This window comes from Allobosea sp. MMO-172, assembly GCF_037147855.1.
Classification (GTDB): Bacteria; Pseudomonadota; Alphaproteobacteria; order Rhizobiales; family Beijerinckiaceae; genus Allobosea.
In genome coordinates this window covers 55,888-111,055 of record NZ_JBBCUM010000006.1, presented here as the reverse complement: position 1 = coordinate 111,055, position 55,168 = coordinate 55,888, and the positions used below count along the sequence as shown (strand labels likewise).

The window sequence follows — 55,168 nt, the reverse complement described above, 5'->3', positions numbered from 1 at the left end:
TAGACGGTTACCAGCCTGGTCCTGGCCAACTCCTTTGTCATTCCGGGGCTTCGCGCAGCGAAGAACCCGGAACCCACGACCGGGCGAGCGGCTTGCAACTGAACACCCGAGGTCTCACCCCGTCGTGGGTTCCGGGTTCGCGCCTGCGGCGCGCCCCGGAATGACAACGGGTGCTGCCCATGGCAATTGCGAGCGAGCGTCCGACCGGAGTCCGGCCCCTATTTCATCGCGACGACGATCAGCATGAAGGCCAGCATCAGCAGGAGCAGGCGGAAGCTCCAGTTGATCCGACGCAACTCATCGGCGGTGCTTTCCTCCCAGTCTTCCTCCGCCTGATGGACGGGAGGCGGCGCGGAAGCGGGCGCCGGAGCGGTCTCGATGGCCACCGGAAGCGGGCGTGGCCGCCATTCGATGGTCTCGATGAAGCCGCGCGCGGGCTGGGTCGAGTGCCCGTCGGCATCCAGGCCGAGATACCAGTCGAGCGGCCCATCCTGCGCACGCCCGCGATCCTCCTCGCGGATCCAGAGGCTGGTCGTGGCACTGAGCGAGACCTCCTGCGCCAGCCCGGAGAGCAGATCGGCTTTCAGCGCCTCGAACACGGCCGGAGCCAGGAACGCCTCGGCGAAAGGCAAGGTCTCGCCATCCTCGTCGCGATAGCCGAGCATCAGGAGAAGGCGCGGCTGCTCGCCGGCCTGCGACAGCGGGCGCAGGGTCAGGCCGATCGTTCCGGCCTCGCCCTCGAAGCCGGCGCGGCGCAGGCCGCCATCGACGACCGCCGCCTCGGCGAGGAAGCGCCGGCATTCCTCGAGCCGGCCATCGCGGCTCTCGAAGCCGCCGACGAAGCGCAGGCCGGAGGCGGACAGCCGGAAACGCCGGCTCGCGTCCTGCACGTAACGGGTCGACAGTCCCTCGATCGACAGCCGCCCGTCGCTGACGGAAACGCTGCGCGCCACGCGTGATTCGTCCATATCCTCGTCCTGTTTCGCCGCGACGATAGCAGCTTGGACCGCGCGCGTCAGGCAAGCAGGCTCCTGACAGTCTGACGCCGATGCCGCACGATAAGGGCATCCTCGGCCGATCAAGGAGGCAAAAGACGATGGCAGACGAACTCGTGCTCTACACCAACCCGATGTCGCGCGGGCGCATCGCGCGCTGGATGATGGAGGAGATCGGCCAGCCCTACCGGGCCGAGATCGTCGGCTTCGGCGAGCCGATGAAAGGCGCCGCCTACAAGGCGATCAACCCGATGGGCAAGGTGCCGGCGCTGCTCCATGGCGATACCGTCATCACCGAATGCGCCGCGATCTGCGCCTATATGGCCGATGCCTTTCCGCAGGCCGGGCTCGCGCCCGAGCCCGGCAGCCGGCTGCGCGGCCCGTATTATCGCTGGATGTTCTTCGCCGCCGGCCCGGTCGAGGCCGCCGTCAGCCACAAGGCCTTCGGCATGGAGGTGCCGGCCGACCGGGCGCGCTCCATCGGCTACGGCACCTATGCCGATGCGATGGATACGCTCGAATATGCCGTGACCCGCGACAAATACCTCGCTGGCGACCGGTTCAGTGCCGCCGATATCTATGTCGGCTCGCAGCTCCTGTGGGGGATGCAGTTCGGCACGATCGAGAAGCGGCCGGCCTTCGAGGCCTATGGCGCCCGCATCTCCGCGCGACCGGCGGCCAGGCGCGCCGTCGAGATCGACGATGCGCTGATGGCCGCGATGCAGAAGCAGGGCTAGATTCGCCTGCAAAGCGCCGGGAAACGCGCCCCGCGCATGGCCCATGGCCAGCTGGACCGGTTGCCGCGCGCGACCGGCAGGGCTAATCCTGCAGGCAGAATCTTGCCCGCCGCTGTCGCATGACCGCAGCCGCCGGGTCTCGCCAGCCAGTTCGCGATCGCCATGAACGACATGTCCGCCATTGCTCGGCCGCGCCACGGCATGGGCTTCTACCCCTTCGTGGGCCTGAGCGCCGCGCTGATGGCGACGAATGCGCTCGCCATCGATTCGATGCTGCCGGCCCTGCCGCAGATGGCCGAGGCGCTCGGTATTGCCGAGGCCAACCAACGGCAATGGATCATCACCGCCTATCTGCTCGGCTTCGGCGTCTCGCAGATCTTCTACGGCACGATCTCGGACCGTTACGGCCGTCGCCCTGTGCTGCTCGCGGGCCTTGCGATCTATGTCGTCGCCAGCATCGCCGCCGCCTTCGCCGGCTCGTTCGAGGCGATGATGGCGGCCCGCGTGCTGCAGGGCGTCGGCGCGGCCGCGACCCGCGTGCTCGTCGTCTCGATCGTGCGCGACTGCTATTCCGGCCGCGAGATGGCGCGCGTCATGTCGCTGGCCATGATCGTCTTCCTGGCTGTGCCGATCCTGGCGCCCTCGATCGGCCAGGCGATCCTCTGGGTCGCGCCCTGGCGCTGGATCTTCGGCGTGCTGACCAGCTTCGGCGCCATCGTGATGATCTGGGTGCTGGTGAAGCTGCCGGAAACCCAGCATCCGGAGGACCGCAAGCCGATCGAGCCGGCGAGCGTGCTCGCCTCCTTCCGGACGACGCTGACCAGCCGCATCGGCGTCGGCTACATGCTGGCCATGGCCTTCGTGCTCGGCGGGCTGTTCGGCTTCATCAACTCGGCGCAGCAGGTCTTCGTCGACGTCTTCCATGCGCCGGAGCTGTTCACCACGATCTTCGCGCTGATCGCGATGTTCATGGCGGCGTCCTCGCTGCTGAACTCGCGCATCGTCGGCAAGCTCGGCATGCGCCGCGTCTCGCATGGCGCCTTGCTAGGCTATATCGCGCTCACGAGCCTCCATGCGCTGGTGGCGCTGGCCGGCCATGAATCGCTCTGGACCTTCGCCATCCTGCAGGGCGCGGCCATGTTCTGCTTCGGGCTAATCGGCCCCAATTTCGGGGCGATGGCGATGGAGCCGCTCGGCCATGTCGCCGGCACGGCCTCTTCGGTGCAGGGTTTCGTGACGACGGTGATCGGCGCGCTGCTCGGCTTCTATATCGGCCAGCATTTCAACGGCACAGTCGTGCCGCTGACGCTCGGCTTCGCGCTCTGCGGCATCGCGGCGCTGGTCGTCGTGCTGATCGTGGAGAGAGGCCGGCTGTTCCATCCGGCGCCGGGCCGGTCCTGAGAGGGATCGCCCTCCCTCGCCGCCGCCTGCGGCGACGGGCATGCCTCGAACCCGCGCCGGTCCGACCTGGACCGGGCGCGATCCGCCCTAGGCTCGGGACAGGCGCCGCCATCGCCTTCCCGTAGAACGCATAAGAACGCTCAGGTCGTCTGCAGGTTTACCGCCGAGTTCTTGCCGGTCTTGCGATCCGGCTCGAGATCGTAGCTGACCTTCTGCCCCTCGTTCAGGCCGCGCAGGCCAGCCCGCGTCACGGCGCTGACATGGACGAAGACGTCATTGCCGCCGCCATCAGGGGTGATGAAGCCGTAACCCTTGGTCTCATTGAACCATTTCACGGTTCCCGTACTCACATGCCGTTCCTTCCATAGGCTCGCCGGTTCCCCCGGCGGGGTACTGTAAGGAGCAAATCGTCTCACTTGCAACGACGCGCCGCACAACCCGTGCCGCGCCTGCGAAAAGCGTGCCGCAATGCCTCCCGCGCAGGCCCGCCGCCGCCGCAAGCCGCTTGCGGTCCCGGCGCCGCTCGCCCATGAACGGCGCAAGGCTAGATCGAGGGAGCAGCAGAATGAGCAATTATGTGATCGACCCGCCGGCCGTGACGGCCGTTCCGGTCGCAGGCGGCGGCTCCTTCCCGGTCAGGCGCATCTTCTGTGTCGGCCGCAACTATGCCGAACATGCCCGCGAGATGGGCCATGATCCCGATCGCGAGGACCCGTTCTTCTTCACCAAGCCCGCCGATGCGCTGGTGATCAACGGCGCCGACATGCCTTATCCCACCAAGACCAGCGACCTCCATCACGAGATGGAACTCGTCGTCGCGATCGGCACCGGCGGCAAGGACATCCCGGAATCCGAAGCGCTGACCCATGTCTATGGCTATGCCGCCGGGCTCGACATGACCCGCCGCGACCTGCAGGCCGCCGCCAAGAAGGCGGGCCGGCCCTGGGACATGGCCAAGGGCTTCGACCTCTCCGGCCCGATCGGCGAGATCGTGCCGGCGAGCCATGCCGGCCATCCCTCCGCCGGCAAGATCGAGCTCACCGTCAACGGCGTCGTGCGCCAGACATCCGACCTCGCCAAGCAGATCTGGAATGTCGAGGAGACGATCGCCTATCTCTCCGGCCTCGTCGAGCTGAAGCCGGGCGACCTGATCTTCACGGGCACGCCGGAAGGCGTCGCCGCCGTGAACAAGGGCGACGTGCTCGAAGGCGTGATCGCCGGCGTCGGCACCGTCCGCACCCGCATCGCCTGATCCGACTGCCGAGAACAAGGACCGCATCATGCGCCTCACCCCCGACGCTTCCGGCGTCTTCCCGATCGCTCCGACCCCGTTCAACCCGGATGGCAGCATCGACTGGGCCTCGGCCGACCGGCTGTTCCAGTTCTACCACGACATCGGCTCGGACGGCGTCACCGTGCTCGGCATCATGGGCGAGGCGCCCAAGCTCGAGCCCGAGGAATCGGTCGAGCTGGTCAAGCGCTGCGTCGCCCGGATGGGCGGCAAGCCGATCATCGTCGGCGTCTCGGCGCCCGGCTTCGCCGCGATGCGCTCGCTCGCCCGGCAGGTAATGGATCTCGGCGCCGGCGGCGTCATGATCGCCCCGCCGCCGAGCCTGCGCACCGACGACCAGATCACCGGCTACTACGCGCAGGCCGTCGAGGCGATCGGCGCCGACATCCCCTTCGTCATCCAGGATTATCCGCTGACGCTCTCGGTCGTGATGACGCCGGCGGTGATCCGCAAGATCGTCATGGACAACCCGTCCTGCGTGATGCTGAAGCACGAGGACTGGCCGGGCCTCGAGAAGATCTCGACGCTGCGCAAGTTCCAGAAGGAAGGTTCGCTGCGCCCGATCTCGATCGTGACCGGCAATGGCGGCCTCTTCCTCGATTTCGAGATGGAGCGCGGCGCCGACGGCGCCAATACCGGCTATGCCTTCCCCGAGCTGCTGATCGACGTGGTCCGCCTGCAGAAGGCCGGCAAGCGCGACGAAGCCCATGACATCTTCGACGCGCATCTGCCATTGATGCGCTACGAGCAGCAGCAGGGTGTGGGCCTCGCCGTGCGCAAGTACACGATGATGAAGCGCGGCATCCTCAGCCATGACGCCCAGCGCAAGCCGGGTTCGACCCTCAGCGCCGCGGCCAAGGCCGAGGTCGATTACCTGCTGGCGCGCATCGCCAAGCACGATCCGCGCGCGAAGATCTGAGGAGCCACGACCGTCATGCTCGCCCTTGTGGCGAGCATCCATGTCTTGAACTCCGCCTTCGGCGAGTGGAGACGTGGATGGTCGGGACAAGCCCGACCATGACGGCAGAGGGCCACTTGAGGCTCAATGCCCCTTGTGCTCGCCTGCGGCGCCCTTGGCGGCGATCGAGTCGACCTTGAACTCGACATCGACGGTGCCGGCCTTTTCGAAGGTCAGCGTGCCCTTCATCGAGTCGCCCTGCTTCAGCGGCTGCTTCAGCTCCATGAACATGATGTGGTAGCCGCCGGGCTTGAACTCGACCTTGGCGCCGGCCGGTACCTCCACGCCCTTGTCGAGCGGGCGCATGGTCATGATGCCATCCTTCACCGCCATCTCGTGGATTTCGGAGCGAGCCGCGAAGGGTACGGAGACCGAAACCAGCCGGTCGGCGGCCGGGCCGGTGTTCTCAATCGAGAGATAGCCGCCGCCGACCTTGGCGCCGGCCGGCGTGGCGCGCGACCACGGATGGCCGATCTTGAGCGGGCCGGCCTTGAAGTCATGGGCCGAGGCGATGCCAGCCGAGAGCAGGAGCGTCGCGGCGGCGAGCGCGTATGAAAGCTTCATGATGGATATCCCGAACGGATCAGGCCGCTGACGCAGGCCTCGTGAAAGATTGCCGTCGCTCCCTCAGAGCGGACAGGCTGGAATATGAGCAGATGGGCAGGCGGTGCTTCAGGCCAGCGGCGGCGCGCGCGACTGCGCCAGCCCGGCCGCGAAACGATGCGGCAAACCCTCGGCCAAGGGCGCGGGCGCAGGCAGGCGCGTGGCGAGCCGCCGCGGCACCGGCGCGACATCGATCGGCGGCCCTGCGAGAACCGGATTGAGCGGGCAGCCCTTGCAATGGGTGAGATCGCCGAGCGGAACCGGCTGGCCCTCGTCCGGAGCCGGCGCACCCGAGCAGAGCACGACGCCGTCAGAACCGCCGAACGCCGCCATCGCGGGAGCCGGCGCGAGCGCCAGGGCCAGCACGCAGAGCGCATAGGCCGTCGCCAGCCAGACACCGAGCCCGGAGCGGCGAAGACGGTTGAGAAGGGCGGCGCGAGCCTGCATGGCCGCAAATGGCGCCGCTTCCGCGGCTTCGTCAAGCCGCGCATTGCCGCATCCCTGGCGGAACGCCGGGAGCATCCGGAGAATATTCTTCTCCACTGGATCGTTTCTTCAAAAGAACGATCCGATTGACAAAGAGGACGATCTCCATCAGATTGCAGGTGTTTCCAGAGCAATCGGGGAGCCGCGGAGATTTGAGCAGCAGCTTGCGCCGCGTCACCAAACGCTAAAGCGCCACGACTGGGTCGTGGGCTCCAGATCGAGGAGACTGACATGACCATTGCGAAAACGAGCCGAAGCCAAACCCGCTTCCGCCGCATGCCCTGCCGCTGTCGACGCTGAGATCGCAAGGCCGAAAGGCCCTTCCAATCCGTTCGTTCCGACACATGCCGCATCGGCGGCAGAAGGCAGACCCATGTCCCAGCTTCATTCCCTGCCCGCCCGGGCCCGCCCGGCGCAGCAAGCCTATGTCATCGAGCTCGGCGAGGCCCAGATCGGGCTCGTGAGCCGCCGCGCCGACGAGCGCGACTTCACCTTCGTCTCGGCTTCCGCCGCCTTCCGGGCGCTCGACGGCCAGCGTTTCGCGACGCCCGGCGCCGCCGAGACCGCCGCGCGCCGCCTGTCCCGCTCGCAGCGGGGCGCGCCGCTGCTGCTGGCTTCGTGAGGCGGCGATGCAGCTTCTCTCCACCTTCTGGAACGGCCTCGCTTCCTGGTTCGCTCAGGCCGTCCCCGCCACCTTCGACCCGCTCGACGCCGCGACCGCGGACGACCAGCGCCGCTCGGTCCATGACGTGACCATCGAGCAGCTCGGCATCGCCCACTGGTCCTGCCACACGCATTTCTGAGGACATGATGAACGCCCCCGTCAGACCCGGCACGCTCGGTGCCGGCGCGACCTCTGTTTCCTTGCCTTTGGCATTGCCCGAGCCGGCCATCCGCTTCGAGCGGGTCGGCAAGACCTATCCGGGCCGCCGTGGACAGCAGCCGGTCGCCGCGCTCGCCGGCATCGATCTCGACGTGCCCGCCGGCACCATCCTCGGCGTGATCGGCCGCTCAGGCGCCGGCAAGTCGACGCTGATCCGCCTCGTCAACGGGCTGGAGCGCGCCACCGAAGGGCGCATCCTGATCGAAGACACCGACGTCACGGGGCTCACCGAATCCGGCTGGCGCCAGCAGCGCCGGCGGATCGGCATGATCTTCCAGCATTTCAACCTGCTCTCGTCGCGCACGGTCTTCGACAATGTCGCGCTGCCGCTGGAGATCGCGGGTGCAAGCAAGGCCGAGATCGCCGCGAAGGTGGAGCGCCTGCTCGCGCTGGTCGGCCTCTCCGACAAGAGCGCGCGCTATCCGGCCGAGCTCTCGGGCGGGCAGAAGCAGCGCGTCGGCATTGCCCGGGCGCTCGCCACCGATCCGAAGGTGCTGCTCTGCGACGAGGCGACCTCGGCGCTCGACCCCGAGACGACGCGCTCGATCCTGGCTCTCCTCAAGCAGGTCAATCGCGAGCTCGGCATCACCATCCTGCTGATCACTCACGAGATTCCCGTCATCAAGGAGATCTGCGACCGGGTCGCGGTGATCGAGGGCGGGCGCATCGTCGAGCAGGGCGAGACCTTCGCGGTCTTCACCAACCCGCAGCACCCGACCACGGCAAGCTTCGTCGAGACGGTGACCGGCGTCGAACTGCCCGAACATCTCGCCCACCGCATCCGCAAGGATGCGCGTCCCGGCGACAATATCGTGCTGCGCATCACCTTCCTCGGCGAGAACGCGACGGCGCCGGTGATCAGCCGGCTCAGCGCCATCGTCGGCGTCGACGTCAACATCCTGGCCGGGCGGATCGACGCCATCGCCGGCCAACCCTTCGGCAGCCTGCTCGTCTCGGTGCCTTCGCGCGCGCCGGAGAGCGACGCCGTGCTCGGCGCCCTGAAGAGCCTCGGGCTCAAGGCGGAGGTGATCGGCCATGTCTCCTGAAATCATCCGCCTGATCGCGCAGTCGACGCTGGATACGCTGGCCATGGTCGCGGTCGCGGCCGGGCTCGGCACGCTGTTCGGCCTGCCGCTCGGCGTCTTCCTCGCCACCAGCAAGCGCGGCGAACTCTTCGCGGCGCCGGCCGCCAACCTGTTCCTGGGTACGCTGGTCAATGCCACGCGCTCGACGCCCTTCATCATCCTCGTCGTCGCGATCATCCCGTTCACGCGCCTGATCGCCGGCACCTCGATCGGCACCGGTGCCGCGATCGTGCCGCTCACCGTCGCGGCGACGCCGTTCATCGCCCGCCTGATCGAGGGCGCGGTGCGCGAGGTCGATCAGGGGCTCGTCGAGGCCGCGCGCGCCATGGGCGCCACGCCCGTCCAGATCGTGCGCAAGGTGCTGGTGCCCGAGGCCCTGCCGGCGATCGTGCTCGGCCTGACGCTGGCGCTGGTCAGCCTGATCGGCTTCTCGGCCATGGTCGGCGCAGTCGGCGGCGGCGGGCTCGGCGATCTCGGCATCCGCTACGGCTACCAGCGCTTCATGCCGGACGTGATGGCGGCGGTCGTCGCCGTGCTCATCGTCCTCGTCCAGCTCGTCCAGAGCATCGGCGACCGGCTCGCCCGCCATCTCAACAAGCGTCTGCGCCACGCCTGACGCTGCCCCGTTCATCCGCATCCGACTGAAGGAAACGACATCATGACGACCCTCATCAACCGCCGCGCCGCGCTGCTCGCCGGCTTCGCTCTCACCCTCGCCGCCGTCCCGGCGCTTGCCCAGCAGAAACAGGTGGTCCGCATCGGCGTCTCGCCCGGCCCGCATGCCGAGATCCTGGAGAAGGTGAAGCCCTTGCTCGCCAAGAAGGGCATCGACCTCAAGATAATTGAGTTCTCCGACTATGTCGTGCCGAACCAGGCGCTCGATGCCGGCGAGCTGGAGGCCAATTCCTTCCAGAACCAGCCCTATCTCGACAACCAGGTGAAGGATCGCGGCTTCAAGATCGAGAGCGTCGGCCTGACCGTGAACTTCCCGCTCGGCATCTATTCGGCCAAGTACAAGGACTGGTCGCAGGTGCCGGATGGCTCCACCGTCGCGATCCAGAACGACCCGACCAATGGCGGCCGCTCGCTCTTGCTGCTGCAGGACAAGGGCGTGATCAAGCTGAAGGACGGCGTCGGCTTCAAGCCCAGCCCGGCCGATATCGTCGGCAATCCGAAGAAGCTGAAGATCATCGAGATCGAGGCCGCGCAGACCCCGCGCTCGCTGGCCGATGTCGCGGCCGCCGCAATCAACACCAACTATGCCGTCGATGCCAAGATCGACCCGGCCTCGGCGATCCTGCGCGAGGACGCCAAGGGTCCCTATGTCAACCTGATCGCCGTGCGCAGCGTCGACAAGGACAAGCCCTGGGTCAAGACGCTGGTCGAAAGCTACCACACGCCCGAGATCAAGGCCTTCGTCGCCGAGCGCTTCAAGGGCGCCGTCCTCGCCGGCTGGTAACCGCTCCTCCCACCTGGCTCTCCAGTCAACATAGCCAGGCGCCTTGCCCCGGATGCGGATCGCATCCGGGGCTTTTCTTTTGCCCGATCAGCGCGGCAGCGGGCCAAAGGCGAAGAACTGGGTCTCGCCGGAGGAATCGTCGACGCCGTCATTATCGGTGACGACGAAGAGATTGCCGGCCTTGTCGACCGTCATGCCCTCGACCTTGTCGAGGCCGTAGCCGCCGGCCTTCATCAGGTCGGGCGTCAGATCGCGCAGCAGGGTCTTGGTCACGGTCGGGATCTCCGCCGCCCCGATCGCCGCCGGCTTCAGGCCCTTCACCGAGAAGGTCTGCAGCGTCTTCACCGCCTTGGCGCCGAAGCCGTTGTCGCGCTCGATCACGGCGAAGCGGTCGTCGCCCAACGCGACAAGCTCCGACAGGCCCATCCAGAAGCCAGCAGCCGGCTGCGACAGCGGATAGTGCAGCACGCCCCATTCCTTGGTCGCCGGCTTGTAGGAGAGGATCTTGGCCTTGCCCTTGGGGTCGTCCTTCCACTCGCGCTGGACGGCGAGCCAGACGGTCTCGTCCGCGCCGGTGCCGGTCACCGCCACGCCCTCGAAGCCGAAGCGAACCGCGTGCTTCGCCAGCGCTTCCGGCAGGCGAATCTCCTCCTCGACCTCGCCCTTGGCGGAGACGCGCAGCAGGATGTCGTCGAGTACCGCGTCCTTCTTCTCGGGATTGCCCTCGGAGGCCAGCCAGAAGCCGCCGCCCTCGCGGGTCGCGATGCCCTCGAGATCGTAGGAGGCCGGCTTGCCGTCCTTGGTCACGGTGAGCGCGCCCGTGATCTTGGCGGGCTTCTGCGTCGCATCGATCTCAAGGAGGCGCGAGGGCGTATAGGCGCTGTCGGTGATCGCGAAGAGCTTGCCGGGTGCCGTGCGATCAGCCGCGAGGCCCGAGAGCGCCCCCCAGCCGATCGGCAGGCCGTTCTCGTCGGCGGACTGGATCGTCGGATAGGCGGCGGCCTGCTCGGCGCGGCGATAGATCATCACGGCCGAACGCGCGCCGCCCTTTTCGCCGACATCGGTCTCGGAGGCCGAGACGAAGAGATCGCGCTGCGGGATGGCGAGCAGACCTTCCGGGCCGATGCCGGTCGGCAGGGCCTGCAGGAAGCGCGGCGCCTGGCCTGCGCCCTCGTCCCTGTAGACCAGCACCAGCGAGGCGCGCTCCAGCCCGACGAAGATCAGGCGGTCTTGGCCATAGGTCGCGACCTCGATGCCCTCGGGCTCGCTGCCCTTCGCGGCCGAGCGCCGCTCGGGATAATGGCCGAGGCGCATGGCGATATGGTCGACAGCGGAGCCGGAGTCGAACTCGACCGTTCCGTCCTTGCGGAAGATCGTGAAGCCGCGCGAGCCGCCCTTCCAGTCGCCCTCGTTGGCGGTGACGAAGCGGTCATTGTCGAGCCAGCGCACTGCGTCGGGCTCGCGGGCGACGCCCTTCAGCTCCTCGGTCGGGCTGATCTTGCCGTCGCGGGTCTTGTCGATGTTCTTGAGGTCAACCGAGCCGGCGGAGAAATGCGTCAGGAGCTTGCCGGTCTTCGAATCGACGATGGCGAGGTGGTTGTTCTCCTGCAGCGTCACCACGACGAGCCCGTCCTGGTTGACGTCGACGAATTCCGGCTCCGGATCGGTCGGCTCGACGGCGGCGATGCCGGTGAGATCGACGACCTGGCGGGTGGCGCAGTCGATGGCGCCGTCCTTGATGCCGATCAGGGTGAGATTGCCGGCGGGGAGCTGCGGCAGGGCGCCCTTGTTGAGTTTCTCGTCGCGCTCGTTCTCGATGGCGATGACGATCTTGCCCTTGTCCTTGGTCAGCGTGACCGAGTCCGGCTGGCCGCCGAGATCGCACTTTGCGACGACCTGCTTGGTCTTGAGGTCGACGGTGGCGAGATGGCCGGCCGGTTCCTTGAAATTGTCGCCGGAAGTGACGACGGCGACGAAGGCCTTGTCGCCGAGGATGGTGACCGAGGTGGATTCGCCTTCAAGCGCCACGAAGCCGGCGGGCCTGGGATTGGCGGGGTCGGCGATGTCGATGATCCCCAGCGCCTTCTGCTCGGCATCGGTATAGGCGAGCAGCGTGCCGTCGCCATTGGCCGCGATGATCTCGGAGACCGTCTTCTTGGCGGGATCGCGATCGGCCGGCAGGTTCTGCGGCACGGAGAAGGTGGCGATCCGGTTGAAGAGCGGCTCGGCCATGGCCGTGCCGCTGAGCAGGACAGCGGCGAGAGCCGCGAGGACGAGAGGCTGGCGCATGGGATCTCACCGCTGACGGGGGACAGAAGTCCGTCGGCTAGTCAGCCCATGCGACAGTCAGATGACGGTTTTCACCGAAGGGCGGCAGCGTCGCCGGAAGGCAGGGCCGTGCCCGAGCGCTTGAAGCCGATCACTTCCAGTTCGGTCACGATCGCAACCGCAGCCGCCTGGGCCAGAACGAAGGCGATGCCGAGCCCGGTCGGCGCGAACCAGCCCATCAGCAGGATCGCGATGCTGTCGGCGATCCAGAGCAGGTTGATGCCGATCACGGCATAGACCGCGAGGCGCGGCAGGGTCCTGCGGCCCGCGAACCAGCCGAGCAACGCCGCGCAAGGCAGCAGCACGAGCCCGGCGCCGCGGAGGAACTCCGCGGGCAGGCCGAGCGGGGCGGCGAGCGGTCCGGCGGCAGCGGCAAGCATCAGGCCCATGCCGGCACAGGCCGCGGCATCGAGGGCCAGCGCATTCCGCAGCAGGGGCGAGGACTGGATGAGCGACATGGCATTCTCCTTGGCGGTTCTGGGCCTCAAGCCCGTTTCGATGAGGAGAATGCTGACGAAACCGCGTCGGCCCGTCGATTAAGCGGGAGGTAATTGGAACCGCCCGCCGGGATCGCTAGCTTCTCCGCCATGAACACACATCAGCCTCCCCCGATCGGCGCGCTGCTGCGCGACTGGCGCCAGCTCCGCCGCTTCAGCCAGCTCGATCTCGCGCTCGAAGCCGAGATCTCCCAGAAGCATCTGAGCTTCATCGAAAGCGGCCGCTCGCGCCCCAGCCGCGAGATGGTCCTGCTGCTCGCCGAGCATCTCGGCGTGCCGCTGCGCGAGCGCAACGCGCTGCTGCTGGCGGCCGGCTATGCGCCGATCTATCCGGAACGCTCGCTGGAGGACCCGTCGCTCGACGCCGCCCGCAGCGCGATCGACCTCATCCTCAAGGGGCACGAGCCCTATCCGGCCGTCGCCGTCGACCGGCACTGGACGCTGCTGGCCTATAACAACGCGGTGACGCGGTTGCTCGGCCTCGTCGCGGATGCGGAGCTGCTGAAGCCCCCCGTCAATGTGCTGCGCCTGTCATTGCATCCGCAGGGGCTCGCGCCCTTCATCCTCAATCTCGCGGAATGGCGCGCCCATCTCCTGGCCAGATTGCGCCAGCAGGTCCGGGCGACGGCGGACGCGCGCCTCGGCGAATTGCTGGGCGAGCTGATGAGCTATGCCCATCCGGGCGCGGGCACGCGCCACGAAGCCGAGGCGGAAGCGGCCATCGTCGTGCCCATGCAGTTGAAGCTCGGCGAGACCGTGCTGTCGCTGATCTCGACAACGACGGTGTTCGGCACGCCCGTCGACGTCACCTTGTCGGAACTGGCGCTGGAGACCTTCTTCCCGGCCGATGCGGCGACGGGCGAGGCCTTGCGGGCGCTCGCCGCGCAGGCGGGCGACGCGGCCTGAGGCCGGGAACCTTTCCGCGCAGCGCCGGTTCTTTCAGCGGAAAACGGCTGGGGGCCGCTCCTTCAGGAAAGACACCGCGATGGGCAGCACGACCGACAAGATCAAGGGCATGGCCAACGAGGCCGCCGGCAACATCAAGCAGGCCGCCGGCAAGGCGATGAACAAGCCGGAATGGGAGGCCGAGGGCAAGGCGCAGGAGCTGAAGGGCGAGGCCCAGCAGGCGCTCGGCAAGGGCAAGGACGCGGTCAAGAAGGCCGTCGATAAGGTCTGAGGCTAGTCTCCATCGAAATGGAAAGGGCCGCCCATCGGGCGGCCCTTTTCTGATTCGAAATCCGAAACCACGGTGTGATCCCGGACGCAGCGAAGCGGAGATCCGGGATCCATTCCGGAGCGCTTCCGACAAAGGTTCAGGCATGGATCCCGGACCTCCCTCCGGTCGCCCGGGATGACCCGCGCGTGTTGGGAGGCTTGCACCAAGGCCTCAGGCCGTGCCGCCGAAGCCGCCGAGGAAATCCTTGACTCGGCCGAAGAAACCGGCCGTCTCCGGGTGGTTGTTGTGCGAGCTTTCGCGCTCGAACTCCTCCAGCAATTCGCGCTGGCGCGTCGTCAGCTTCTGCGGCGTCTCGACCACGACCTGGATGTAGAGGTCCCCGACCTCGCGGGAGCGCAGAACGCTCATGCCCTTGGCCTTCAGGCGGAACTGCTTGCCGGTCTGGGTGCCTTCCGGGATTTTCACCCGTGCCTGCTCGCCGGACAGCGTCGGCACTTCGATCTCGCCGCCGAGCGCGGCCGAGACCAACCCGATCGGCACGCGGCAGAACAGGTCGGCGCCGTCACGCTGGAAGATCGCGTGCGGCTTGATCGAGAGGAAGATGTAGAGATCGCCGGCAGGCCCGCCGCGCAGGCCCGCTTCACCCTCGCCGGCGAGACGGATGCGCGTGCCGTCCTCGACACCGGCCGGGATGTTCACGGAGAGCGTGCGCTCGCGCGTGACGCGGCCGGCGCCCTGGCAGTTCTTGCAGGGGTCGTCGATGACCTCGCCGCGGCCCGAGCAGGTCGGGCAGGTGCGTTCGACCGAGAAGAAGCCCTGATTGGCGCGGACGCGGCCATGGCCGCCGCAGGTCGGGCACTGGCGCGATTTCGAGCCGGGCTTGGCACCGGTGCCCGAGCAGGATTCGCAGGAGACCGAGGTCGGCACCCGGATCGACTCGTTCTTGCCGGTGAAGGCCTCTTCCAGCCCGATTTCGAGATTGTAGCGCAGGTCGGCGCCACGCTCGCGGCCATTGGCGCCGCGCGCGCCGCCGCGCCGGGCATCGCCGAAGAAGGAATCGAAGATATCCGACATGAAGTCGGAGAAATCGGCATTGCCGCCGGGGCCACCGCCGCCGCCATTCTCGAAGGCCTGATGGCCGAAGCGGTCATAGGCCGAGCGCTTCTGGCCGTCCGAGAGGACCTGATAGGCCTCGTTGATTTCCTTGAACTTGATCTCGGCTTCCTTGCTGCCGGGATTCTTGTCCGGATGGTGCTGCATCGCGAGCTTGCGGAACGAGGTCTTGAGTTCGACCTCCGTCACGGTCCGGCTGACGCCGAGGATCTCGTAGTAATCGCGCTTCGACATCGAAATGTCTGTCCCCGCAGCTTTGACGCGGCATGGCCGGGCAGCGAGCCCGGCCATCCGAACAGCCTGCAATTCCCGGACGCGGTGGCCGGGTCGAGCCCGGCCAAAACGTCGCTTGCGTTACGAGCGCGCGATCACGCGCTCTTCTTCTTGTCGTCCGAGACGTCCTTGAAGTCGGCGTCGATGACGTCGTCCTTCTTGGCTTCCTCGGGCTCACCGCCCTCAGGGGCCGCGCCCTCGGCCTGGCTCGCCGCATACATCGCCTCGCCCAGCTTCATCGAAGCCTGCATCAGCTCGTTGGTGCGGGCCTGGATGGCCTCGGCATCGTCGCCGGTCAGCGCGGTCTTGAGCGCCTCGACGGCGGTCTCGATCGCGCCCTTGTCGGCCTCGGAGACCTTGTCGCCATAGTCCTTCAGCGACTTCTCGGTCGAGTGCACGAGGCTCTCGCCCTGGTTCTTGGCCTCGACCACCTCGCGGCGCTTCTTGTCCTCGGCGGCGTTCGCCTCGGCATCCTTCACCATCTTCTGGATATCGGCCTCGGAGAGACCGCCGGAAGCCTGGATCTTGATCTGCTGCTCCTTGTTGGTGGCCTTGTCCTTCGCCGTCACGGACACGATGCCGTTGGCGTCGATGTCGAAGGTCACCTCGATCTGCGGCATGCCGCGCGGGGCCGGCGGAATACCCATCAGGTCGAACTGGCCGAGCAGCTTGTTGTCGGCCGCCATCTCGCGCTCGCCCTGGAAGACCCGGATCGTCACCGCGTTCTGGTTGTCCTCGGCGGTGGAGAAGACCTGGCTCTTCTTGGTCGGGATCGTGGTGTTGCGGTCGATCAGGCGCGTGAACACGCCGCCCAGCGTCTCGATGCCGAGGGAAAGCGGGGTCACGTCGAGCAGCAGCACGTCCTTGACGTCGCCCTGGAGGACGCCGGCCTGGATCGCGGCGCCGATGGCGACGACCTCGTCAGGGTTCACGCCCTTGTGCGGCTCCTTGCCGAAGAACTGCTTCACGACCTCCTGCACCTTCGGCATGCGGGTCATGCCGCCGACGAGGACGACCTCGTCGATCTGGCCCGCCGACAAGCCGGCATCCTTGAGCGCCTTCTTGCAGGGCTCGATGGTGCGCTGGATCAGGTCGTCGACCAGGCTCTCGAACTTGGCGCGCGAGAGCTTGATGGCGAGGTGCTTCGGGCCCGAGGCATCCGCCGTGATGTAGGGCAGGTTGATCTCGGTCTGGGCCGCGCTCGACAGTTCGATCTTGGCCTTCTCGGCCGCTTCCTTCAGGCGCTGGAGCGCGAGCTTGTCCTTCTTCAGGTCGATGCCCTGCTCGCGCTTGAACTCGTCGGCGAGATACTCGACGAGGCGCATGTCGAAATCCTCGCCGCCGAGGAAGGTGTCGCCGTTGGTCGACTTCACCTCGAAGACGCCGTCGCCGATCTCGAGGATCGAGACGTCGAAGGTGCCGCCGCCGAGGTCATAGACCGCGATGGTGCCGGACGACTTCTTCTCGAGGCCATAGGCGAGCGCAGCCGCCGTCGGCTCGTTGATGATGCGCAGCACCTCGAGGCCGGCGATCTTGCCGGCATCCTTGGTGGCCTGACGCTGGGCGTCGTTGAAATAGGCGGGAACCGTGATGACGGCCTGGGTGACGGGCTGGCCGAGATAGGCCTCCGCCGTCTCCTTCATCTTGGTCAGCGTGAAGGCCGAGATCTGCGACGGCGAATAGTCCTTGCCGTCAGCGGCAACCCAGGCGTCGCCGTTCGAGGCCTTCGTGATCTTGTAGGGGACCAGCGAGAGGTCCTTCTGCGTCATCGGGTCCTCGAAGGTCCGGCCGATGAGACGCTTGATCGCGAAGAAGGTGCGCTCCGGGTTGGTGACGGCCTGGCGCTTCGCAGGCTGGCCGACCAGACGCTCGCCGTCATCCGTGATGGCGACGATGGAAGGCGTGGTGCGCGCGCCTTCCGAATTCTCGATGACCTTGGGCGTCGAGCCTTCCATCACTGCAACGCAGCTGTTGGTCGTGCCGAGGTCGATACCAATGACTTTACCCATGGATGGGATCCCTTTCGATTGAGCAGATCGCCGACCTGCGACGTTTGTGCGCCGCCTGCCGGCCCATGGACCGGATCGCCCCCGCTTCAGCGGCGAACGAAACCGGCATTCCACGTTTGACGGTGGTTAAACCGCCCCTTGGCGGCGTATATAGTGAGGGTGTTCCACCCCTTGCAAGACAGGCGAGCCGATTAAGAATCGGGAGTTCCGGCCGGACAGCCGCCGCGACACGCTTTCTGCCCGGGTGTGGCCTTCCCGTCCTTGCGTAACCCTGCCCGCGCCTGCATGCAGAAAGGCCGTTCCGGTTTCACTGGGCCGCCATGACACGACCGATGCGCCTCATCCTCGCCTCAGCGGCCCTCGCCGCCGCCGTGACGACCGCGCAAGCGCAGCCGCTGCAATTGCCGGGCGCCCAGCCCTTCAACGCGCCCGGAACCCAGCAGGCCGCTCCGACCCAGTCCGGCGCGCCCGCCGGGCCGAAGCCGCCGAGCATGCCCGCCATCAAGGTCGCCGGCGAGGACGCCATCCTCGGCAAGGCCCTGCACCGCCATGGCCATCATGGCGAAGCGGTGTTCTCGAAGACCGCGACGGGCTACGGCCTCAAGCTCAATCTCGACGGCTTCCAGAGCAGCAACCTCGTCGATCCCTGCGCCGTCTCCTTCGGCGACGTGCCGCTCCCGGTCACCGCGCTCGGGCGCCCGGCCGGCGTGCCCCGCTACAAGCTGGAAGCGCCGATCTGCCCGATCGTCTTCGACGTGCTCGACGGCGCCTTCCTCGTGGTCGAGCCGACCGAGCCCTGCATCGTGCAGGCCGCGCAATGCCGGATCGACCCGCGCGGGCTGTGGGGGCCGGACGCCCGCGCCGTCGCCGGGCAGGCCAAGGAGATCGAGAAGGCCCGCGGCAGCGCCGAACGCGCCGTGCGCGAGGGCTATCGCACGCTGACCGCCAAGTCGGACGCGGTCGAGCAGCGCGTGATCGCCCGCGAGCAGGCGGGGTTCTCGGCCGAGCGCGAGATGATCTGCCGGGATTTCCAGCGCGAGGGCCAGTTCGGCTTCTGCGGCGCCCGGATCACCGAGGCCCGGGCCGCCTCGCTGCGCGCCCGGCTCGGGCTCAATACCGAGCCGAAGCCCGCCGCCGCCAAGCCGAAGCCGCGTCCGAAGCCCGCGCCGCTGCCCCTCGCGCCAACGCAGTAGCGGAGCAGAGCACTGTCATAGAGCGCTGTCATCCCGTGCGCGCTGCGGCATGAAATGCCGCTGCGCAGACACGGGACCGCATGACGAGAATGCGCCTCTTCCTGCGCACGGTCCCGTGTCTGCGTCGCAGCACTGCGTGCTGCAACGCGCACGGGATGACAGCGGTGGTTGGTGGCCTCAGCCCATCCGCGCCGCGAGCGCAGCCTCGTCGAGCCCCGCGAGCGCATCGACCAGATGCATCGCGAAGCTGCCGGGCCCGGCAGCGCGCTCAGCCGCGATCTCGCCGGCGATGCCGTAGACGGTCAGCGCCGCCGCCGCCGCGATCACCGGATCGGGCTCGACCGCCCGGCAGGCCGCGACCAGCGCGCTCGATGCGCAGCCAAGCCCGGTCACCTTGCTCATCAATTCATGGCCATGCGCGATCGACAGGCTGCGATCCTCCGTCTCGATGCGGTCGACCGCGCCGGTGGTGACGCGCACGATATCGCGCCGGAGTGCGAAAAGCGGCTCCAGCGTCGCCATTTCCGTGGCGTTGCCGCGCACCAGCACGTCGAACAGCGCGAGCACGTCGCCGACCAGCCGCAGCCGCAAGGGCGAGAGCTCGACGAAGACCGGGTCGAGCACCAGCGGGATGCGGCGCTCCTGCGCGACGCCGACGAGCTTGGGAATGGCGCGCTCGCCTTCGAGGCCGAGCGTGCCGAGATTGATCAGGATCGCGCCCGCTCCCGCCGCGACGGCCTCGACCTCGTCGGGATGGCTGGCCATCGAGGGCACCGCGCCGATGGCCAGCAGCATGTTGGCGGTGACGTTCTGCGCCACCGTATTGGTCAGGCAATGGATGCGCGGGCGGCGCCTGGCCACCCGCGCAAGGATCGATGCGACGCTGGCCGCGTCAAGCTTTTCGCTGAAACCGCTCATTCAGCAGCAGGTAGATAGATACTCCCGCCCTTGTCGAGGAATTCCTTCGATTTTGCGGCCATGCCTTCCACGGCCATAGCCTCGAGGCTCGCGCGCTCGTTGTCGCTCATCGCCAGAACCTCGGCGCGCAGATCCTGCGTGATCTTCATCGAGCAGAATTTCGGGCCGCACATCGAGCAGAAATGCGCGACCTTGTGGGCGTCCTTCGGCAGGGTCTCGTCATGGAACTCCCGCGCCGTATCGGGGTCGAGCGCCAGGTTGAACTGGTCCTCCCAGCGGAAGTCGAAACGGGCGCGGGAGAGCGCATCGTCGCGGATCTTCGCGGCCGGGTGGCCCTTGGCGAGATCGGCGGCATGGGCGGCGATCCGGTAGGTGATGACGCCGGTCTTGACGTCGTCGCGGTTCGGCAGGCCGAGATGCTCCTTCGGCGTGACGTAGCAGAGCATGGCGCAGCCATACCAGCCGATCATCGCCGCGCCGATGCCAGAGGTGATGTGGTCGTAGCCCGGCGCGATGTCGGTGGTCAGCGGTCCGAGGGTGTAGAAGGGCGCCTCGCCGCATTCGCGCAGCTGCTTGTCCATGTTCTCCTTGATCTTGTGCATCGGCACATGGCCGGGGCCCTCGATCATTACCTGACAGCCTTTGTCCCAGGCGATGCTGGTGAGCTCCCCCAGCGTCTCCAGTTCGGCGAACTGGGCGCGGTCATTGGCGTCGGCGATCGAGCCCGGGCGCAGGCCGTCGCCGAGCGAGAACGAGACGTCGTAGCGGCGCATGATCTCGCAGATCTCGTCGAAGCGCTCGTAGAGGAAGCTCTCGCGGTGATGCGCCAGGCACCAGCGCGCCATGATCGAGCCGCCGCGCGAGACGATGCCGGTGACGCGGGATGCCGTGAGCGGGACATAGGGTAACCTGACGCCGGCATGGATGGTGAAATAGTCGACGCCCTGCTCGGCCTGCTCGATCAGCGTGTCCTTGAACACCTCCCAATCGAGCTTGATCGGATCGCCGCCGACCTTTTCCAGCGCCTGGTAGATCGGCACCGTGCCGATCGGGACCGGCGAGTTGCGCAGGATCCAGGAGCGGATGTTGTGGATGTTGCGGCCGGTGGAGAGATCCATCACCGTGTCCGCGCCCCAGCGGATCGCCCAGACCAGCTTCTCGACCTCCTCGGCCGCGCCGGAGGTGACGGCCGAATTGCCGATATTGGCGTTGATCTTGACCAGGAAATTGCGGCCGATCGCCATCGGCTCCAGCTCGGGATGGTTGATGTTCGCGGGGATGATGGCCCGGCCGCGCGCGATCTCCTCGCGGACGAATTCCGGCGTGACGAATTCCGGCACGTTGGCGCCGAAGCTCTCGCCATCGGCATGGCGCTCCCGTGCGCCTTCCAGCATGGCGGCGCGGCCGAGATTCTCGCGATGGGCGACATAGATCATCTCGGGCGTGACGATGCCGGCCTTGGCGAATTCGTACTGCGTCGTCAGCTGGCCGGGCTTCGCCTGCAGGATCGGGCGCTCGGCCGGGCAGGCCGGCACGAGCTGCTCGGCCGAGATGTTGCCGTTATCGGCGGCGGTGACGGCGCGCCCCGCGACCTGCTCGAAGCCGCGCGCGTCGAGCCAGGCGCGGCGCGGCTGGATGAGGCCGGCATTGAGATCGATCTTCGCATCGGTCTCGGTGAAGGGGCCGGAGGGGTCGTAAAGGCGCACCGGCGGCTCGGCATCGGTCGTCAGCACGACCTCGCGGAAAGGCACGCGCATCTCGGGATGCTCGGGCGCGGCGACATAAATCTTGCGCGAACCGATGATCGGCCCGGTCGTCACGCTTTGCGGCGCGGTCTTGACGCTATTCTTCTGGGGTTTGGTGTGGGCATTCATCAGGGGATCTCCTCCTTGGTACAGGTCAGGAGATCCGGCGTCGAAGCGGTTCAAGCGCTGTGATGCGGGTGCAGGCCAAGGCTGCACCGCGTTCCAGTCCCTCCGCCGGTATGACCCGGATCAGGTTCGATGGGTTCAGCTTCGAAAGCCGTCTCAGCCCTTGCGGGCACCCCTCGGAACGCAGACGAGGTTAGGCGCAGCGCCGCCGCTTGGCAACGGGCTGTGCGAAGCTCCGATAGGACTGGAAGGAATGGCTCAGGCCGTGCGGTCGACCAGCGTGCCTTGCCCAGCCGGCAGCGTCGCTTGCGTCTGCTCGACGCTCTGCTGGAGCATGGCGACAAGGCCCTGCTCGGCCTGCGCATTCTGCTTGAGCATCTCGACCGACAGCGCCTGCCGGGTCGAGTCGGCCTGCATCGAGACGATGCTGGTGGCGAGGGAGATGGCGTCGCTCATGGCGGGCACGCTAACCCGGCAACCCTACCAAATCCTCAATCCGGTCCCTCAAGGTGCGATGATAGAGGGCAAGCGAAACAGGCGCAGGGAACGGCTGTTCCCTGCGCCTGTGGAAGAGCGGGGCCGCTTAGATCGCCATGCGTCCCATCGGACGCAGTGTGGCGATCAAGCTTTTGTCTTGGCATCGGATTTCTCCGAAAAGTGGATTCCACTTTTCGGTCCGATGCCTAAAGAGCAACCCCGTCCGGTCGTCACTGGTTCTGGCCGCTCAGCAGCGGCGTGATCCGCCGGAGCGTGACGCGCCGGTTTTCGCGGGAAGCATCCTGCGTGTTCACCTTCAGATACTGCTCGCCATAGCCCTGGGTCGTCAGGTTCTCCGGCGGGATCTGGAAGTCACGCGTCAGGATTTCCGCGACCGATTGCGCGCGGCGATCGGAGAGCGAGAGGTTGTCAACATCGGCGCCGACGGCGTCGGTGTGGCCCTCGACGAGGAAGACCTCGTTGGGCGAACGCTGCAGCGCGCGCTTCACCGAATCCGCGATCACCGACAGGCGTCGGCCCTGATCGGCCCCGACCTGCCAGGAGCCGGTGTCGAAATTGATCGTGTCGATATCGACGCTGCGCATGCGGGCGCGCAGGTCCGGCGAATAGCGGACCTCGTCCAGCGTGTAGCGGCGCGGAATCGCGGCGATCGGCGGGGCGGTGATCGTCTCGTAGATCAGGTCCTCGTCGGCCCGGTCCGCATCGACGATATAGCGCTCGCGCGGGATCGGCAGCGGCGGCGGCGGCAGCACCACGACATCGTCGGCGAAGCGCCCCGGACGGTCCCGCAGCGTATTGTCGATGATGATCACCTCGCGGTTGTCGCGGTCGATGCGGGTGCGGCGGATCAGCCGGCCCTCCTCGTCCGTGACGGTGACGATGCGCGTGCCGTCCGGCCGCTCGAAGATCGTGCGGTTCTCGCCATCGCGGCGCTCGGAGCGGCCCTGCCAGCCGAGATCGCGGAAACGCTGGTCCTCGTCGCGGCGGATGATGGCGCGGCCGTCATCGTCGCGGATGATGGTGCGGCCGGGCTCGCGGATGATGGTGACGTCACCCTCGCGCCGTTCCTCGCGGCGGCTCCGGATATCCTCGAAGCGCTGCGCGCCCTGCGCCGCCATGATGCCGCCGATGACGCCGGCACCGAGGCCGATCGCGCCGGCGACGCCCGGCGAGACGCCGCCGCGGCGGCCTTCACGCTGGGGCGGCTGGCCGGGAAGCCCCGCCGGAGGCTGGCCCGGAGCGAAGCCGGGCTGGCCGGGGGCAGGCCCGACACCGGGTTGCGGCGCCATGCCGGGCGCGCCGCCGGAGGGCAGGCCGGGAGCCGGGCGGCCAGGCTGGCCGGGCACAGCGCCCGCAGGCGGCGTAGGGGTCGGAGCCGTGGCGCCGGGCTGGACCGGAGCCGGAGCGCCGGGCGCACCAGCCGGAGGCGTTCCCGGAGCGGGGCGCGAAGGCTGGGACGGAGCTGTCCCAGCGGGGGGCGGCGGTGTCGGAGCGGCCGTTCCCGGCTGTGCCGGGGCAGCAGGCGCGCCAGGCTGCGGCGCCGCAGCCGGCGGACGCGGCTGGGACGGCTGGGCCGAGGGTGGGACGGCAGGCCCGCCGCGCGGAACGACGGAGGGCGGCGCGCCGGCGCCCGGCTGAGCAGGAGCTCCCGGCTGCGAGGGAGCGCTCGGTGCCGTTGCAGGCGGCGTTCCCGGCGGACGGGGCTGACCCGGCGCTGCCGAGGGCGGAACGGCGGGACCACCACGCGGAACCGCCGAAGGCGGCGCGCCAGCGCCCGGCTGGGACGGCGCACCCGGAGCCGTAGCGGGCGGGGGCCCCGGCGGGCGAGGCTGGGTCGGCGCAGCGGAAGGCGGAACGGCCGGGCCACGCGGAGCGGTGGCAGGCGGCGCGCCGGCGCCCGGCTGAGGCGCAGCACGCGGGGCCGTCGGCTCGACCGGCGGACGTGGCGGCGTCGGGCGGGCTGCCGGGGCTTCGCTGGGAGCGGGCGCTGCGCGGGGCGCGACAGGCGCCTCACGCGGCATGGCCGGGCGTTCGGGCTGCTGGCGCACCGCAGGCGGCTCGGCGCGCGGCTGCGGCGCGGGCATGGCGGGTGGTTGCGGCCGGGGAGCAGCCGGAGCGGGCTGCATCTGCGGCGGGCGCGGGGCTTGCGGCTGGGCGGGCGCCGCCGGGGCGGCAGGCCGTTCCGGACCGCGCTGCTGGCCGGGCTGTGCGCCTTGCGGCGGCTGCGGCCGCTGCCGTGGCGCGCGGGGATCATTGTCTCCGGCGGCGGGGGCCTGTGCGACCCGGTATCCGGCCTCGGCGAAGGCCTGCCCGGCTTGCGAAAGGACGAGGGCCGGCAGGACGGTCCCGACCAGCAACCAGCGTTTCGTGCGCATCTTTATTCCCGTCGTTCGTTTCAACGTACGGGTATCAGGCCCGTCATGGCCTGAACCCCCGATGAAGCGAAAACGGCGGGAATCGGGCAGCGGTTCCCTCGGGTCGGCGATCAGATACCGGCCTCAGCCTTCACATAGGCCGCGATCTCGGCATGGGTCGCGAACCAGCAATCGCCCTTGGCCTTGGCCAGACGGACCAGCTCCTCGACGATCCAGAAGCGCGAGCGATAGGTGATGACATGCGGATGCATGGTCAGCAGGAAGAGCCCTCCCTCGGCATAGGCCCCTTCGAACTCGCGGCGGAAGATGTCGAAGACCGCTTCCGGCGAGGTATAGGGCCTGAGCGCCTGGAAGCGGTTCATGCTGAGATAGGGCGCGTCGTCGCGGATCCACTCGACCGGCAGTTCGACGATTCCGGTCGGCTCCCCCTTCTCGACGATCTCATAGGGATCGTCATCGGCGAAGAGCGAGGAATCGTAGAGCAGGCCGAGCTCGCGCTCGATCGAGAGCGTCACGTCGGAAAAGTCCCAGGACGGGGTGCGCATGCCGACGGGCCGCACGCCGGTGACCTTCTCCAGCGTATCGGCCGAACGCAGGTGCAGTTCACGCTCGTTTTCGGGCGGCACCGCCGTGTTGACCTCGTGGATCCAGCCGTGGAGGCCGATCTCATGGCCGGCGCCGATGATGCGGCGCTGCTCCTCCGGATAGAGCAAGGCCGTGACGGCGGGCACGAAAAAGCTTGCCGGGATGTCCTGCCGCTTCAGCAGATCGAGGATCTTCGGCACGCCGACGCGGTTGCCGTACTGGCCCCAGGACAGGCGCCCGACCGACTTGCCGCCGTCGCGCAATTCATTGGTCTCGTGGTCGACGTCGAAAGAGAGCGCGACCGCACAGCGCGCGCCGTTCTTCCATCTGGCGGGCTTGAGGTTGCGGCCGGCGCGGACCTGCTCGACCTTGCCGCGCCAGACCTCTTCCGGCCATTGCCAGGGCAGGAGTTCGGATTGGGACATGAGGCTCTCCTTCTCAGGTTTTCTCGACAGCCAGTTTCACCGCGCCGTCATCCCGGCCGCAGCGCAGCGGAGCGCCGGGATCCATCGGAGGGCTCCGGCGCTCTACGATGGATCCCGGATCTACGCGGCTGCGCCGCTTGTCCGGGATGACGGCGCGTATTTCAGATGCGGTGTCGTCCTCAAACCACTGGCAATACCGGCACGGCGGCGAGCAGGCGCTTGGTGTAGTCGTGCTGCGGATGGTCGTAGACCTCGCCGGCCGGGCCGCTCTCGACGATCCGGCCGCGATACATGATCGCGACGCGGTCGCAGAGATGGCGGACGACCGAGAGGTCATGCGAGATGAAGATCAGCGTGAGATCCAGTTCCTGCCGGAGCCGGATCAGCAGGTTGATGATCTGCGCCTGGATCGAGACGTCAAGCGAGGCGACCGGCTCGTCGCAGACGACGACATCGGGCTGCATCGCCAGCGCCCGCGCGATGGCGACACGCTGACGCTGGCCGCCTGAGAACTGATGCGGGTAGCGATCCGCGAAATCGGGATTGAGCCCGACCGCCGCCAGCCATTGCCGGACGTAATCCCTGGCCTGTGCGCGCTCGATCAGGCCATGCGCCAACGGCCCCTCGGCGATGCTGTCACCGACCGTCATGCGCGGATTGAGCGAGGCGAAAGGGTCCTGGAAGATGGTCTGGACGCGCGTCGTGATCTTGTGCGGCGGCTCGCCCGCGCTCATCACAGGGGCACCGTCGATGCGGACCGTCCCACTGTCCGGCGCATAGATGCCGGCCGCGACACGCCCGAGCGTTGACTTGCCGGAGCCGGACTCGCCGACGAGGCCGAGCGCCTCGCCGCGCTTCAGCACCAGCGTGACATCGTCGACCGCCTGCACGACGGAAGGTGGCTTCGCCAGGCCGGCCTTCTGGGCGAGCTTGCGGAACAGGCCGGGCGTTCCGGCGAAGCGCTTGGCGACATGCTCGATGCGGACATAGTGCACGGCATCCGCGACGGCAGCCGTGGCCTGTTTCGTCGCGCGCGGCGGCGGCGCGACATCGGAACCGACGCCACCGGCGAGCAGCTTGCCTGGCTCGGAGCGCGAGGGCAGCGCGTCGAGCAGGGCCTGCGTATAGGGGTGCTGCGGATGGGTCAGTACGTCGAGCGTCGGCCCGGCCTCGACGATCTTGCCGTGGCGCATGACGCAGACATGGTCGGCCAGTTCTGCGACGACCGCGAGATCATGGCTGATCCAGATCAGCGCCGTGCCGAGCTCGGCGACCAGCTCCTTCATCTCGGACAGGATTTCGGCCTGCACGGAGACGTCGAGGGCCGTCGTCGGCTCGTCGCAGATGATCAGCTTCGGTCGGTGCAGCAGGGCGATGGCGATGGCGACGCGCTGGCGCATGCCGCCGGAGAACTGGTGCGGATAGAAATCGACCTTGGCCTCGGCATCGGGAATGCGGACCTGCGCCAGCGCCGCGACCGCGCGACGGCGGGCCTCGGCGCCCGAGACCGTCTCATGCGCTTCCAGCGCGAGCCTGATCTGCGTGCCGATGGTCAGCATCGGGTTCAGCGTCATCATCGGGTCCTGGAAGACCATCGAGATCTGCTTGCCGCGGACCTTGCGCAGTTCGGCGGGCGGCAGGCCGGTGAGCTCCCGCCCCTCCAGCTTGACCGAGGAGCCGGGCTCGACGCGGCCCGGCGGATCGATCAGGCCGATGATCGAGAAGCCGGTGATGCTCTTGCCCGAGCCGGATTCGCCGACGAGGCCCATCACCTCGCCGCGCTTCAGCGCGAAGGAGACGCCGTCGACCGCCTTCACCACACCGGCGCGGGTGTGGAAATGGGTGGCGAGGTTGATGACTTCGAGGAGAGGCGCGTCGCTCATCGCTTCAGCCTCCACCGTCATGCTCGCCCTTGTGGCGAGCATCCACGTCTTGAACACAGCATTGCATCAGTGAAGACGTGGATGGTCGGGACAAGCCCGACCATGACGAAAAGAGTGTGCCCTGACCCCTCATCGCTTCAGCCTCGGATTGACCTGATCGCGGACGCGGTCGCCGACGAGGTTGATCGCGACGATCAGCACGATCAGCGCGATGCCCGGATAGATCGAGATCCAGTAGCGGCCCGACAGCATGTACTGGAAGCCGTTGGCGATGAGCATGCCGAGCGAAGGCTCGGTCACCGGCAGGCCGACGCCGAGGAAGGAGAGCGTCGCCTCCAGCGCGATGGCGTTGGCCACCTGCACGGTCGCGACCACGATCAATGGCGGCAGGCAATTCGGGAAGATATGGCGCCAGACCACGCGCCAGCCCGGCAGAGGCGTCGAGAGCACCGCCTCGACATAGTCCTTGCCGCGCTCGGCCGAGGCCGCGCCATGGGCGGTGCGGGCGAAATAGGCGTATTGCGCGGCGGCGAGCGCGGCGATGAGCTGCATCTTGCCCTGCCCGAGCAGCGCCGAGAGCACCAGCGCCAGCAGGATCGCCGGGAAGGCGAGCTGCAGGTCGATGACGCGCATGATGAAGGCTTCGCGGCGCCCGCCGGCATAGGCCGCGCCGATGCCGAGCGCGACGCCGAGCGTGAAGGCGATGGCACCGGCGACCAGCCCCATCTGCAGGGAGATGCGCAGGCCGTAGAGGATGGCGGAGAGCAGGTCGCGGCCCTGCGCGTCGGTGCCGAGCCAATGCGTATAGCCGCCTTCGCCGACATAGCCCGGCGGGCGGCGCGCATCGGAAAGCGAGAGATTGGCGAGATCGTAAGGGTTCTGCGGCGCGACGAGCGGCGCCAGCACGGCGATGCCGATCATCAGGACGACGACCGCAAGCGCGATGACGGCCGTCTTGCTCTCGCGGAACTCGGCCCAGAAGCGGGCGGCGGGGGAGGCGTCCTTCATCGCGCGCCTCCCTTCCTCAGGCGCGGATCGAGCCCGACATAGGCGAGATCGACGAGGAAATTGATGGTGATGAAGACGAAGGCGACGAGCATCAGGTAGGCGACCATCACCGGCCGGTCGAGCGACTGGATGGAATCGATGATCAGCTTGCCGATGCCGGGCCAGGAGAAGATCGTCTCGGTGACCACCGCGAAGGCGAGCGTCGAGCCGAATTCGAGGCCGAAGACGGTGACGAGCGGGATCGCGATCAGCCTGAGCACATGCCGGCGCAGCACCGTCCATTCGGACAAGCCCGCGGCGCGGGCGAATTTCACGGTGTCGGAGAGCATCGTCTCGCGCGTGCCGGCGCGGGCCAGCCGCGTCATCAGGGCGAGCTTGAAGAAGGCGAGGTTCAGCGCCGGCAGCAGCAGATGGCTCAGGCCGTTCAGGGTGAGGAAGCTCCATTCGACGCCGAGGATAGAAACGGTCTCGCCGCGCCCGCCCGCCGGCAGCCATTGCAGTTCGACGGCAAAGGCCATGATCAGCACGAGGCCGATCCAGAAGGTCGGCACCGAGAAGCCGAGAATTGAGACCGTCATGATCAGCCTGGAGGCGACGCTGTCCGGCCGGTAGCCGGCATAGATCCCGGCGGGGATGCCGATCAGCGCCGCGCCGCAGACGGCGGCCAGCGTCAGCTCCAGCGTCGCCGGCAGGCGGGACAGGATCAGGTCCATCACCGGCATGCCGAAGACGAAGGAGCGGCCGAAATCGCCGTGGAGCACGCGGCCGAGGAAGGTCAGGTACTGCTCCCAGAGCGGCCGGTCGAGCCCGTATTGGGCGATGGTCTGGAGGCGCAGTTCCTGGCTGACATCGGGGCCGATCAGCACGTCGATCGGGTTGCCGATCGCATAGACGCCGACGAAGACCAGCACCGACATGACGAGCATGACGACGAGCGCCTGCATCAGCCGGACGGCGACATGGCCTAGCATCGCTGGCGTTTCCGGTGCGGCCTCACGGCCAGTTCTCCACCATCACCGCCCGCGTCTCCTCGACGCCGACCTGCCAGAGCCTGAGCATCTCCTCGTCCGGCCGCTGGTAGAGGCCGTGGAAATTGCCGTCGCCGAGGATCTCGCGGCGCTTCGCCGGGCTCGCGGCCTGGTATTCGGCGGCGTTGAAGGGCGGCTTCAGCGTGTCCGGCATCGCGACGCCGGCGAGGCGGGTCCAGGGGAAGTTCTCCATCCAGGAGGCGTGCGAGGCCGCCGGATCGACCGCCTGGACGGCCGCCTGGAATTGCGGCGCCGCCCACCAGTTATGCAGGCGGATGCTGGCATCGGGATGCGCATCCAACCATTCGGTCGCGAAGTTCAGCGCCGGGGAATTGCCGCCATGGCCGTTGACGAGGACGATGCGGCGGAAGCCCGAGCGATAGAAGCCGTCGAAGATGTCGCCGAGCAAGGCCGCATAGGTGCTCAACTTGAGCGAGATGCTGCCCGGGAAATTCAGGAAGCCCGGCGTCAGGCCATAGGCCAGCACCGGGAAGACGGGGATGCCGAGCGGCTCGGCCGCCTCCTGCGCCACGCGTTCGGAGAGGATCACGTCGGTCGCGAGGCTCAGATAGGCGTGCTGCTCGACGCTGCCGAGCGGCAGGACGCAGCGATCGTCCCGCTTCGCCTGGGCCTTGATCTGCATCCAGTTCAAGTCGGCGACACGCACGGCGCGATCCTTGCTTAGCTTCGGCAAGCGGTAGACAATCCGGGCAGGCGGCGCGGACCACCCGCCAGAGCCATCCTTGACTCTGGCCTCCGGTAGCGTCAAGTTCCATTTGGAACTAAATCGGCCGAGAGATATTCCCGATGCGACGCGCGCCGACCTCTCCTTCCCGCGCCGATCCGGAGCGCGAGGCCGCATTGGCCGAGCTCGATCCGCTGACCGTGACCAAGCTCTGGGACAATCCCTGCTGGCTGTCCTTCCGGCTGAATTTCGTCGCCTTCCGCTTCAATGATCCGGTCTATCGCTGGATCGAGACGCGCTACGGCCTCGTCAGGCCGGAATTCGTCGCGCTCTATGCGGTGGGCCTGAAGGAAGGCGTCGCGGCCAAGAACATCGTCGCCTCCTCCGGCCTGCCCAAGAACACGCTCTCGCGTGCCGTGCAGAAGCTGCTGCAGCGGCGCCTGCTCAAGCGCGAGACCGATCCGGACGACCTGCGCAGCTACGTGCTCCATCTCACGCCGGCCGGGCGCAAGATCTTCGACGAGACCATGGTGCCGATGGTCGAGCACCAGACGACGATGCTCGCCGGCCTCAGTGCGGACGAGCAGCGCCAGCTCTGCGCGCTGATGGACAAGCTCGTCATCGCCTCGCCTGCCTGGCCTCAGGAACTCCAGTCATAACCACAGAAAATCAGGGGATACCGTCATGACCCGCGTGAAGAGCCTCCGTCTCGCCGCCTTCGCCGCCCTGCTCGGCGCCACCGTCTCGACCGGCGCGCTGGCGCAGACCCTGACCATCGGCGTCCGCGCCGGGCCGGAATCGATCGACCCGCATTTCACCGCGACCGGCACCCATGCCGAAGCGCTGAAGCATGTCTTCGACACGCTGACCTGGTCCGGCGACAAATTGCAGATCGAGCCGCGCCTCGCGCTGAGCTGGAAGACGCTGGAGCCGACGGTCTGGGAGTTCAAGCTGCGCCCCGGCGTCAAATTCCATGACGGCTCCGACTTCACCGCCGAGGACGTCAAGTTCTCGATCGAGCGCATTCCGGTCGTCGCCGGGCCGAACCCGACGACGATCTATGTCCGGCGCGTCAAGGAGGTGAAGATCGTCGACCCGCTGACGGTCCATATCGTCACCGACGGGCCGGCGCCGAACCTGCCGAACGATTTCATCCGCCTCTTCATCGTCTCGCACAAGGCCGCCGCCGGCCTGACCAAGGACAATGCCAACGAGGCCTTCAACTCGGGCAAGGCGGCGGTCGGCACCGGCCCCTACAAGTTCGTCTCCTGGACGCCGAAGGACCAGATGGTTCTGGACCGCTTCGACGGCTACTGGGGCACGAAGGAGCATTGGGCCAAGGTCGTGCGCAAGGAGCTTCCGAACGACGCCGCCCGCGTCGCGCAGCTCAAGGCGGGCCAGGTCGACATCATCGTGCGCGCGCCGGCTTCCGACGTGCCGACGCTGAAGCGCGATGCCAAGCTCTCCGTCGCAACGGTCGAGAGCGTCTATCTCTTCAACATGGAGCTCGACATGCGGGACAAGACCCCGCAGGTCACCGCCAAGGACGGCTCGGCCCTGCCGAAGAACCCGCTGCAGGACGCGAAGGTGCGCGAGGCGATCGACCTCGCCATCGACCGGCCGGCGCTGGCGGAGATCGCGATGGAAGGGCTCGGCACGCCCGCCAACCAGCTGGTGACGCCGACCATCGCCGGCTTCAACAAGAGCCTGCCGGCGCTCAAGCCGGACCTCGCCAAGGCGAAGAAGCTGATGGAGGAGGCCGGCTATCCCAACGGCTTCAAGGTCGGCTTCGCCTTCACCAATGACCGCTTGCCCGGCGACCGGCAGGTCGGCACCTCGATCGCGCAGATGCTGGCGCGCATCGGCATCGAGGTGAACGCCAATGCGCAGCCCGGCGCGGTGTTCTTCCCCGCGCGCCTGCGCGGCGATTTCTCGCTGTCGATGTCCGGCTGGGGCACCCTGACGGGCGAGGCGAACTACACGCTCTCTTCCGTGGTCCATTCCAACGACCCGGCCAAGAAGCTCGGGGCCTTCAACGTGCTCGGCTACAAGAATGCCGAGGTCGACAAGCTGATCGAGGACGCGGCCGTCGAGATGGACGAGGCCAAGCGCAACACGATGCTGTCCGACGCCGCCGCGATCATCGCCAAGGACCGGCCGCGCCTGCCGATCGCCGCCGTCGGCTCGGCCTGGGCGATGCAGAAGGACAAGGTGACGATCAGCCCGCGGGTCGACGAGGACACGCTGGCGATGGACATCAAGCCCGCCAGGAAGTGAGATTGTCTTCCTTCTCCCACCGATCCCGGGCTTGCCCGAGATCGGGCCTCAAGGTGGCACATATCGGAAGCATCCGATATGTGCGGGGAGAAGGTGGCAGCGCGCAGCGCTGACGGATGAGGGCTGTGTCCCGCCATCCTTCCCTCATCCGTCTGCTTCGCAGACACCTTCTCCCCCAAGGGGAGAAGGATCGCGTCGGAGAATTTGAGAACATGACCCTCGCGCTCGCCATCCATGGCGGCTGCGGCACCTTGCCGAAAGCCGAGATGACGGAGGCCGAATGGGCCCAGGCCCGCTCCGACCTCGCCAGCGCATTGCGGGCCGGCTGGGCGATCCTGAACAAGGGCGGCGCGGCGGTCGATGCCGTCGAGGCGGCCGTGCGGGTGATGGAGGATTCCCCGCATTTCAACGCCGGCCACGGCTCCGCCTTCAACACCGAAGGCGAGCACGAGCTCGACGCCTCGATCATGGACGGAGCGACGCTGGCCGCCGGGGCGATCTGCGGCGCCAAGCGCATCCGCAATCCGATCGTCGCCGCCAAGGCCCTGATGCTGCGCGGCGATCCCGTACTGCTCGCCGGCTCCGCGGCCGATGATTTCGCCGAGCATGAGGGCGTCGATACCGTCGAGAACGAGCATTTCTCGACCGAGCGACGCCGCAAGAACCTCGCCTCGATGAAGCTGCGCGAGATCGTCGGCACCGCCGCCGAGGCGAGCGAGGCCGAGAAGCACGGCACGGTCGGCGCCGTCGCCTGCGACGCTCAGGGCCATCTCGCCGCGGCGACCTCGACCGGCGGCTACACCAACAAGCCGGTCGGCCGCGTCGGCGATTCCCCCATCATCGGCGCCGGAACCTATGCCCGCGACGGGCGCTGCGCCGTCTCCGGCACCGGCAAGGGCGAGTATTTCATCCGCTACTGCGTCGGCCACGAGATCGCGTCGCTGATCGCCTATAAGGGTCTCTCGCTGGAAGCGGCGACGGATGCCGTCCTGGCTGAGCTTTCCGAGCACAAGATCGGCGCGGGGCTCGTCGCCGTCGATGCCGAGGGCGGGATCGTCGCCCCCTACAACACCAAGGGCATGTATCGCGGCTGGGTGACGGAGGACGGCCTCATCCATGTCGCCACGCATGACCATGTCGAACTGGCGGGGCAGGCGTGAGCGAACCCATCCTGATCTGGGGCGCCGGCGCCATCGGCGGCACGCTCGGGGCCTATTGGGCGCGGGCCGGCATCCCGGTCCTGCTCGTCGATATCGTGCCCGAGCATGTCGAGGCCTGCCGGACCAAGGGGCTCGCCATTTCCGGACCGGTCGAGGAATTCACGCAAGTTCTGCCGGCCGTAACGCCGGCTGAACTGACCGGCCGCTACAGCCGTATCGTACTCGCGGTGAAGGCCGGTGCGACGGACGCTGCGCTGGCCACGCTGAAGCCGCATCTCGCGGAGGACGGCTTCGTGCTCTCCGCCCAGAACGGCCTGAACGAACTCGCCATCGCCGCGGCGGTCGGCGAGCGGCGCACGATGGGTTGTTTCGTCAATTTCGGCGCCGACTGGCTCGGACCAGGCGAGATTCTCTATGGCAATCGCGGCGCGACGGTCGTCGGCGAGATCGACGGCTCGATCAGCGAGCGGGCCAGCGAGATGCATCGCCTGATGCAGCTCTTCGAGCCGGATGCGATCCTGACCGACAACATCTTCGGCTATCTCTGGGGCAAGCTCGCCTATGGCGCGATGCTGTTCGGGACGGCGCTAACCGACGATTCGATGTCGACGAATTTCGCCGACCCGCAGCGGCTGCCGGTCTGGCTCGCGCTCGGGCGCGAGGTCGGGGCGGTCGCTGCCAGGCGCGGCGTCACCTCGCTCGGCTTCGGCGCGTTCGATCCTATGGTCTTCGCGCCCGGCCGGCCGGAAGGCCCGCAGGTCGAGACGATCAACTTGCTCGCGCATTACACCGCGCAGACCGCCAAGACGCATTCCGGCATCTGGCGCGATCTCGCCGTGCGCAAGCGCAAGACCGAGGTCACCCCGCAGATCGGCATTATCGCGACGCTCGGCCGCGAGGTCGGCATTGCGACGCCGGCGCTGGAGACGCTGGTCTCGCTGATCCACGATATCGAGGACGGCCGCCGCCCGATGGCCTTCGAGACGCTCAAGGTGTTGATCGACCAATGCAGATCCGCTTCGACGGCCGCGTAGCCCTCGTCACCGGCGCAGCCCAGGGCATCGGGCGCGCGATCGCTGCCGCTCTCGCCGAGGCCGGCGCGCGCGTCCATCTCGCCGATATCGACGAGGACGGTGTGCAGGCCGCCGCCAGAGAGATCGGCGCGACAGGCCATGCGGCCGATCTCGGCTCGCCCAAGGCCGCGCAGGCTCTGGTGCGCGAGATCGTGGCGGCGGATGGCCGGCTCGACCTTCTCGTCCATGCCGCGGGCGGGGTGCGCGGGCAGGTCGGCCGGGCGATCGAGGAGATTTCCGAGGACGATTGGCGTGTCATCTTCGCCGCCAATGTCGATGCCGCCTTCTTTCTGGCGCAGGCGGCGGCGCCCGCGATGAAGCAGGCCGGCTATGGGCGGATCGTGACGATCTCGTCGGGCGCGGGTTTGAGGCCGAGCCTCACCGGCATCCAGGCCTATGCCAGCGCCAAGCACGCGCTGGTCGGATTGACGAAGCAGCTCGCCTGGGAATTCGGCCCCCACGGCATCACCGTGAATTCGGTGGCGCCGGGCTTCGTGCGCTCCAATCCCGCCAGCGAACGGCAATGGCAGAGCTACGGGCCAGAGGGGCAGAAGCGCCTCGTCGAGAGCATCCATACCCGCCGGCTCGGAACGCCCGAGGACATCGCCAACGCCACGCTGTTCTTCCTGAGCGAGCAGGCCGGCTGGATCAGCGGGCAGGTGCTCTCCGTGGATGGCGGGCGGTCGTAGGTTAGGCTGGTGTTCCTCGGAACCGCGCCGTCATCCCGGACAAGCGGCGCAGCCGCGCCGATCCGGGATCCATCATAGAGCGCGGAGCCTTACGATGGATCCCGGGTCAAGCCCGGGATGACGGGGTGTTTCCTCAGTGAATCTGCAGGCCCTAGCCGCAATTCGCCTGATCCGCCGGCATGTCGGCGCCGACCATCCAGTTCGTGCCGAAGCGGTCGATCAGCATGCCGAAGCGGGGCGACCAGAAGGTCTCGCCGATCGGCATCGTGATCTTGGCGCCGCCCTCGGACAGGCCGGCGAAAATGCGGTCCGCCTCCTCCGGCGTCGGCACGCTGACGCTGACCGAGACCGAGCGCATCGGGCCATCGCTGTTGTTCGGCGGCGCGTCCGAGGCCATCAGCAGCTGGCCCTCGATCTCCAGGCAGGCATGCAGGATCTTGTCGCGCCATTCCGCCGGGACATGCTCCTCGGCCGGCGTGCCCTTGTGGTCCATCATCGCCTGGATCGTGCCGCCCAGGACCTTGTGGTAATGGGTGAAAGCCTCGCGGCAATTGCCCTCGAACATCAGATAGGTCGACAGTTTCATCGCGTATCCTCCTGCGTGCCTGTGGGAAGCGCTCAGCGCTTGCGGTGATACTGGGCGGCCATGAACTCGGCCCACTGGCCGTCCGGCCCAAGCGCGCGCGAAGTCAGGGTGCGGTGGTCCGGCGACAGGAAGGTGATGATGTCCTGATACTTCGTCATCGAGCCGTCGCCCGTCATGCTCGGCCCCTCGGTATCGAGGACCAGCGACTTGCCGTCGGCGGAGAGCGCTCCGTCATAGGTCCACATCATCGTCATCATCGAGGCGACGAAGCTGCCGACGAAACGGCCCTTGGCCGGGTCGAAGCCGAGCGTCATCAGGCTGGTGACCGGCTTGCCTTCGGGAGAGTCGCCCTGCCCTTCGCCCAGCGTCCAGAGCCCGCCGAGCGAACGTACGCTCTCCGTGCCCTTCGAGGTCGATGTCGGCTGGTCCGGCCCCATCGAGCAGTTCATCTCGGCGGTCCAGTCACCGATCAGCTGGTGGAGCCACTCATGTTCCTTCTGCGGTTCGCCCATCATGGTCTTTCTCCTCCGGTTTTCGTTCTCTGGGTGATCGGGTTATGCGCCGCCTCAGGCGGCGCGCTCGGCCGCGGCCTTCATGGCCTTGAGCCCGGTCTCGAAATCGCCGCCGACCATGCGGTCCATGTCCATGAAGACGTGCATGATCTTGGCCGCGAAGGGCGTCGGGCCGGTCATGATCCAGGTCACGTTCGTCTGCTGGCCCTGCGGCGTCAGCGCGAAGACGACGTCGTTATGCGCCTCGAAGGGCTTGAGGAAATCGAGCTTGAGCCCGAGCTTGCCCGGCACTTGGGCCTCGGTGATGCGCATGCTGCCCTCGCCGACATTCTTGTCGCCGGCCCAGGCATAGGTCGCGCCGACGCCGGTTTCGGGCCCGCCGAAGGTGCGCTTCATCGCCGGGTCCTTCTTCTCCCAGGGCGACCAGGCGTTCCAGGCCCGGAAATCGGCGATCAGCGGATAGATGCGATCCGGCGCGGCATTGATCGCGATGGAACGCGTGACCTGGAAGGTGTCCGGCTTGCGGGCAGCAAGGATCAGCACGACGACGATGCCGGTGGCGACGATACCGAGCAGGCTGAGAAGAATGGTCTTGAGCATGACGAGCACCTGAAACTGAGCTGAAAGGAATGGCTTTGGCGTCAAACGCCGGACTTATCGGGTGGTTTCGCCTTGATCTCGCGGAGCATCTCGTCCAGCCGCCCCAGGCTCTGGTCCCAGAAACGGCTGTAATGCTCCAGCCATTCCGAGACGTCCTGCAGCGGGCCGGGGTCGAGCCGGCAAGGCCGCCACTGGGCCTCCTTCCCCCGCGTGATCAGCCCGGCGCGCTCCAGCACCTTCAGATGCTTGGAGACCGCCGGCAGGCTCATCGCGAAGGGCTCGGCCAGCTCCTTCACCGAACTCTCGCCTTCCGACAGCCGGGCCAGGATGGCGCGGCGCGTCGGGTCGGCGAGGGCTGCGAAGGTCAGGCTGAGCGGGTCCGTCGACATCTTATGAAACCGATCAGTTAATTAACTGATCGGTTTACTAATCGCATTCCTCCTGCCTGTCAACCGGGCTGGGCCGCAAGCTGGCGCGGGCCACCGCCGGTTGTTGTCAGGAGCGCGGACACGCGGCTAGAACCGGAGGGAGAACGAGGAGGGTTCATGAGCTTCGAGACCGCAGCGACACCGGAAGCCGCCGTGGACCGGCTCGAACGGCTCTATGACGAGGCGCGCTCGGCCTTGCGCGGCGACCTGCAGCGCTTCTTCGACACCGGCGAGGCGCCGACGCCCGAGGACCGGGAGCGCTATCGCTACCCGATGCTGCGCGTGACCTACGAGCCCTCGAAGCTGCCGGAGGCGACCCGGCGCGGCTATGCCAAATTCGCGGTGCCCGGCATCTATTCGACCACGGTGACGCAGCCGGCCGAATTCCGCGCCTATCTGCTCGATCAGCTCAAGCCGCTGGTCGCCGAATATGGCGCGACGATCGAGACCGGCGTCAGCACGCAGGAAATCCCGTACCCCTATGCGCTCGAAGGCGGCGACGAACTGGGACGCGGCAAGATCACGGCCGCCGAACTGGCACGCTATTTCCCGACACCGCTTCTGGCGCTGGTCGGCGACGAGATCGCGGACGGCACCTACGAGCTGATCGAGGGCGAGCCGCGCCCGCTCTCGCTGTTCGACGCCGTGCGCGTCGATTATTCGCTGCGGCGGCTGGTGCATTACACCGGCACCGACTGGCGCGCGGTGCAGCCCTGGGTGCTCTTGACCAACTACCACCGCTATGTCGACCAGTTCGTCCGGCTCGGCCTCGCCGAGATCGAGGCGGGCACGGCCGAAGCCCTGGTCGCGCCGGGCGGCATCCGCATCGACAGGGACGGGATCGACGTCTCGGCCGCCGAGCGGGTGATGTCGGCGCCCTGGCACCGCTTCCAGATGCCGGCCTATCACCTGATCCGGAAGGGCGGCGAGGGCGTGACGCTGGTCAATATCGGCGTCGGCCCCTCCAACGCGAAGAACATCACCGACCATCTCGCGGTGCTCCGGCCGAATTGCTGGCTGATGGTCGGCCATTGCGGCGGCCTGCGCCAGACGCAGATCATCGGCGACTACGTGCTCGCCCATGCCTATCTCCGGCAGGACCGCATCCTCGACGATCTCGTGCCGCCGGATATCCCGATCCCGGCGCTGGCGGAGGTGCAGGTCGCGCTGCAGCAGGCGGCGGCCGACATCACCGGCGAGAAGGGCGACCGGCTGAAGCAGCGCCTGCGCACCGGTACCGTCGTGACGCAGGACGACCGCAACTGGGAATTGCAATGGACCAAGGAGCGGCGGCGCATCAACCTGTCGCGCGCCATCGCGGTCGACATGGAATCCGGCACGATCGCGGCGCAGGGGTATCGGCTCAGGGTGCCCTACGGCACGCTGCTCTGCGTCTCGGACAAGCCGCTGCATGGCGAGATCAAGCTGCCGGGCGCCGCCAACGCCTTCTACGAGCGTGCGGTCGGCGAGCATCTGCGCATCGGCCTCGATGCGCTGGAGAAGCTGAAGGTCACCGGATCGGCGATCCATTCGCGCAAGCTCAGGAGCTTCGACGAGCCGCCGTTTCGGTAAGCGTGGCTCAGCCGAAGACGCCGTAGGCGAGCAGCGCCGCGATCACCCAGAGCGCGACATTGCCCCAGCGGTTGCGCCGGGCCTCGGCCCGGCCGATCGCCTCGACGCTGCGCTCGTCCAGCGAGAAGCCGTGGCGCGAGGCGTCCTCGAGCTGGCCGAGCACGCGCTCGGCGCGGATGACCGTGTCGGGCAGGGTCGCGAGCGAGCCGAGCAGGGAACGGGCGCCGCGGCCGGCATCCGCCAGCTTGCCGAGAGGGCCCAGGTTTTCGGTGATCCAGCTGCGCACCACCGGATCGGCCGTGCCCCACATGTCGAGATGCGGGTCGAGCGAGCGGGCGACGCCCTCGACCACGACCATGGTCTTCTGGAGCATGACGAGCTCGGTGCGGGTCGCCATGTCGAACATACCGGTGATCTCGAAGAGCAGGGTCAGCACCTTGGCCATCGAGATCTGGTCGGCGCGCTTGTCGTGGATCGGCTCGCCGACGGCGCGGATCGCCTGGGCGAAATCCTCGACATCGTGATGGGCGGGCACATAGCCCGCCTCGAAATGCACCTCCGCCACGCGACGATAGTCGCGGGTGATGAAGCCGAGCAGGATCTCGGCGAGGAAGCGCCGCTCCTTCAGGCCGAGCCGGCCCATGATGCCGCCATCGACCGCGACGAGCCGGCCCTCCGCATCGACGAAGAGATTTCCGGGGTGCATGTCGGCATGGAAGAAGCCGTCGCGGATCGCGTGCTTCAGGAAGGACTGGATGATCTTGCGGGCGAGCTCCGGCAGATCATGGCCGGCGGCGCGCAGGCCCTCGATATCGGAAAGGCGGACGCCGTCGATCCATTCGTCGACCAGCATCTCGCGGGCGGTGAGCTGCCAGTCCGGCTCCGGCACGCGGAAATCGGCATCGCCCTTGGTGTTCTCCGCGAATTCGGAGAGGGCAGCGGCTTCGAGCCGCAAATCCATCTCCATCGCGACCGAGCGCGCCAACGTCTCGACCACGCCGGTGAAGCGCAGGCGCCGCGCCTCGGGCGAACGCGCCTCGGCCGTCTCGGCACCGAAGCGCATCGCGGCGAGATCACGGTTGAAGCGGTCGCGGATACCGGGCCGCAGGATCTTCACCGCGACCTCGCGGCCATCCTTCAATCGGGCGCGGTGGACCTGGGCGATCGAGGCGGCGGCGACCGGCTCGCTGAATTCGGGGAACAGTGTCTCCAGCTTCACGCCATGCGCCGCCTCGACGATGGCGCGGGCCTCGGCCATCGGGAAGGCCGGCATGCGGTCCTGCAGGGCCGAAAGGTCCTGCGCGATCTTCATGCCGACGACATCGGGGCGCGTCGCCAGGAACTGGCCGAATTTCACATAGGACGGGCCGAGCCGGGTCATCGCCGCCGCGAGGCGGGTCGCGGAGGAACCGGCGCCGCGACGCTCGATCAGGCGGCCGACGCGGATCAGGCCGCGCGCCAGCGGCGGCAGCACGGAGGGATCGACGAGCGCCAGCGCCCCCTCGCGCGCCAGCACGAAGCCGACGCGCGCGCCGCGCAGCATGTGGAAGAAGGAGGAGATCATGCCGCCGCAGCCAGCATCACAGCTTCCAGCCGGAATGCAGCGCCACGACGCCGCCGGTCATCGGCGTGAACTTGGCCCGGCGGAAGCCGGCATCCTCGATCATCCCCGCGAAAGCCTGCGGCTTCGGGAACTTGCGGATCGACTCGACGAGATACTGGTAGGGCTCGGCCTCGCCGGTGACCATGCGGCCCATCGGCGGGATCACCTTGAAGGAATAGGTCTCGTAGATCTTGTCGAGCAGGGGCACGTCGACATGGCTGAATTCGAGGCAGAGGAACCTGCCGCCGCGCTTCAGCACGCGATAGGCCTCGGCCAGCGCCTTGTCGATCTGCGGCACGTTCCGGATGCCGAAGGCGATGGTGTAGCAGTCGAAATGGTTGTCGGGCAGGCCGAGCGCCTCGGCATTGCCCTGGACGAAGCGGATGCGATCATCGTCCGGAAAGCGCTTGTCGGCGCGCTCGCGCCCGACGCGGAGCATGTCGGCATTGATGTCGAGTACGGTGACATCGGTCTGAGGGCCGCCGGCCTCCAGCACCGAGAAGGCGACGTCGCCCGTGCCGCCTGCGACATCGAGATGGTGGAAGGGCCGATCCTTCGCCGGGTTGATCGCGGTCAGGAGCGCGCTCTTCCAGGCCCGGTGCAGGCCGCCCGACATCAGGTCGTTCATCAGGTCGTAGCGGTTGGCGACCTTGTGGAAGACGTCGTCGACCTTGGCCTGCTTCTCGGCGAGCTTCACCGTCTCGAAGCCGAAATGGGTGGTGTCCCCGGGTCCGGTATTCTGGGCTGCTGTCACGGTCGGGCCGGCCTTGTGCAAATCTGTCTTGTATTCGCTTGAGCCGATCAATAGCCAAAGGCGACGGGCTTGTCGCGGGCCCTCTCGACGCAGGCTTTATTTGAGGTCGCTGACATGCCGGAGCTACCCGAGGTCGAAACCGTCCGGCGCGGGCTGGAGCCCGCCATGCTGGGCGAGCGTTTCGCACGCATCGAACAGCGCCGGCCGGACCTGCGCTTTCCTCTGCCCGAGCGCTTCGCCGAGCGCCTGACCGGGCGGCGGATCGAGGCCCTGTCGCGGCGGGCGAAATACCTGATCGCCGATCTCGACGACGGCGCGGCGCTCGTGATGCATCTGGGCATGAGCGGGCGCTTCATCGTCGAGGCGCCCGGCACGCCGCCGACCGAGCCCGGCTCCTATTATAATGAGATCGGCCGGCATCTGATCCATGACCATGTCGTGTTCGAGATGGGGACCGGCGCGCGCGTCACCTATAACGACGTGCGCCGCTTCGGCTTCATGGATCTCGTGCCCCGCGCCGAACTCGCGACATCGAAGCATTTCGCGGGTATGGGCATCGAGCCGCTCGGCAACGAACTCTCCGGCGAGACGCTGGCAAAACTCTTCGCGGGCAAGTTCGCACCCTTGAAGGCCGCATTGCTGGACCAGCGGCTCGTGGCGGGCCTCGGCAATATCTATGTCTGCGAAGCCCTGTTCCGGGCCGGTCTCCACCCGGAGGCGGAAGCGGGGACGATCGCGACGCCGACGGGCCGGCCGCGCGAAAAGGCGCATGAGCTCGCCCGCATCATCCGCGAGGTGCTGGAGGAAGCGGTCGCAGCCGGTGGCTCGACGCTCCGCGACTTCGCCCATGCCGACGGCTCGCTCGGCTATTTCCAGCACCGCTTCAAGGTCTATGACCGCGAGGGCGAGATCTGCGTCACGCCGGGCTGCGGGACGTTGGTGAAGCGGTTGGTGCAGTCGGGCCGCTCGACGTTTTATTGCGAGAGTTGCCAGAAGCGGGCGGTTCGCTAGGGGCGCGCAGTCCGCTTGGGGTCGGAAGCGGACATTCTTGGGGCGTCTGTTAACGGTTCGGAGCAGCGTAGGACCGGAAGAGCCACAGTGAAATTTCAATATGTTGCATCTTGGCTTTATTGGGTCGTGCTAATCGTGGCGATGATGGCCTTTTTTGCTATCGGCCGCGCCGTCGAGTTTGGTCTGGAAAGTATCATGCCCTTTCTGTCGTCCAGGGAGGTGAATTCGGTTGTCGCACTGTTGATGTTGTGCATGGTTTTTATTTCAATCGCAGGCTTTTCTAAATTTCAGAGGCGCTTTGGCTACCTTCTTCCGTCGAGTCACCTAGTTCTAACCAAAGTCGGCATGCATTTCGACCTGCCGTTGCGTATCAACGGCTTCGTTTCATGGCACGACATCGCAAGTGTCCGCAGCGTCAAATTCCGAGGGCGAATGCTCATCACCATTGAGTTCAAGCACAAACTCCCGATTGGTCCAGCGGGCTATGAGCGTGAACTCAGCCGGTTATTGCTGCGTGGGGATCGCATTCTCCCTTCTGGAGAGAGTTTCGTGGAAGCCGCGCAGCGCTGTCATGCCCAGGGTGACTGCAATCCATAATTTCGTCAGCTTCCAAGGCGTAATTGCCGCAACCTCAGCTACTGCAATGGGGCGTTAGCAAACATTCCCCGAAACTAATCCCCGTCTCTCAAACCGCCCCTATCCTCGACCCACCTCATCCCGAGGGGCGGCCATCCGGAGGCATGCTGCATGGCGGGGCGGGGACGGCGCCCTGCGACCGGGTTTGCACCCCGGACTCGGGAGGCTGCGGGAACCGCCCTGGGGGTACTACGGCCCCTGTGCGAGGAGCTCGCTGGAAGGCTCGGGATATCCAAGGCCTGACGCGGAATGGATGACGAGGCGATGAGCCGAACTGATCCGTGGGCCGCGGCGGGCATGAGGAACCTCTGCCCGATAAGCGCGGCCCGCGGCTTTCAAATCGCCGGCAAGCGGAGCGCCACGGGGCGTGCGGAGGGTGGCTCAATCCTTCCGCGCCGCATCCTGGCTCAACGGAAGCGGCTCTCTATACACCGCGCCTCGCGGCGCTCCGCTGCCCCTCACCGATCAACGAACGCGACAACGCGGGCGTGTGAAGACGTATGCGTGAACCTCGCCGTCATGCTCGCCCTTGTGGCGAGCATCCACGTCTTGAACGCCGCGCTGCCCGAAGGAAGACGTGGATGGTCGGGACGAGCCCGACCATGACGGGAGGCAGTGCGAATGCGCGGATGCGTGCGACGCGCATGGACCGCTCCTCCACCGCCCGCTAAAGCTGCCATCACAGGAGCATCCGGGAGGCCGCCATGGCTTATGAGACCATTCTCGTCGAGACGAAGGGCAAGGTCGGGCTGATCACGCTCAACCGCCCGCAGGCGCTGAACGCGCTGAACGGCCAGCTCATCGGCGAGATCAACCAGGCGCTCGACGGCTTCGAGACCGATGACGGCATCGGCTGCGTCGTCCTCACAGGCTCGGAGAAGGCCTTCGCCGCCGGCGCCGACATCAAAGAGATGCAGAGCCGCACCTTCCCCGGCACCTATCTCGACGACAAGTTCGAGGACTGGGACCGGATCGGCCGACGCCGCAAGCCGATCGTCGCGGCGGTCGCGGGCTTCGCGCTCGGCGGCGGCTGCGAGCTCGCCATGATGTGCGATTTCATCATCGCCGCCGACAATGCCAAATTCGGCCAGCCCGAGATCAATCTCGGCGTCATCCCCGGAGCCGGCGGCACGCAGCGCCTGACCAAGGCAGTCGGCAAGGCCAAGGCGATGGACCTGATCCTGACCGGCCGGATGATGAATGCCGAGGAGGCCGAGCGCTCCGGCCTCGTCGCCCGCGTCGTGCCGCTCGCCGATCTGCTCACCGAGACGCTGAAGGCGGCCGAGCAGATCGCGGCGAAGTCGCTGCCCTCCGTGCTGATGGCGAAGGAATCGGTCGAGCGCGCCTTCGAGGTGACGCTGCAGGAAGGCCTGCGCTTCGAGCGGCGCGTCTTCTCCTCGCTCTTCGCCACCGCCGACCAGAAGGAGGGCATGTCCGCCTTCGCCGAGAAGCGGAAGCCCGACTTCAAGAACGCCTGAGCAAGAGGCCATCGCCTGCCGCATGGCGGCATCGAGCGGCGCCGCCTTGATGAAACGACCCTCCTGCTGGCAGATAGCCATCGTCTTTCGCCAGCAGGATCACCCGCGATGAACGCCCAGACCGGACCGTCCCTCCCGACCTATGCCGATGTCGAGGCCGCGGCCATCAGGCTCAAGGGCATCGCCCATCACACACCGGCGATGAGCTCGGCCACAGCCAACCGGCGGACGGGCGCCAGCCTCGTCTTCAAGCCCGAAAACCTGCAGCGCATGGGCGCCTTCAAGTTCCGCGGCGGCTACAATGCGATCGCCTCGCTCAGCCCCGAGCAGAAGAAGGCCGGCGTCGTCACCTATTCCTCCGGCAACCATGCCCAGGCCATCGCCTATGCCGGCCAGCTGCTCGGCGTGCCGACCACGATCATCATGCCGAACGATGCGCCGGCCGCGAAGGTCGCCGCGACCGAGGGCTATGGCGGGCAGGTCATCCGCTATGACCGCTATACCGAGAACCGGCTCGATATCGGCAACCGGCTCTCGGCCGAGCGCGGGCTGACGATCATCCCGCCTTACGACCATCCGCATGTCATCGCCGGGCAGGGCACCGCGACCAAGGAGCTGATCGAGGATGCCGGCCCGCTCGACATCCTGCTCGTGCCGCTCGGCGGCGGCGGGCTGCTCGCCGGCGCGGCGCTCGTCGCCAAGGCGCTGAACCCGGGCTGCCGCGTTTACGGCGTCGAGCCGGAGGCCGGCAATGACGGCCAGCAATCCCTGCGCAAGGGCGAGATCGTCGCGATCGGCGTGCCCAAGACCATCGCCGACGGGGCGCAGACCGCCTTCCTCGGCGACCTCACCTTCCCGATCATCCAGCGCGAGGTCGAGGATATCGTCACGGTCAGCGACGACGCGCTCGTCGACGCCATGCGCTTCTTCGCCGAGCGGATGAAGCTCGTGGTCGAGCCGACCGGCTGCCTCGCGGCGGCGGCCGCCTTTGCCGGCGCCGTGCCGGTCGAGGGCAAGCGCGTCGGCGTCATCCTCTCCGGCGGCAATGTCGATCTGGCGAGCTTCGCGCGCTTTATCGCGCCCTCCGCGTGAGTTCGGCGACCTTCAGGCGATTCCGGCGTTGACGTAGCGCCGGCAAGCGATTATAGCCCCACCACTCGCGGCGGCCCGCGCAAGCTCGGCCGCCGCGCACGTTTTTCCAGCAAGGATGCGGCCAGCCCCGCCGGCAATGACGCCAGGCGCCCGGTCGCGATGAAGAGACGAGGACGTTTCGATGGCCAATACGACGTCGGCCAAGAAGGCTACGCGCAAGATCGCTCGCCGCACCGAGGTCAACAAGGCGCGCCGCTCGCGGATGCGCACCTTCCTGCGCAAGGTCGAGGAGGCGATCGCCTCCGGCGACAAGGCCAGCGCCGCCGAAGCCCTGAAGGCCGCCCAGCCGGAAATCATGCGCGCCGCGCAGAAGGGCGTGGTTCACAAGAACACCGCCTCGCGCAAGGTTTCGCGCCTCGCGCACCGGATCGGCGCCCTGGCTTCCTGAGCCTGAATTCGCATCGTTTCGATGACGGGAAAGCCCGGCCGAAAGGCCGGGCTTTTTCGTTGGCTTCATGGCCTCTGTGGCGCGCTCGCCACAGGCTCCGACGGAACAAAACAAAGCCGCTTTCAAGCCATTTTCGCAAGCTTTCCACGGCCTTGCGGACTTGACTCTCGGGCGCCATTCAGGGCGCGAAATCGACCTCCGGACCGGACTCCGCCGCTCATAAAAAGATGTGATTTTTCATCATCTTAGCAGGCAAAGGATTTTGGAAGACGGAATCGCAGCGACTCTGCGGCAGGCTTTTCGAGGCGCCGCAAAAAAAGATTCGGGTGCCCCGCGGAGAGCGCACATGAAGAAAATCTTAAGTTCCCCAACCAATTGCAGCGGACTACCCCACCGTCAGCCTCGGCCGCGAAAAGGCGAGTCTCGGAAGCCGGCTGAAAGGGGTGTTGCAGCCCGTCGAGAGCGCCCTGTAAGGTCCCCTTCATCGCCGGGCGGACAGCAATGACCGCCGCGGGATTTCCAGAGATGATCAGCGTTTTGGCTCGCGACCATGGAGGTTGGAGGATGTGACCCTTTGTCTTTCTTGATTGAGATGAAGGGTGGCGTTGCCCCTCGGCGAGCCTTCCAAGCGTAATCAGCAGAACCGGAACCGAAGCCCGTCACGGCGCAATGCGCCTGCCGGGACCGGAACCATTTTGACCAGACAAAAGCACAGGGACGACGGTCAGGAAGCGGCCGCCGAACCCTCAGTGCGGGCATTTTCAAAGAACGGGGCCATTTGATGTTCGAGCGGCAGGATTTCGGGGACACGGTCGAGGCGGCGTCGGTGGTGGTGACGATCGCGGCTGAAGAACCCGCTGTCATCCAGATCGAGGAGGTTTCGATTCAGGACGCATGGGAGCGCGTGCGCCGGCGCCTGCGGGCGGAGCTCGGCGAGGATGTCTTCTCGAGCTGGTTCGGCCGGCTGGAGATCGCCGGGATCGTCGAGGGCGTGGCCTATCTCACCGTCCCCACCCGCTTCCTGAAGAGCTGGCTCGAGGCGCATTATACCGAGCGCCTGCGGGTGAACTGCATGGCCGAATTGCCGGCGCCGAACGGCGTGATGCTCTCAGTGCGCACCGTGTCGCGCGATCCCGCCGCCCAGCCGCAGATCGAGGCCCTGCGCAGCCGCCCCGCGACTGTCGCCGCTCCCGCCCCGACCGAGGCCGGCCGCCCCGCCGTCGCCGGCAGCCCGCAGCCCTGCGAGAGCGATCTCGTCGACGCCTGCGGAACCGCGCTCGACCGGCGCATGAATTTCCAGAGCTTCGTCGTCGGCAAGTCGAACCAGCTCGCTTTCGCGGCGGCCGAGCGCATCGCCGGCGCGCCGGCGGGCCAGAGCCCCTATAACCCGCTCTACCTCCATGCCGGCGTCGGCCTCGGCAAGACGCATCTGCTGCAGGCGATCGCCCAGGAAGCGCGCCGCCAGGGCAAGCGCGTCGCCTATTTCACGGCCGATCGCTTCATGTACGGCTTCGTCGCCGCGCTGAAATCGCAGACTGCGCTCGCCTTCAAGGAGAAGCTGCGCGGCATCGACCTGCTCGTCGTCGACGACGTGCAGTTCATCCAGGGCAAGTCGATCCAGCAGGAATTCGGCCACACGATCAACGCCCTGCTCGATGCCGGCAAGCAGATCGTCGTCGCCGGCGACCGGCTCGCAGGCGAACTGGAAGCGCTCGACGAGCGCATCCGCTCGCGGCTCGGCGGCGGCCTGGTGGTCGAAGTGGGTGAACTCGACGAAACGTTGCGCGCCACGATCCTCTCCAGCCGGCTGGAGGCGCTGCAGACCGCCCATCCGAATTTCCAGGTCAGCCCCGACGTCGTCGCCTATGTCTCGCGCGTCGTCGCGACCAATGGCCGCGACCTCGACGGCGCCGCCAACCGCCTGCTCGCCCATGCGACGCTGTCCGGCCAGCTCGTGACGCTGGAGACGGCGGAAGCGGCGATCCGCGACCTCGTCCGCACCCGCGAGCCGCGCCGGGTCAAGATCGAGGACATCCAGAAGCTCGTCGCGACGCGCTACAATGTCAGCCGGGCCGACATCCTCTCGGAGCGCCGCACCGCGGCCGTGGTGAAGCCGCGCCAGATCGCGATGTATCTGTCGAAGGCGCTGACGCCGCGCTCGCTGCCAGAGATCGGCCGCCGCTTCGGCGGGCGCGACCACACGACGGTGCTGCACGCCGTGCGCAAGATCGAGAAGGCCATCAGCGAGGACCGCTCGCTGCATGACGAGGTCGACCTGCTGAAGCGCATGCTGCAGGAGTAAGAGCCACAAACCAAACCCGGAGGGTCTCGACGCCCCTGCCAAATGGTTGTGGTTGCCGGAGCGGGCAGGCCTTGCGCCCCCGCCCGGTGTCCGGCAATGTCGCTGGCCATTCATTTCGGCCCGCGCGTTCGCGCGCGGGCGGCCAGCGCCAGAAGACTAGACAATCATGAAGGTCACGGTCGAACGTTCCACGCTGCTCAAGTCGCTTGGCCACGTGCATCGCGTGGTGGAGCGCCGCAACACGATCCCGATCCTGTCGAACCTGCTGCTCTCGGCCTCCGAGAACGGCCTGCGGCTGAAGGCGACCGACCTCGATATCGAGGTGGTGGAGACGATCCCCGCGGACGCGGCCGAGCCCGGCGCCACGACCGTTCCGGCCCATACCCTCTACGATATCGTCCGCAAACTGCCCGATGGCGCGCAGGTCTCGCTGGAGACCACCGGCGATAGCGGCCTCGTGCTGCGTTCCGGCCGCTCGCGCTTCCAGCTCCAGACCCTGCCAGAGAGCGATTTCCCGGACATCACCGCCGGCGAGATGGCCCATCGCTTCGTGCTGCCGGCCGGCGAGCTCAAGCGCCTGATCGACAAGACCCAGTTCGCGATCTCCACCGAGGAGACGCGCTACTATCTCAACGGCATCTATCTCCACACGATCGATGTCGATGGCCGCCCGGTGCTGCGCGCGGTCGCGACCGACGGGCACCGCCTCGCCCGCGTCGACACCGCCGCGCCGCAGGGCTCGGTCGGCATGCCCGGCGTGATCGTGCCGCGCAAGGCCGTGGCCGAGATCCAGAAATTGCTGGAAGACGGCGAGAGCGAGGTCGCGGTCGAATTGTCCGGCTCGAAGATCCGCGTCGCCACGGCCAGCGTCGTGCTGACCTCGAAGCTGATCGACGGCACCTTCCCCGACTATCAGCGCGTCATCCCGAGCGGCAACGACAAGCGCCTGACCGTCGACAAGGGCGATTTCGCCGCCTCGGTCGACCGCGTCTCGACGATCTCGTCGGAGCGTGGCCGCGCCGTGAAGCTCTCGATGGCGGAAGGGCGCATGACGCTCTCCGTCACCAACCCGGATTCGGGCTCGGCGACCGAGGAAATCGAGGTCGATTACGAGGCGAGCCCGCTCGATATCGGCTTCAACGCCCGCTACCTGATGGATATCGCCGCCCAGCTCGACGGCGACACCGCCCTGCTCAAGCTCGCCGACCCGGGCTCGCCGACCGTGATTCAGGATCGTGAAGGCGCTTCCGCGCTCTATGTGCTGATGCCGATGCGCGTCTAGCAGCTGGCTCATGGCCGCCGTCGCGCGCCTGATCCTGCAGGATTTCCGTTCCTACGAGGCCCTCGATCTCCCGGTCGAGGGCCAAATCGTTGCGCTCGCAGGCGAGAACGGAGCCGGCAAGACCAATATCCTCGAAGCGCTCTCGCTGTTCACGCCGGGGCGCGGCCTGCGCCGCGCCGAGATCACGGCGATGGCGCGGCAGGGCGGCGACGGCTCCTTCGCCGCCTCGATCACGCTCGCCGATGATGCCGGCCGGCTCGGGATCGGGCTTGGACCGCTCGATGCGGAGGGCCGTCGGCCGCGGCTGGCCCGGATCGACGGCGCCAATGTCGGCTCGGCACTCGCCTTCAGCGACTATCTGCGCGTGGTCTGGCTGACGCCCGATCTCGACGGCCTGTTCCGGGGCGCAGCCGGCGACCGGCGGCGCTTCCTCGACCGGCTGGTGCTAGCGATCGATCCGAGCCATGCGACGCGCTCGAACGCGCTGGAGCGGGCGCTGCGCTCGCGCAACCGCATCCTCGAAGAGAGCCCCAATCAGGGGCAATGGCTCGACGCGGTCGAGCGCGAAGTCGCCGAGCTCGGCGTCGCGGTCGCTGCCGCGCGGGCCGAGACCGTGGCGCGGCTCTCCGCCATCATCGCCGAGACGCGCGACGAGGCCTCGCCCTTCCCCTTCGCCGATATCGCACTCTCCGGCGAGATCGACGCGCTGGTCGCGCGCCTGCCGGCCGTCGATGCCGAGGATGCCTATCGCGACCTGCTGCGCCAGAGCCGCCATCGCGACCGGGCGGCCGGACGCACGCTGGCGGGGCCGCAAGCCTCCGATCTGGAGGTCCGGCACGGTCCGAAGGACATTCCGGCAGGCCAAGGCTCGACCGGCGAGCAGAAAGCCCTCCTGATCGGGCTCGTGCTTGCTCACGCGCGACTGGTCGCGGCGATGAGCGGGATCGCGCCGCTCGTCCTGCTCGACGAGATCGCCGCGCATCTCGATCCGCGCCGGCGCGGGGCGCTCTACGAGGGGCTGACCGGGCTCGGCTGCCAGGTCTGGATGACCGGCGCGGATGTCGCCCTGTTCGGCGACCTGCCGGCCGGGGCGCAGCGTTTCGCGGTGACGCCGGGGCGGATCGATCCGCTCGATTGATCGGTCAGGCCACGGCTTGCGATGGGACGCCTGCGGGCGTTCCTGCTAGTCTCGCAGGCACTCTCGGAGGCCTGCCATGGATATATCCAGCCTTGCCCTGTTCGCCGGCGTCTATTTCCTCGCCGTTGCCTCGCCCGGCCCCGCCATCGCGGCCCTGGTCGCGCGCTCGCTATCCTCGGGCTTCCGGCGTTCCTTGCCCTTCCTCGCCGGCATCGTCGCGGGCGATCTCGTCTGGTTCACGCTCTCGGCACTGGGTCTGAGCGTGCTCATGCAGAGCTTCCACGGCGTCTTCGTCGCGATCAAATATGCCGGCTGCGCCTATCTGCTCTACCTCGCCTGGAAGGCCTGGACGGCCCCGGCCGAGGCGCCGAAACCTTCGGCAGCCGCGCGCGGCGAGGGCGCACGCCTGTTCCTCGGCGGCATCGCGCTGACGCTCGGCAATCCCAAGGTCATGGTCTTCTTCCTGTCGATCCTGCCGCTGGTCATCGACCTCAACGCCATGACCACGCTCGCCTTCGTCGAAGTCGCCGGATTGATCGCCCCGATCATCACGGGAACGCTGATGGCCTATGCCTATGCGGCCGACCGGGCGCGGCGCCTCGTCGCGAGCCCGCGCGCGATGCGCTGGATCAACCGGACGACCGGCGGCGTGATGGCAGGTGCGGCGGCCGCGATCGCGACGCGGAGCTGAGCCGCCTTGGCTCTTGCGGCGGGGCTCATCGATCTCGGCTTCGCGCTGTTCCACGCCGCCTTCCGGCGCCTGTTCGGCTGGCCGGAGCGGCTCGCGCCCTCGGGCAGCCTGAACACGGCGATCACGCAGACGCTCAACGCCATGCTGATCTTCGTCTTCCTGGCCTATGGCGCGACCCTGATCTGGCTGTCCGGGCAGGGTAGCGTCCATCCGGTCTTGCCGCTGGTCGGCGCTGCGTTCTGGGGCCTGCGGCTCGCGCTGCAATTCATCTGGTTCGACCTCAAGCCCTGGCCCTCGAAGCTGATCGCCGCGGTTTTCGCGGTTACCGCAGTGGTCCATCTGCTCGCAGTCAAAATCTGAAACCTGCCGCGCGTCATCCCGGACAAGCTGCGCAGCAGCGCCGCTCCGGGATCCATCGTAGAGCGCAGCGCCTTTCGATGGATCCCGGGTCAAGCCCGGGATGACGGCGTGATTCCGCGTATGATCGACACAGCTTTGGAGGCCGAAAGGCTGGCCAAGCGTGCCCGGCTGCGGCACATCCCTTCTCCATGTCGCCATCCCGCGAATCAGACGCCCGCGCGATCCTCAAATCGGTCTGGGGCTATGACGATTTCCGCCCCGGCCAGTGGGAGGTGATCGCAGCCGCGCTCGATGGCGAGGATGTCTTCGCGGTGATGCCGACCGGCTCCGGCAAGTCGATGTGCTACCAGCTGCCGGCACTCGTCGCGGGCGGGCTGACACTGGTGGTCTCGCCGCTGATCGCGCTGATGCGCGATCAGGTCGGGCAGCTCGTCCGGGCCGGCGTATCGGCCGCCTCGCTCAACTCGATGAATACCGAGGAAGAGGCGGCGCAGGCCTGGGACCGGCTGAATTCCGGCGATCTCAGGCTGCTTTTCGTCTCGCCCGAACGGCTGGCCGGCGAGGGGCTGGTGTCGCGCCTGAAGCGCCTCGGCGTGAACCGGCTCGCCATCGACGAGGCGCATTGCGTCTCGCAATGGGGCCATGATTTCCGCCCGGAATACCGCCTCCTCGCCAAGACGCGCGAGGCTCTGGGCGGTGTACCCGTTACCGCTCTGACCGCGACGGCCGACCGGCAGACCCAGGCCGACATCGCCCAGCAATTGTTTCCGCAGCCGCCGCGGATGGTGGTGCATTCCTTCGACCGGCCGAACCTGAAGCTCGCCTTCGCGCCGAAGGAGCAGCCGCGCCGGCAGATCGACGATTTCCTGCGCCGGCACCGCAACGGCTCCGGCATCGTCTACTGCTCCTCGCGCAGCAAGACCGAGCGCCTCGCCACGGCGCTCAGTGAGAAGGGCTGGAACGCCCTGCCCTACCATGCCGGCCTCGAGCAGACGCAGCGCAACCGCAATCAGGACATCTTCCTGCAGGAGGACGGCGTCGTCGTCTGCGCCACCATCGCCTTCGGTATGGGCATCAACAAGCCCGATGTCCGCTTCGTCGTCCATGCCGACATGCCGGGCTCGATCGAGGGCTATTATCAGGAAATCGGCCGCGCCGGGCGCGACGGCCTGCCGGCGGATACGCTGACGCTCTATGGCGTCGACGACATGTCGCTCAGGCGCCGCCAGATCGACGAGAAACAGATCGACGACGAGCGCCGGCGCATCGAGCACAAGCGCCTCAACGCGATGATCGATCTCTGCGAGAACGCGCTCTGCCGGCGCAGCGCGCTGCTGGCCTATTTCGGCGAGGAGACGCCGCCCTGCCGGCATGGCAACGCACCGTTCCGCTGCGATCTCTGCAGCGCGGAGGCGCCGGCCTTGCAGGACGCGACGCTCGACGCACGCAAGCTGCTCTCGGCGGTGATCCGTTCGGGCGAGCGCTTCGGCGCCGGCCATCTCGCCGATATCCTGACGGGCACGACGACCGAGGTCATCCGGCGCCAGAACCATGACGGCCTGAAGACCTTCGGCGTCGGCGCCGACAAGCCCAAGGCCGCCTGGATGGGGCTGACGCGCAAGCTCTTCGCGGCCGGTGCGCTGGCCGAGGCCAGCGTCGAGCATGGCGGCTTCTGCCTGACGCCGAAAGGCGAGGACATCCTGTTCGGCCGCGAGAGCATCGCGCTGCGGGCCGATGCCTTCGCCGAGCGGCGCTCCCGCCGCTCCGAGCGCGATGCGGCGCGGGCCGACGGGCTCGACGAAGGCACGGCCGGCCTGTTCGAGCACCTGCGCAAGCTCCGGCTCCAGATCGCCCGCGAGGAGGGCGTCGCGGCCTATATCATCTTCACCGACCGGACCCTGATCGCGATGGCGCGCGAGCGACCGCTCGGGCTGGAGGAGATGCGCGCGATCGAAGGCGTCGGCGAGCGCAAGCTCGCGCAGTACGGCGAAGCCTTCGTCGAGGCGATCTCGGAATTCCGGGGATAGGCGGGTGTTCTTTGCCCACCTCGACGTCATCCCGGCCGGAGCGCAGCGAAGAGCCAGGATCCACGCCTGAACCTCTACTGGTAGCGCTCCGGAATGGATCCCGGGTCTCCCTTCGGTCGCCCGGGATGACCGCGTGTTTCCATTGTACAACTTCGGAGGCGAAATCGCCTCTCTACGCGCACGCACGCGTAGGCGCGTGAAAAAGCCATCGTCTCACCCTATATTGTCGTTTCGAATCAGGATCATCGCGGGCGCCGGCTCGCCCGTTCAGGAACCACTTCATGACCGATGCCGCGCTCAGCGCCCAGCCCGACGACTACGGCGCCGATTCCATCAAGGTTCTCAAGGGCCTGGACGCGGTGCGCAAGCGGCCTGGCATGTATATCGGCGACACCGATGACGGCTCCGGCCTGCACCACATGGTCTACGAGGTCGTCGACAACGCGATCGACGAGGCGCTCGCCGGCCATGCCGACCTCGTCACGGTGACGCTGAATGCCGACGGATCGGTCACCGTCAGCGATAACGGGCGTGGCATCCCCACCGATATCCACAGCGAGGAAGGCATCTCGGCGGCCGAGGTCATCATGACCCAGCTCCATGCCGGCGGTAAGTTCGACCAGAACTCCTACAAGGTCTCGGGCGGCCTGCACGGCGTCGGCGTCTCCGTCGTCAACGCGCTCTCGGTCTCGCTCAAGCTGCGCATCTGGCGCGGCGGCAGCGAGCACTACATGGAATTCCGCCATGGCGATGCGGTCTCGCCGCTCGCCGTCGTCGGCCCGCAGGGCGACAAGCGCGGCACCGAGGTGACCTTCCTGCCCTCGCAGGAGACCTTCACCATGGTGGAGTTCGACTACAAGACGCTGGAGCATCGGCTGCGCGAACTCGCCTTCCTGAACTCGGGCGTGCGCATCGTGCTGACCGATGCGCGCCATGCCGAGATCGTGCGCGAGGAGCTGATGTACGACGGCGGCGTCGAGGCCTTCGTGCGCTATCTCGACCGCGCTAAGTCCTCCGTGATCGAGAAGCCGATCATGCTGACCTCGGAGAAGGACGGCATCACCGTCGATGTCGCGCTGTGGTGGAACGACAGCTACCACGAGAACGTGCTCTGCTTCACCAACAACATCCCGCAGCGCGACGGCGGCACCCATCTGGCCGGCTTCCGCGCCGCCCTGACCCGCCAGATCACCGGCTATGCCGAAAGCTCCGGCATCTCGAAGAAGGAGAAGGTCTCGCTCACCGGCGACGATTGCCGCGAGGGCCTGACCGCGATCGTCTCGGTCAAGGTTCCCGATCCGAAATTCTCCTCGCAGACCAAGGATAAGCTGGTCTCCTCGGAAGTTCGCCCGGTCGTCGAGAACGTCGTCAACCAGGCGCTGTCCGAGTGGCTCGAAGAGCATCCGGGCGAGGCCAAGACCATCGTCGGCAAGGTGGCGGAAGCCGCCGCCGCCCGCGAGGCCGCCCGCAAGGCGCGCGACCTCACCCGCCGCAAGGGCGCGCTCGATATCGCCTCGCTGCCCGGCAAGCTCGCGGATTGCCAGGAACGCGACCCCGCCAAGTCCGAACTCTTCATCGTCGAGGGTGACTCGGCCGGCGGCTCCGCCAAGCAGGGCCGCGCCCGCGAATACCAGGCCGTGCTGCCGCTGCGCGGCAAGATCCTGAACGTCGAGCGCGCGCGCTTC

At 67.5% G+C, this 55,168-nt stretch carries 54 protein-coding genes and 1 riboswitch (2 of these 55 running past the window's edge); of the genes, 31 read left to right on the top strand and 23 right to left on the bottom strand.

Features of this window, described 5'->3' with window-relative positions; translation table 11 throughout:
- Positions 1-3, top strand: the end of a protein-coding gene (locus WFK61_RS11290) for a lysylphosphatidylglycerol synthase domain-containing protein (protein ID WP_336811654.1). The gene continues 945 nt to the left of window position 1, outside the view; 3 of the gene's 948 nt are visible here — the last part of the coding sequence; the start codon falls outside the window, past its left edge; it ends in the stop codon at positions 1-3.
- 215 nt (positions 4-218) lie between these two features.
- Here the strand turns inward: WFK61_RS11290 and WFK61_RS11285 are convergent, their stop codons facing one another.
- Complete coding sequence (locus WFK61_RS11285; RefSeq protein WP_336811652.1) at positions 219-968, bottom strand: hypothetical protein; 750 nt, start codon at positions 966-968, stop codon at positions 219-221.
- Between the two features lie 128 nt (positions 969-1,096).
- Here WFK61_RS11285 and WFK61_RS11280 point away from each other — a divergent pair, with 128 nt between their 5' ends.
- Together WFK61_RS11280 and WFK61_RS11275 are read left to right on the top strand one after the other, a co-directional pair.
- Entirely contained in the window at positions 1,097-1,732 is a 636-nt protein-coding gene (locus WFK61_RS11280; protein WP_336811651.1) for a glutathione S-transferase family protein, read from the top strand.
- Positions 1,733-1,894: 162 nt separating this feature from the next.
- A complete protein-coding gene (locus tag WFK61_RS11275; RefSeq protein WP_336811649.1) occupies positions 1,895-3,133 on the top strand; it encodes a multidrug effflux MFS transporter in 1,239 nt (412 codons plus the stop codon).
- A gap of 140 nt (positions 3,134-3,273) precedes the next feature.
- On the opposite strand, the gene WFK61_RS11270 is transcribed toward WFK61_RS11275, so the two are convergent.
- Positions 3,274-3,483 (bottom strand): cold-shock protein, encoded by a 210-nt coding sequence (locus WFK61_RS11270; protein WP_061971665.1) that lies wholly within the window; start codon positions 3,481-3,483, stop codon positions 3,274-3,276.
- 215 nt (positions 3,484-3,698) lie between these two features.
- Here WFK61_RS11270 and WFK61_RS11265 point away from each other — a divergent pair, with 215 nt between their 5' ends.
- Positions 3,699-4,385, top strand: a complete 687-nt coding sequence (locus tag WFK61_RS11265) for a fumarylacetoacetate hydrolase family protein (RefSeq protein WP_336811646.1) — start codon at positions 3,699-3,701, stop codon at positions 4,383-4,385.
- 28 nt (positions 4,386-4,413) lie between these two features.
- The gene (locus WFK61_RS11260; RefSeq protein ID WP_336811644.1) at positions 4,414-5,343 is read left to right on the top strand and encodes a dihydrodipicolinate synthase family protein; all 930 of its coding nucleotides are present in this window, start codon (positions 4,414-4,416) and stop codon (positions 5,341-5,343) included.
- A 123-nt stretch (positions 5,344-5,466) separates the two neighbouring features.
- On the opposite strand, the gene WFK61_RS11255 is transcribed toward WFK61_RS11260, so the two are convergent.
- Positions 5,467-5,946, bottom strand: coding sequence for a copper chaperone PCu(A)C (locus WFK61_RS11255; RefSeq protein ID WP_336811643.1), 480 nt, complete (start codon positions 5,944-5,946; stop codon positions 5,467-5,469).
- A gap of 108 nt (positions 5,947-6,054) precedes the next feature.
- On the bottom strand, positions 6,055-6,432 hold the full coding sequence (locus WFK61_RS11250; RefSeq protein WP_336811641.1) for a hypothetical protein: 378 nt from the start codon (positions 6,430-6,432) through the stop codon (positions 6,055-6,057).
- 412 nt (positions 6,433-6,844) lie between these two features.
- Here WFK61_RS11250 and WFK61_RS11245 point away from each other — a divergent pair, with 412 nt between their 5' ends.
- The 5 genes from WFK61_RS11245 to WFK61_RS11225 are packed head-to-tail and all read left to right on the top strand — an operon-like array spanning position 6,845 to position 9,898.
- The gene (locus WFK61_RS11245) at positions 6,845-7,093 is read left to right on the top strand and encodes a hypothetical protein (protein WP_336811639.1); all 249 of its coding nucleotides are present in this window, start codon (positions 6,845-6,847) and stop codon (positions 7,091-7,093) included.
- A 7-nt stretch (positions 7,094-7,100) separates the two neighbouring features.
- A complete protein-coding gene (locus WFK61_RS11240; protein WP_336811638.1) occupies positions 7,101-7,274 on the top strand; it encodes a hypothetical protein in 174 nt (57 codons plus the stop codon).
- 7 nt (positions 7,275-7,281) lie between these two features.
- On the top strand, positions 7,282-8,400 hold the full coding sequence (locus WFK61_RS11235) for a methionine ABC transporter ATP-binding protein (RefSeq protein WP_336811637.1): 1,119 nt from the start codon (positions 7,282-7,284) through the stop codon (positions 8,398-8,400).
- Positions 8,390-9,055: a methionine ABC transporter permease gene (locus WFK61_RS11230; protein WP_336811635.1), complete on the top strand. Its 666-nt coding sequence runs from the start codon at positions 8,390-8,392 to the stop codon at positions 9,053-9,055. The genes WFK61_RS11235 and WFK61_RS11230 overlap by 11 nt, the downstream gene beginning before the upstream one ends.
- 42 nt (positions 9,056-9,097) lie before the next feature.
- Positions 9,098-9,898: a MetQ/NlpA family ABC transporter substrate-binding protein gene (locus tag WFK61_RS11225; protein ID WP_336811634.1), complete on the top strand. Its 801-nt coding sequence runs from the start codon at positions 9,098-9,100 to the stop codon at positions 9,896-9,898.
- Positions 9,899-9,985: 87 nt separating this feature from the next.
- Here WFK61_RS11225 and WFK61_RS11220 read toward each other — a convergent pair whose 3' ends face one another.
- Together WFK61_RS11220 and WFK61_RS11215 are read right to left on the bottom strand one after the other, a co-directional pair.
- Positions 9,986-12,187: an esterase-like activity of phytase family protein gene (locus WFK61_RS11220; protein ID WP_336811633.1), complete on the bottom strand. Its 2,202-nt coding sequence runs from the start codon at positions 12,185-12,187 to the stop codon at positions 9,986-9,988.
- A 71-nt stretch (positions 12,188-12,258) separates the two neighbouring features.
- Positions 12,259-12,684 carry a hypothetical protein gene (locus WFK61_RS11215; RefSeq protein ID WP_336811632.1) on the bottom strand — a complete coding sequence of 142 codons (426 nt, stop codon included), beginning with the start codon at positions 12,682-12,684 and terminating at the stop codon, positions 12,259-12,261.
- Positions 12,685-12,813: 129 nt separating this feature from the next.
- Between WFK61_RS11215 and WFK61_RS11210 the strand changes: the two genes are divergently transcribed.
- The gene (locus WFK61_RS11210; protein WP_336811631.1) at positions 12,814-13,629 is read left to right on the top strand and encodes a helix-turn-helix domain-containing protein; all 816 of its coding nucleotides are present in this window, start codon (positions 12,814-12,816) and stop codon (positions 13,627-13,629) included.
- Between the two features lie 79 nt (positions 13,630-13,708).
- Complete coding sequence (locus WFK61_RS11205) at positions 13,709-13,900, top strand: CsbD family protein (protein ID WP_336811630.1); 192 nt, start codon at positions 13,709-13,711, stop codon at positions 13,898-13,900.
- Positions 13,901-14,110: 210 nt separating this feature from the next.
- Here the strand turns inward: WFK61_RS11205 and dnaJ are convergent, their stop codons facing one another.
- Together dnaJ and dnaK are read right to left on the bottom strand one after the other, a co-directional pair.
- Positions 14,111-15,247 (bottom strand): molecular chaperone DnaJ, encoded by a 1,137-nt coding sequence (dnaJ, locus tag WFK61_RS11200; protein WP_336811629.1) that lies wholly within the window; start codon positions 15,245-15,247, stop codon positions 14,111-14,113.
- Between the two features lie 134 nt (positions 15,248-15,381).
- Complete coding sequence (gene dnaK, locus WFK61_RS11195; RefSeq protein WP_336811628.1) at positions 15,382-17,295, bottom strand: molecular chaperone DnaK; 1,914 nt, start codon at positions 17,293-17,295, stop codon at positions 15,382-15,384.
- Positions 17,296-17,627: 332 nt separating this feature from the next.
- Between dnaK and WFK61_RS11190 the strand changes: the two genes are divergently transcribed.
- Positions 17,628-18,488, top strand: a complete 861-nt coding sequence (locus WFK61_RS11190) for a hypothetical protein (RefSeq protein ID WP_336811626.1) — start codon at positions 17,628-17,630, stop codon at positions 18,486-18,488.
- A gap of 177 nt (positions 18,489-18,665) precedes the next feature.
- Here WFK61_RS11190 and WFK61_RS11185 read toward each other — a convergent pair whose 3' ends face one another.
- The 9 genes from WFK61_RS11185 to WFK61_RS11145 form a co-directional block, all read right to left on the bottom strand.
- Positions 18,666-19,406 (bottom strand): hydroxyethylthiazole kinase, encoded by a 741-nt coding sequence (locus WFK61_RS11185; protein WP_336811625.1) that lies wholly within the window; start codon positions 19,404-19,406, stop codon positions 18,666-18,668.
- Positions 19,403-21,280 (bottom strand): phosphomethylpyrimidine synthase ThiC, encoded by a 1,878-nt coding sequence (gene thiC / locus WFK61_RS11180; protein WP_336811624.1) that lies wholly within the window; start codon positions 21,278-21,280, stop codon positions 19,403-19,405. The genes WFK61_RS11185 and thiC overlap by 4 nt, the downstream gene beginning before the upstream one ends.
- A 79-nt stretch (positions 21,281-21,359) precedes the next feature.
- Positions 21,360-21,464: riboswitch (TPP riboswitch) on the bottom strand.
- A gap of 71 nt (positions 21,465-21,535) precedes the next feature.
- The gene (locus tag WFK61_RS11175) at positions 21,536-21,733 is read right to left on the bottom strand and encodes a hypothetical protein (RefSeq protein WP_336811623.1); all 198 of its coding nucleotides are present in this window, start codon (positions 21,731-21,733) and stop codon (positions 21,536-21,538) included.
- A 251-nt stretch (positions 21,734-21,984) separates the two neighbouring features.
- Positions 21,985-23,121, bottom strand: a complete 1,137-nt coding sequence (locus WFK61_RS11170; protein WP_336811622.1) for an OmpA family protein — start codon at positions 23,119-23,121, stop codon at positions 21,985-21,987.
- Positions 23,122-24,260: 1,139 nt separating this feature from the next.
- The gene (locus WFK61_RS11165) at positions 24,261-25,160 is read right to left on the bottom strand and encodes a polysaccharide deacetylase family protein (RefSeq protein WP_336811621.1); all 900 of its coding nucleotides are present in this window, start codon (positions 25,158-25,160) and stop codon (positions 24,261-24,263) included.
- A 179-nt stretch (positions 25,161-25,339) separates the two neighbouring features.
- Complete coding sequence (locus tag WFK61_RS11160) at positions 25,340-27,043, bottom strand: ABC transporter ATP-binding protein (RefSeq protein ID WP_336811620.1); 1,704 nt, start codon at positions 27,041-27,043, stop codon at positions 25,340-25,342.
- Positions 27,044-27,172: 129 nt separating this feature from the next.
- Complete coding sequence (locus WFK61_RS11155; protein ID WP_336811619.1) at positions 27,173-28,051, bottom strand: ABC transporter permease; 879 nt, start codon at positions 28,049-28,051, stop codon at positions 27,173-27,175.
- Positions 28,048-29,022: an ABC transporter permease gene (locus tag WFK61_RS11150; RefSeq protein ID WP_336811618.1), complete on the bottom strand. Its 975-nt coding sequence runs from the start codon at positions 29,020-29,022 to the stop codon at positions 28,048-28,050. The genes WFK61_RS11155 and WFK61_RS11150 overlap by 4 nt, the downstream gene beginning before the upstream one ends.
- Positions 29,023-29,044: 22 nt before the next feature.
- Positions 29,045-29,746, bottom strand: a complete 702-nt coding sequence (locus WFK61_RS11145) for a creatininase family protein (protein WP_336811617.1) — start codon at positions 29,744-29,746, stop codon at positions 29,045-29,047.
- A 140-nt stretch (positions 29,747-29,886) separates the two neighbouring features.
- Here WFK61_RS11145 and WFK61_RS11140 point away from each other — a divergent pair, with 140 nt between their 5' ends.
- From WFK61_RS11140 to WFK61_RS11120, 5 genes are all read left to right on the top strand, one after another.
- Positions 29,887-30,423 (top strand): MarR family winged helix-turn-helix transcriptional regulator, encoded by a 537-nt coding sequence (locus tag WFK61_RS11140; RefSeq protein WP_336811616.1) that lies wholly within the window; start codon positions 29,887-29,889, stop codon positions 30,421-30,423.
- Positions 30,424-30,448: 25 nt separating this feature from the next.
- Positions 30,449-32,041, top strand: a complete 1,593-nt coding sequence (locus WFK61_RS11135) for an ABC transporter substrate-binding protein (protein WP_336811615.1) — start codon at positions 30,449-30,451, stop codon at positions 32,039-32,041.
- Between the two features lie 212 nt (positions 32,042-32,253).
- Complete coding sequence (locus WFK61_RS11130) at positions 32,254-33,201, top strand: isoaspartyl peptidase/L-asparaginase family protein (protein ID WP_336811614.1); 948 nt, start codon at positions 32,254-32,256, stop codon at positions 33,199-33,201.
- On the top strand, positions 33,198-34,235 hold the full coding sequence (locus WFK61_RS11125) for a ketopantoate reductase family protein (protein ID WP_336811613.1): 1,038 nt from the start codon (positions 33,198-33,200) through the stop codon (positions 34,233-34,235). The genes WFK61_RS11130 and WFK61_RS11125 overlap by 4 nt, the downstream gene beginning before the upstream one ends.
- Positions 34,208-34,963 carry an SDR family NAD(P)-dependent oxidoreductase gene (locus WFK61_RS11120; protein WP_336811612.1) on the top strand — a complete coding sequence of 252 codons (756 nt, stop codon included), beginning with the start codon at positions 34,208-34,210 and terminating at the stop codon, positions 34,961-34,963. The genes WFK61_RS11125 and WFK61_RS11120 overlap by 28 nt, the downstream gene beginning before the upstream one ends.
- Before the next feature lie 151 nt (positions 34,964-35,114).
- On the opposite strand, the gene WFK61_RS11115 is transcribed toward WFK61_RS11120, so the two are convergent.
- From WFK61_RS11115 to WFK61_RS11100, 4 genes are read right to left on the bottom strand one after another with little or no spacing between them, the layout of a single operon-like run.
- Positions 35,115-35,549: a VOC family protein gene (locus WFK61_RS11115; protein ID WP_257733256.1), complete on the bottom strand. Its 435-nt coding sequence runs from the start codon at positions 35,547-35,549 to the stop codon at positions 35,115-35,117.
- 32 nt (positions 35,550-35,581) lie between these two features.
- The gene (locus WFK61_RS11110; RefSeq protein WP_336811611.1) at positions 35,582-36,064 is read right to left on the bottom strand and encodes a DUF1579 domain-containing protein; all 483 of its coding nucleotides are present in this window, start codon (positions 36,062-36,064) and stop codon (positions 35,582-35,584) included.
- 51 nt (positions 36,065-36,115) lie between these two features.
- Positions 36,116-36,661 (bottom strand): SRPBCC family protein, encoded by a 546-nt coding sequence (locus tag WFK61_RS11105; protein ID WP_336811610.1) that lies wholly within the window; start codon positions 36,659-36,661, stop codon positions 36,116-36,118.
- A 41-nt stretch (positions 36,662-36,702) separates the two neighbouring features.
- Positions 36,703-37,050 (bottom strand): ArsR/SmtB family transcription factor, encoded by a 348-nt coding sequence (locus WFK61_RS11100; protein WP_336811609.1) that lies wholly within the window; start codon positions 37,048-37,050, stop codon positions 36,703-36,705.
- 156 nt (positions 37,051-37,206) lie between these two features.
- Between WFK61_RS11100 and WFK61_RS11095 the strand changes: the two genes are divergently transcribed.
- Positions 37,207-38,661 (top strand): AMP nucleosidase, encoded by a 1,455-nt coding sequence (locus WFK61_RS11095; RefSeq protein WP_336811608.1) that lies wholly within the window; start codon positions 37,207-37,209, stop codon positions 38,659-38,661.
- Positions 38,662-38,668: 7 nt separating this feature from the next.
- Here WFK61_RS11095 and ubiB read toward each other — a convergent pair whose 3' ends face one another.
- Positions 38,669-40,225 carry a 2-polyprenylphenol 6-hydroxylase gene (gene ubiB, locus WFK61_RS11090; RefSeq protein WP_336811607.1) on the bottom strand — a complete coding sequence of 519 codons (1,557 nt, stop codon included), beginning with the start codon at positions 40,223-40,225 and terminating at the stop codon, positions 38,669-38,671.
- A 16-nt stretch (positions 40,226-40,241) separates the two neighbouring features.
- Positions 40,242-41,018: a bifunctional demethylmenaquinone methyltransferase/2-methoxy-6-polyprenyl-1,4-benzoquinol methylase UbiE gene (ubiE, locus tag WFK61_RS11085; protein ID WP_336811606.1), complete on the bottom strand. Its 777-nt coding sequence runs from the start codon at positions 41,016-41,018 to the stop codon at positions 40,242-40,244.
- 114 nt (positions 41,019-41,132) lie between these two features.
- Here ubiE and mutM point away from each other — a divergent pair, with 114 nt between their 5' ends.
- The 12 genes from mutM to gyrB form a co-directional block, all read left to right on the top strand.
- Positions 41,133-42,029 (top strand): bifunctional DNA-formamidopyrimidine glycosylase/DNA-(apurinic or apyrimidinic site) lyase, encoded by an 897-nt coding sequence (gene mutM / locus WFK61_RS11080; protein WP_336811605.1) that lies wholly within the window; start codon positions 41,133-41,135, stop codon positions 42,027-42,029.
- An 87-nt stretch (positions 42,030-42,116) separates the two neighbouring features.
- Positions 42,117-42,626: a hypothetical protein gene (locus WFK61_RS11075; RefSeq protein ID WP_336811604.1), complete on the top strand. Its 510-nt coding sequence runs from the start codon at positions 42,117-42,119 to the stop codon at positions 42,624-42,626.
- Positions 42,627-43,369: 743 nt separating this feature from the next.
- Positions 43,370-44,143, top strand: coding sequence for an enoyl-CoA hydratase (locus WFK61_RS11070; protein ID WP_336811603.1), 774 nt, complete (start codon positions 43,370-43,372; stop codon positions 44,141-44,143).
- Between the two features lie 108 nt (positions 44,144-44,251).
- Positions 44,252-45,235 carry a threo-3-hydroxy-L-aspartate ammonia-lyase gene (locus WFK61_RS11065; RefSeq protein WP_336811602.1) on the top strand — a complete coding sequence of 328 codons (984 nt, stop codon included), beginning with the start codon at positions 44,252-44,254 and terminating at the stop codon, positions 45,233-45,235.
- A 181-nt stretch (positions 45,236-45,416) separates the two neighbouring features.
- Entirely contained in the window at positions 45,417-45,683 is a 267-nt protein-coding gene (rpsT, locus tag WFK61_RS11060; RefSeq protein ID WP_061970750.1) for a 30S ribosomal protein S20, read from the top strand.
- A gap of 781 nt (positions 45,684-46,464) precedes the next feature.
- Entirely contained in the window at positions 46,465-47,985 is a 1,521-nt protein-coding gene (dnaA, locus tag WFK61_RS11055; protein WP_336811601.1) for a chromosomal replication initiator protein DnaA, read from the top strand.
- Positions 47,986-48,151: 166 nt separating this feature from the next.
- Positions 48,152-49,267 carry a DNA polymerase III subunit beta gene (gene dnaN, locus WFK61_RS11050; RefSeq protein ID WP_336811600.1) on the top strand — a complete coding sequence of 372 codons (1,116 nt, stop codon included), beginning with the start codon at positions 48,152-48,154 and terminating at the stop codon, positions 49,265-49,267.
- Between the two features lie 10 nt (positions 49,268-49,277).
- Positions 49,278-50,405: a DNA replication/repair protein RecF gene (gene recF, locus WFK61_RS11045; RefSeq protein ID WP_336811598.1), complete on the top strand. Its 1,128-nt coding sequence runs from the start codon at positions 49,278-49,280 to the stop codon at positions 50,403-50,405.
- Positions 50,406-50,481: 76 nt separating this feature from the next.
- On the top strand, positions 50,482-51,096 hold the full coding sequence (locus WFK61_RS11040; protein WP_336811597.1) for a LysE family translocator: 615 nt from the start codon (positions 50,482-50,484) through the stop codon (positions 51,094-51,096).
- A gap of 6 nt (positions 51,097-51,102) precedes the next feature.
- Positions 51,103-51,456: a hypothetical protein gene (locus tag WFK61_RS11035; RefSeq protein WP_336811596.1), complete on the top strand. Its 354-nt coding sequence runs from the start codon at positions 51,103-51,105 to the stop codon at positions 51,454-51,456.
- A gap of 188 nt (positions 51,457-51,644) precedes the next feature.
- Entirely contained in the window at positions 51,645-53,483 is a 1,839-nt protein-coding gene (recQ, locus tag WFK61_RS11030; RefSeq protein ID WP_336811594.1) for a DNA helicase RecQ, read from the top strand.
- A 281-nt stretch (positions 53,484-53,764) separates the two neighbouring features.
- Positions 53,765-55,168, top strand: the 5' portion of a protein-coding gene (gene gyrB / locus WFK61_RS11025) for a DNA topoisomerase (ATP-hydrolyzing) subunit B (protein WP_336811592.1). The gene runs 1,035 nt beyond the window's last position; the window shows 1,404 of its 2,439 coding nt (coding positions 1-1,404); its start codon is at positions 53,765-53,767; its stop codon lies off the right edge, out of view.

Excerpts from the sequence above, each read along its gene's own strand:
- WFK61_RS11285 (WP_336811652.1), bottom strand. The coding sequence starts at position 968 with ATGGACGAATCACGCGTGGCGCGCAGCGTTTCCGTCAGCGACGGGCGG.
- WFK61_RS11115 (WP_257733256.1), bottom strand. The coding sequence starts at position 35,549 with ATGAAACTGTCGACCTATCTGATGTTCGAGGGCAATTGCCGCGAGGCT.
- dnaJ (WP_336811629.1), bottom strand. The coding sequence starts at position 15,247 with ATGTCGAAGCGCGATTACTACGAGATCCTCGGCGTCAGCCGGACCGTG.
- WFK61_RS11230 (WP_336811635.1), top strand. The coding sequence starts at position 8,390 with ATGTCTCCTGAAATCATCCGCCTGATCGCGCAGTCGACGCTGGATACG.
- WFK61_RS11225 (WP_336811634.1), top strand. The coding sequence starts at position 9,098 with ATGACGACCCTCATCAACCGCCGCGCCGCGCTGCTCGCCGGCTTCGCT.
- WFK61_RS11190 (WP_336811626.1), top strand. The coding sequence starts at position 17,628 with ATGCGCCTCATCCTCGCCTCAGCGGCCCTCGCCGCCGCCGTGACGACC.
- WFK61_RS11280 (WP_336811651.1), top strand. The coding sequence starts at position 1,097 with ATGGCAGACGAACTCGTGCTCTACACCAACCCGATGTCGCGCGGGCGC.
- WFK61_RS11150 (WP_336811618.1), bottom strand. The coding sequence starts at position 29,022 with ATGCTAGGCCATGTCGCCGTCCGGCTGATGCAGGCGCTCGTCGTCATG.
- dnaN (WP_336811600.1), top strand. The coding sequence starts at position 48,152 with ATGAAGGTCACGGTCGAACGTTCCACGCTGCTCAAGTCGCTTGGCCAC.
- recF (WP_336811598.1), top strand. The coding sequence starts at position 49,278 with ATGGCCGCCGTCGCGCGCCTGATCCTGCAGGATTTCCGTTCCTACGAG.
- mutM (WP_336811605.1), top strand. The coding sequence starts at position 41,133 with ATGCCGGAGCTACCCGAGGTCGAAACCGTCCGGCGCGGGCTGGAGCCC.
- WFK61_RS11255 (WP_336811643.1), bottom strand. The coding sequence starts at position 5,946 with ATGAAGCTTTCATACGCGCTCGCCGCCGCGACGCTCCTGCTCTCGGCT.
- WFK61_RS11160 (WP_336811620.1), bottom strand. The coding sequence starts at position 27,043 with ATGAGCGACGCGCCTCTCCTCGAAGTCATCAACCTCGCCACCCATTTC.
- WFK61_RS11165 (WP_336811621.1), bottom strand. The coding sequence starts at position 25,160 with ATGTCCCAATCCGAACTCCTGCCCTGGCAATGGCCGGAAGAGGTCTGG.
- rpsT (WP_061970750.1), top strand. The coding sequence starts at position 45,417 with ATGGCCAATACGACGTCGGCCAAGAAGGCTACGCGCAAGATCGCTCGC.
- recQ (WP_336811594.1), top strand. The coding sequence starts at position 51,645 with ATGTCGCCATCCCGCGAATCAGACGCCCGCGCGATCCTCAAATCGGTC.
- WFK61_RS11105 (WP_336811610.1), bottom strand. The coding sequence starts at position 36,661 with ATGCTCAAGACCATTCTTCTCAGCCTGCTCGGTATCGTCGCCACCGGC.
- dnaK (WP_336811628.1), bottom strand. The coding sequence starts at position 17,295 with ATGGGTAAAGTCATTGGTATCGACCTCGGCACGACCAACAGCTGCGTT.
- WFK61_RS11240 (WP_336811638.1), top strand. The coding sequence starts at position 7,101 with ATGCAGCTTCTCTCCACCTTCTGGAACGGCCTCGCTTCCTGGTTCGCT.
- WFK61_RS11220 (WP_336811633.1), bottom strand. The coding sequence starts at position 12,187 with ATGCGCCAGCCTCTCGTCCTCGCGGCTCTCGCCGCTGTCCTGCTCAGC.
- WFK61_RS11155 (WP_336811619.1), bottom strand. The coding sequence starts at position 28,051 with ATGAAGGACGCCTCCCCCGCCGCCCGCTTCTGGGCCGAGTTCCGCGAG.
- ubiB (WP_336811607.1), bottom strand. The coding sequence starts at position 40,225 with ATGATCTCCTCCTTCTTCCACATGCTGCGCGGCGCGCGCGTCGGCTTC.
- WFK61_RS11040 (WP_336811597.1), top strand. The coding sequence starts at position 50,482 with ATGGATATATCCAGCCTTGCCCTGTTCGCCGGCGTCTATTTCCTCGCC.
- WFK61_RS11275 (WP_336811649.1), top strand. The coding sequence starts at position 1,895 with ATGAACGACATGTCCGCCATTGCTCGGCCGCGCCACGGCATGGGCTTC.
- WFK61_RS11140 (WP_336811616.1), top strand. The coding sequence starts at position 29,887 with ATGCGACGCGCGCCGACCTCTCCTTCCCGCGCCGATCCGGAGCGCGAG.
- WFK61_RS11260 (WP_336811644.1), top strand. The coding sequence starts at position 4,414 with ATGCGCCTCACCCCCGACGCTTCCGGCGTCTTCCCGATCGCTCCGACC.
- dnaA (WP_336811601.1), top strand. The coding sequence starts at position 46,465 with ATGTTCGAGCGGCAGGATTTCGGGGACACGGTCGAGGCGGCGTCGGTG.
- thiC (WP_336811624.1), bottom strand. The coding sequence starts at position 21,280 with ATGAATGCCCACACCAAACCCCAGAAGAATAGCGTCAAGACCGCGCCG.
- WFK61_RS11065 (WP_336811602.1), top strand. The coding sequence starts at position 44,252 with ATGAACGCCCAGACCGGACCGTCCCTCCCGACCTATGCCGATGTCGAG.
- WFK61_RS11100 (WP_336811609.1), bottom strand. The coding sequence starts at position 37,050 with ATGTCGACGGACCCGCTCAGCCTGACCTTCGCAGCCCTCGCCGACCCG.
- WFK61_RS11130 (WP_336811614.1), top strand. The coding sequence starts at position 32,254 with ATGACCCTCGCGCTCGCCATCCATGGCGGCTGCGGCACCTTGCCGAAA.
- WFK61_RS11205 (WP_336811630.1), top strand. The coding sequence starts at position 13,709 with ATGGGCAGCACGACCGACAAGATCAAGGGCATGGCCAACGAGGCCGCC.
- WFK61_RS11070 (WP_336811603.1), top strand. The coding sequence starts at position 43,370 with ATGGCTTATGAGACCATTCTCGTCGAGACGAAGGGCAAGGTCGGGCTG.
- WFK61_RS11245 (WP_336811639.1), top strand. The coding sequence starts at position 6,845 with ATGTCCCAGCTTCATTCCCTGCCCGCCCGGGCCCGCCCGGCGCAGCAA.
- WFK61_RS11135 (WP_336811615.1), top strand. The coding sequence starts at position 30,449 with ATGACCCGCGTGAAGAGCCTCCGTCTCGCCGCCTTCGCCGCCCTGCTC.
- WFK61_RS11110 (WP_336811611.1), bottom strand. The coding sequence starts at position 36,064 with ATGATGGGCGAACCGCAGAAGGAACATGAGTGGCTCCACCAGCTGATC.
- WFK61_RS11265 (WP_336811646.1), top strand. The coding sequence starts at position 3,699 with ATGAGCAATTATGTGATCGACCCGCCGGCCGTGACGGCCGTTCCGGTC.
- WFK61_RS11175 (WP_336811623.1), bottom strand. The coding sequence starts at position 21,733 with ATGAGCGACGCCATCTCCCTCGCCACCAGCATCGTCTCGATGCAGGCC.
- WFK61_RS11185 (WP_336811625.1), bottom strand. The coding sequence starts at position 19,406 with ATGAGCGGTTTCAGCGAAAAGCTTGACGCGGCCAGCGTCGCATCGATC.
- WFK61_RS11235 (WP_336811637.1), top strand. The coding sequence starts at position 7,282 with ATGAACGCCCCCGTCAGACCCGGCACGCTCGGTGCCGGCGCGACCTCT.
- WFK61_RS11095 (WP_336811608.1), top strand. The coding sequence starts at position 37,207 with ATGAGCTTCGAGACCGCAGCGACACCGGAAGCCGCCGTGGACCGGCTC.
- WFK61_RS11120 (WP_336811612.1), top strand. The coding sequence starts at position 34,208 with ATGCAGATCCGCTTCGACGGCCGCGTAGCCCTCGTCACCGGCGCAGCC.
- WFK61_RS11250 (WP_336811641.1), bottom strand. The coding sequence starts at position 6,432 with ATGCAGGCTCGCGCCGCCCTTCTCAACCGTCTTCGCCGCTCCGGGCTC.
- WFK61_RS11210 (WP_336811631.1), top strand. The coding sequence starts at position 12,814 with ATGAACACACATCAGCCTCCCCCGATCGGCGCGCTGCTGCGCGACTGG.
- WFK61_RS11215 (WP_336811632.1), bottom strand. The coding sequence starts at position 12,684 with ATGTCGCTCATCCAGTCCTCGCCCCTGCTGCGGAATGCGCTGGCCCTC.